Source organism: Streptomyces sp. NPDC001514 (assembly GCF_053597075.1).
Genome location: NZ_JBSFHO010000016.1, coordinates 1 through 56,416 on the forward strand (window position 1 = coordinate 1; position 56,416 = coordinate 56,416).

Consider the following 56,416-nt stretch of genomic DNA (forward strand, 5'->3'; position numbering starts at 1 on the left):
ATTTCCGAGGAGGCGAGCCCGGAGGGGCCCCGCACCACCACCCACCCACAGCAGCCGCACCAAGCCCGTCCGGCGCTTGAGGACGGACACACCGGGTGCCGACCCGGTACCGCGCACACCAGACGCGCGCCCGGCACCGCCCACACCGGACGCGCGCCCGGCACCGCCCACACCGGACGCGCGCCCGGTACCGCGCACACCGGACGCCCCACCGGTACCACGCGCAGCGTCAGACGCACGTCGCCCCCGGCGCGCAAGGCAGGGCCGCGCGTCGGGGGCGACGGGGGTCAACGGGGGCAACGCCCCCGTTACGGAAGCGCCAGCATGCGCTCGAGGGCCAGCTTCGCGAAGCTCTCCGTCTCGCGGTCGACCTGGATCTGGTTCACCAGGTTCCCCTCCGCCAGAGACTCCAGCGCCCACACCAGATGCGGCAGGTCGATCCGGTTCATCGTGGAGCAGAAGCAGACCGTCTTGTCGAGGAAGGCGATCTCCTTGCCCTCGTCCGCGAAACGATTCGCCAGCCGTCGCACCAGGTTGAGCTCGGTACCGATCGCCCACTTGGACCCGGCCGGCGCCGCCTCGAGCGCCTTGATGATGTACTCCGTCGAGCCGACGTAGTCCGCCGCGGCGACGACCTCGTGCTTGCACTCGGGGTGGACGAGCACGTTCACGCCCGGGATGCGCTCGCGCACGTCGTTCACGGAGTCCAGCGAGAAGCGGCCGTGCACCGAGCAGTGGCCCCGCCACAGGATCATCTTCGCGCCGCGCAGCTCATCGGCGGTGAGCCCGCCGTTCGGCTTGTGCGGGTTGTAGACGACGCAGTCGTCCAGGGACATCCCCATGTCGCGGACCGCGGTGTTCCGGCCGAGGTGCTGGTCCGGCAGGAAAAGGACCTTCTCGCCCTGCTCGAAGGCCCAGTCCAGCGCGCGCTTCGCGTTCGAGGACGTACAGATCGTGCCGCCGTGCTTGCCGGTGAAGGCCTTGATGTCGGCGGAGGAGTTCATGTACGAGACCGGGACCGTCACATCGGCGATCCCGGCTTCGGTGAGCACGTCCCAGCACTCGGCGACCTGCTCCGCCGTCGCCATGTCGGCCATCGAGCAGCCGGCGGCGAGGTCGGGGAGGACGACCTTCTGGGCGTCGGTGGTCAGGATGTCCGCCGACTCGGCCATGAAGTGCACGCCGCAGAAGACGATGTACTCGGCCTCCGGCCGGGCCGCCGCGTCCTTGGCGAGCTTGAAGGAGTCGCCGGTGACGTCCGCGAACTGGATGACCTCGTCGCGCTGGTAGTGGTGACCGAGCACGAAGACCTTGTTCCCGAGCTTCTCCTTGGCCGCGCGGGCGCGCTCCACCAGGTCCGGGTCGGACGGGGAGGGGAGATCACCGGGGCACTCGACGCCGCGCTCGCTCTTGGGGTCGGCCTCGCGGCCGAGCAGCAGCAGGGCGAGGGGCGTCGGCTGGACATCCAGGGGTTGGGCGGTGGTCACGTCACGCACCCTTTCTCTTCTCTGACCATGAGCGCGGCGTCAGCCGCTCCAGTGGAGCCGGTGCTTGCACCGGAGGCTTTTCGTCTATTTGACGCTATCTATCATAACTGCTTCACGTCACTTTGACGATGTCCATAGCGTCGATGTGACGCAATTCCCGGGCGCCGTCATGTACACCTGCTGTCCACAGGTCGATGCCCTGACGGGAGCGCGTGTGCGAGCATGAAGGGGAAAGACTAGGGCTCGCCCGGAATGAATCCGGGACCCGGCCGGTTGCAACCGTCGGCAAGCAGTCTCCGTACAACCCGGGAGAGAAGCAGATGTCCGTATCGGACGAGACCACCACCGTGAGCGACGGCATCCTCCTGTCCGACGCCGCCGCCGCCAAGGTCAAGGCCCTGCTGGAGCAGGAAGGCCGGGACGACCTGGCGCTGCGCGTCGCGGTTCAGCCCGGCGGCTGCTCCGGCCTGCGGTACCAGCTGTTCTTCGACGAGCGCTCGCTCGACGGCGACGTCGTCAAGGACTTCGGTGGCGTGAAGGTCGTCACGGACCGCATGAGCGCTCCGTACCTGGGCGGCGCATCGATCGACTTCGTGGACACGATCGAGAAGCAGGGCTTCACGATCGACAACCCGAACGCGACGGGTTCCTGCGCCTGCGGCGACTCCTTCAGCTAAGTCGCTTCCACGCCGAGGGCGGCGGCCCCGACATGGTCGGGGCCGCCGCCCTCGGCGTATGCGTGACCGCTCACGTACGGGGCACACGGTCCCCGCTCTGCGCGTCGACGACCGGGCGGCCACCGAGCGGCGTGTCCAGCGTCACTTTCTCCGTGAGTTCCTTGGCGATCATGATGCAGACCCTCCCCGGATCGGGCCGCGACTCGATGATCCGCACCTTCACCTGGCCGGTGCTCTCCTCCGCCTCGGCCGAGTAGTCGCTGCACACCCCGCCCCAGAAGTGCAGGGCCAGCGTCCGCCCGCCGTTCTCGACGGTGTAGGACTCGACACTCCGTACGGACGTCTCCGGCAGCCGGGTCGGGTCCGGCGACGGCAGCCGCTTCGTCGGCGGCACCGAAGGCGCCGGCTTCAGATGCTCGGGAGCCACCGCGGGGTGGGTGATGGTGAACGGCAGGGCGTCGCCCTCCGGGTCCACCTGGAACAGCCAGGACGGTACGAGCGCGGGCCGGCCGTCCACGGAGTGCACCGCGAGCCCGAAGACCGCCTTGCTGATCGCCACCGGCTTCGGGGCGCCGGACTGCGGCGTGCCGGGCCCCGGCTCGCACGGCGCGGCCGGCTTGTCCGCCGGCTTGTCCGCCGGTACGGGAGTCGCGCAGCCGCCGATGCCGATCGGACCGCTGTCCCGGGCCTCGTTCAGCTGCTTCAGCGCCTCGTCCGCGCCGATCACCGGATACTCCGCGCCCTTCACCGGCTTCGCCAGCTGCCCGCTGCCGCCGACCACCTGGCCGTCGCTGCCGACCTGGATCCCGGTCGACCAGCCGAACGTCGGCAGTCCGCCGACCATCGGATCGGCGTTCACCACCCGGACCGCCCCCATCGTCTGGGCGGCGTCCAGCCGGGCGTCGCTCTGGCCCACCGCCGCCAGCACAGGAGCGGCCGCCTTCTTCGCGGCCTCCTCGCTCACCGCCGGGAAGGCCGAGTCGCCGCTCGTGCCGGGGTCCGGGACGCCCCCGCCCGGACAGGGCTTGACCTTGGTGCAGTCGTCGCCCTTGGGCGAGGGGCCGAACCTGGCGAACGACCAGGTGCCCGGAGCCTGCCGGTTCACCTGGAGCATCGGCCCGCCGGAGTCCTTCTCCGCGCCGATCTTCCATACGTCGCCGACCGCGCGCGGGCTGCCCGCCACCCCGAGGGCCGCGGCCAGCCGGGTGACCTCGGCCGCGCCGACCGTCCCGCTCGCGCGGTACACCGGGGCGGAGTCGGGGCCGTCCGGGAGCTTGCCGTCGAACCGGTACTCCGGCCCGTTCGGGTCGGGCTCGCCAGGGGCGATCCCGGGGGGCGGGCCGGTCTCCGAGTGGCCGTCCAGGGCGAGCGGCGGAGGCGGCGGGGTTCGGCCCGCACCCGGCGACGCGGCGCCGCCGTCGGACGCTGTGGTGGCCCAGTACGCACCGCCACCCCCGGCGAGCAGAACCGCCGTGGCCACCGAGGCGATGGTCAGCGGGTAACGCCGCCGGCGCGGGCCGTCGGCGGTCTTGAGGGGCCGCTCCGTGCTGTTCACCGCATCGCTCCTTCGGACCCGTAACGGGGGACACCCCTGTGACGGGTCGGAGGAGCGTGCGGTTCCCGCCTACGCCGTCAGTCGCCGTACAGGGACATGGCACCGACCAGCCGGGCGGATGCGGGGGGCACGACCACGCCATGGATCAGCGACGGTGGCACGGGCGCGGCCGCCGCGACCGGCGGGACCGCCCAGTGCGGGGCCATCCGTGCGCTGTCGCCCCGCAGGTCGGCGAGGCTGATCTCGGTGTCCCGCAGGTCACGCGGGGCGATGTGCTTGGGCATACGGGCACCGTACGCAGGGTTGAGCGGCCGAAAAAGACCTACTATCGGGTAGTTTCCGCACTTCAGCGGAGCTCGTGGAAACCGGTAGCGTTAACTGTCCATCTCGCCTCCCCTCCAGGAGCACCTCGCCGTGCGAATCGCAGTCACCGGCTCCATCGCAACCGACCACCTCATGACCTTCCCCGGCCGCTTCGCCGACCAGCTGGTCGCGGACCAGCTGCACACGGTCTCCCTCTCCTTCCTGGTCGACAACCTCGATGTGCGCAGGGGAGGGGTCGGCGCCAACATCTGCTTCGGCATGGGCCAGCTCGGCACCCGCCCGATCCTGGTGGGAGCGGCCGGCGCGGACTTCGACGAGTACCGCGCGTGGCTTGACCGGCACGGCGTCGACACGTCGTCCGTACGGATCTCCGAGGTACTGCACACCGCGCGCTTCGTCTGCACGACGGACGCGGACCACAACCAGATCGGCTCCTTCTACACCGGAGCGATGAGCGAGGCCCGGCAGATCGAGCTGAAGTCGGTCGCGGACCGGGTCGGCGGTCTCGACCTGGTGCTGATCGGCGCCGACGATCCGGAGGCGATGCTGCGGCACACCGAGGAGTGCCGCTCGCGGGGGATCCCGTTCGCGGCGGACTTCTCGCAGCAGATCGCGCGGATGAACGGTGACGAGATCCGGATACTGCTGGACGGGGCGACGTACCTCTTCTCCAACGAGTACGAGAAGGGCCTCATCGAGTCCAAGACGGGCTGGACGGACGAGGAGATCCTGGCCCGCGTCGGCCACCGGGTCACCACGCTCGGCTCGCGCGGTGTGCGCATCGAGCGGGCGGGCGAGGAGAGCATCGAGGTCGGCTGCCCGGAGGAGGACTCCAAGGTCGACCCGACGGGTGTCGGCGACGCCTTCCGCGCGGGCTTCCTCTCGGGCCTGTCGTGGGGCGTGAGCCTCGAGCGCGCCGCGCAGGTCGGCTGCATGCTCGCGACCCTGGTCATCGAGACCCTGGGCACCCAGGAGTACACGCTCCGCCGCGCCCACTTCATGGACCGCTTCACCAAGGCCTACGGCCACGACGCCGCCGCCGAGGTCCAGGAGCACCTGTCGTAACACCGGGCGCCTTGAGCCCGTCCGGCGTTCGAGGACGGACGCGCGGGCCGGGCTGGAGGGGCACCGGCCACTTCCAGCCCGTCCGGCGTTTGAGGTTCCGGGTGGGGGTGCCGCTGCGCGGGCTTTCCCCACCCCGCCCCTTCCCGTAACCGGGGGCTTCGCCCCCGGACCCCCGGGCGGTCTGCCCGGCATGGTCCGGGGGGCGGAGTGTCCGTCCTCAAACCCGACCGGCCGGAAATGGCGGGCGGCATCCCGATCAGGCCCGGCGGCGCACCACGTACGCCGTGCCCCGCTCCGCCGGGTGCTCGCCCTCGTACTCCTGGCCGCGCATCTCGCACCACGCCGGGATGTCGAGCCGCGCCGCTTCGTCGTCGGACAGGACGGTGACCGTACCGCCCACCGGCACGTCCCCGATGACCTTCGCGAGCTCGATGACGGGGATCGGGCAGCGCTTTCCCAGCGCGTCCACCACCAGCGAGGGCTCCCCGGCGGTCGGCGCGGGGGACACGGGGGCGCCGAGCCGCTGCCGCACGTCCGCGACGACCTCCGGCAGGACCTCCAGGAAGCGGTCCACTTCCCCCTCCGCCGTGCCCACCGGCAGGGACACCCGCACATTGCCCTCGGTCAGGACCCCCATCGCGCGCAGGACATGGCTCGGAATCAGCGTCGAGCTCGTGCACGACGAACCCGACGAAACGGAGAACCCGGCCCGGTCCAGCTCGTGCAGCACGGTCTCTCCGTCGACATAGAGACAGGAGAAGGTGACGAGATGCGGCAGCCGCCGCACCGGATCGCCCACCACCTCGACGTCCGGGACGAGCTCCGGGACCCGCGCGCGGATCCGGTCGACCAGGGACCGGAGCCGCGCCGACTCGGTCGCCGCCTCCTCCCGTACCGCCCGGAGGGACGCCGCGGCCGCCACGATCGCGGGGATGTTCTCGAAACCGGGCGCACGCCCCGACTCCCGTTCGTCCGCGGGGTCTTGGGAGGCGAACCGGACGCCCTTGCGCACCGCGAGGAGCCCGACTCCCGCCGGGCCGCCCCACTTGTGTGCGCTCGCGGTCAGCAGCGACCAGTCCCCGGCGACCGGCCCCCAGGCCAGCGACTGCGCCGCGTCGACGAGCAGCGGCACCCCGGCGGCCCGGCACACCGAGGCCACGTCGGCGACGGGCTGCTCCGTACCCACCTCGTGGTTCGCGGACTGGAGGCAGGCCAGCGCCGTGTCCTCCCGGAGCGAGGCGGCGTACGCGTCCGGCGTCACCGCGCCCGTGCGCTCCACCGGCACCTCGGTGACCTCGTAGCCCTCCGCCGCATGCAGTACCGCCGAGTGCTCCACCGCCGACACCACGACATGCCTCCCGACACGCCGGCGCCCCGCCATCGCCCCCGCCATCCCCGAATGAATGGCCCGGGTACCCGAAGAGGTGAAAACCAGCTCGTCCGGGCGGCACCCCACGGCCTCCGCCGCGGCCTCGCGTGCCGCGTCCAGGAGCAGCCGCGCCCGCCGCCCCTCGCGGTAGAGCCGGGCAGGATCCGCCCACCCTTCGTCGAGGGCGGCCTGCAGGGCCTGCCGGGCGACGGGGTGCAGCGGAGCGGACGAAGCGACGTCGAAATAGGGCACACAGCCACGCTAACGCGCACAGCCGAAGAGGGCGTCAGAAGGCTGCCGAAGGCCCGCAATCGGGGCCCCTCACCAGGCCCCGGAACCGGACAGTCCACCCCTTCGGGTCGTCGGACGGCGCGTTGGGCACCCTCCCCGCGCGACCCCAAATAGCGTCCAGTAGGGTTTGGTCCGCATAAACATCCAAACCCCTGCCCGCGTCAGGGCCGGCGACCGACCAGCGAGACGGCCGCAGCCGGCCGCGCGGGCGAGACTCTCGGGAAGGCGCTACGTGAGTCCCAACGGCTCCGACCGCTCGTCGCGGCGCCCGATGCGGCGGAAGCTGCCGCAGGTGCTGACTGCGGGCTTGATCGTGGCAACCGCCACTGCTTGCTCCCCCACTTGGGAGGACTTCCCCCGCCTCGGAATGCCCACCCCGGTCACGGAGGAGGCTCCGCGGATCCTCTCCCTCTGGCAGGGATCCTGGGCGGCCGCCCTCGCCGTGGGCGTACTGGTATGGGGTCTGATCCTGTGGAGCGTGATCTTCCACCGGCGCAGCCGCACCAAGGTCGAGGTTCCCCCGCAGACCCGGTACAACATGCCGATCGAGGCGCTGTACACCGTGGTCCCGCTCATCATCGTTTCGGTGCTCTTCTACTTCACGGCCCGCGACGAATCGAAGCTCCTCGCCCTCTCCAAGCCGGTCCACACCGTCAACGTGGTCGGCTACCAGTGGAGCTGGGGCTTCAACTACATCGAGGACGTGGACGGCAATGCCGGCACGGGCGATGCCAAGGCCGACAAGAACCTGAAGGCCGTTCCGAACCTTTACGCGAAGGACTTCCGCGCCGGTGCCGAGGGCGTCTACGACTACGGCATCCCCGGGACCCGGAACCCGCAGACCGGCAACCCCGGTCCGACCCTGTGGCTGCCGGAGGGCGAGAAGGTCCGCTTCATCCTGACCTCCCGCGACGTCATCCACTCCTTCTGGGTCGTCCCCTTCCTGTTCAAGCAGGACGTCATCCCCGGTCATACCAACGTCTTCGAGGTGACGCCGAACAAGCAGGGCACCTTCATGGGCAAGTGTGCCGAGCTCTGCGGTGTCGACCACTCCCGGATGCTCTTCAACGTCAAGGTCGTCTCCCCGGAGCGCTACCAGCAGCATCTGAAGGAGCTGGCCGAGAAGGGGCAGACCGGCTTCATCCCGTCTGGCATTGAGCAGTCGGACCCGGCCCGGAATGCGGAGAAGAACCAACTGTGAGCATCCTCAACGAATCCCAGGGTGCCGCCGCGGCTGACGACTCGTACGAGAACGAGGTCCCGGTCCGGCGCAGGCAGCCCGGCAGCGTGGTGGTGAAGTGGATGACCACCACCGACCACAAGACCATCGGTACGCTCTACCTGGTCACGTCGTTCGTCTTCTTCTGCATCGGCGGTGTCCTGGCGCTCTTCATGCGCGCCGAGCTGGCCCGCCCGGGTACGCAGCTCATGTCGAACGAGCAGTTCAACCAGGCGTTCACGATGCACGGCACGATCATGCTGCTGATGTTCGCGACGCCGCTGTTCGCCGGATTCGCGAACTGGATCATGCCGCTGCAGATCGGCGCGCCCGACGTGGCGTTCCCGCGGCTGAACATGTTCGCGTACTGGCTGTACCTCTTCGGCTCGATCATCGCGGTGGCCGGCTTCCTCACCCCGCAGGGTGCGGCCGACTTCGGCTGGTTCGCCTACTCCCCGCTGTCGGACGCGGTCCGCTCGCCGGGTGTCGGCGCCGACATGTGGATCATGGGTCTGGCCTTCTCCGGCTTCGGCACGATCCTCGGTTCGGTCAACTTCATCACCACGATCATCTGCATGCGCGCCCCGGGCATGACGATGTTCCGTATGCCGATCTTCACCTGGAACGTGCTGCTGACCGGTGTGCTGGTCCTGCTCGCCTTCCCGGTGCTGGCCGCGGCCCTGTTCGCCCTGGAGGCGGACCGTAAGTTCGGCGCCCACGTCTTCGACTCCGCCAACGGCGGAGCGCTGCTGTGGCAACACCTCTTCTGGTTCTTCGGGCACCCAGAGGTGTACATCATCGCCCTACCGTTCTTCGGAATCGTCTCGGAGATCATTCCGGTCTTCAGCCGCAAGCCGATGTTCGGTTACATCGGTCTGGTGGCCGCGACCATCGCGATCGCCGGTCTGTCCGTGACCGTGTGGGCCCACCACATGTACGTCACCGGCGGAGTGTTGCTGCCGTTCTTCTCCTTCATGACCTTCCTCATCGCGGTACCGACCGGTGTGAAGTTCTTCAACTGGATCGGCACCATGTGGAAGGGCTCACTGTCCTTCGAGACTCCGATGCTCTGGACGATCGGCTTCCTGATCACCTTCACCTTCGGTGGTCTGACCGGTGTCATCCTGGCCTCGCCCCCGATGGACTTCCACGTCTCCGACTCGTACTTCGTCGTCGCGCACTTCCACTACGTCGTCTTCGGCACCGTGGTCTTCGCGATGTTCGCCGGATTCCACTTCTGGTGGCCGAAGATGACGGGCAAGATGCTGGACGAGCGGCTCGGCAAGATGACCTTCTGGACGCTGTTCATCGGCTTCCACGGCACGTTCCTCGTCCAGCACTGGCTGGGTGCCGAGGGCATGCCGCGCCGCTACGCGGACTACCTCGCCGCGGACGGCTTCACCACGCTGAACACCATCTCCACGATCAGCTCCTTCCTGCTGGGCCTGTCGATCCTGCCGTTCCTCTACAACGTCTGGAAGACCGCCAGGTACGGCAAGAAGGTCGAGGTCGACGACCCGTGGGGCTACGGCCGTTCGCTCGAATGGGCGACGTCCTGCCCGCCGCCGCGGCACAACTTCCTCACCCTGCCGCGGATCCGCTCCGAATCCCCGGCGTTCGACCTGCACCACCCGGAGATCGCTGCCCTCGAGCTCGAGCACGCCGGTCACGGCACCAGCGCCATCGCCGCTGACAAGGAGGCCGGCAAGTGAAGATCCAAGGCAGGTTGTTCCTCTGGCTGAGCGTCTTCGTCCTGGCCATTGCCATCCTCTATGGCGTGTGGTCGAAGGAGCCGGCCGGTACGACGGCACTGTTCCTGACGTTCGGTCTCTGCATCATGGTCGGCTACTACCTGGCCTTCACGGCCAGGCGCGTCGACGCCATGGCCCAGGACAACAAGGAGGCCGATGTCGCGGACGAGGCCGGTGAGGTCGGCTTCTTCTCGCCGCACAGCTGGCAGCCGCTGTCGCTGGCCATCGGCGGTGCCCTCGCCTTCCTCTCGGTCGCGATCGGCTGGTGGCTGCTCTACTTCTCGGCTCCGCTGGTCCTGATCGGCGTCTGGGGCTGGGTCTTCGAGTACTACCGCGGAGAGAACCAGAACCAGTAGCGAGCAAGCTGCTCCGCACTGCGCAGGGGCCCGGACACTCACCCGTTGGGGTGGTGTCCGGGCCCCTCGTTTGCAGTCCTCCCGCGCGCCGCTGCCGGCTGTTCTTCATAGCGTGTGCTCATGAACGACATACCGCGCAAGCGCGCCATAGCCAGCTGCACCGTGCTGGTCATGTCTCTCGCGACGGCAGCCGCGTGCGGCGGCCCGGAGCGCAACCCGCTGTCGGCGAGGCCGTACGACGCCGCCAAGCAGGTCGCCCTCAACGCCCCCACCGGAAACACCAAAGCCGACCCCGAGAAGGTTCTGGAGGTCAGGGCGAAGGGGAAGGACGGCCGAATAACGGACGTCACGGCTGTCGACGCCGCCGGCCGGTATCTCGCGGGCGAACTCACCGCCGACGGCAGCAGATGGCGCTCCACGGGCCCCCTCGTCGCCGGTACGCGCTACACGGTCAAGGTCGCCACGGAGGACAAGGTCGGCGCTCCCGGCGCCCGTGTCCAGACCTTCGAGACGGCTCCCGCCAAGCACACGATGAAGATAGAGCTGGGGCCGAAGGCGGGCACGTACGGTGTCGGTCAGCCCATCACCGCCGAGTTCAGCGAGCCGGTGAGGACCAAGGAGGCCAGGGCCGCCGTCGAGCGCGCGCTGACCGTCCGCTCCACCCCCGCGGTGTCCGGGGCCTGGCACTGGGTCGACGACAAGAAGGCGCACTACCGCCCCAAGGAGTACTGGCCCGCGGACGCCACCGTCCAGGTGCACAGCAGGCTCGAGGGCGTCAAGGTCGGCCCCAAGCTCTACGGCGGTGCCGTCAAACCCCTCAAGCTGTCCATAGGCGACCGCATAGAGGCGATAACGGACGCCGGCGCGCACCGGATGACGGTCCTGCGCAACGGGGAAGTGATCAACACCATTCCGGTGACCACCGGCAAGCCGGGCTTCTCCACCCGTAACGGCGTCAAGGTCGTGCTCGGCAAGGAGTACTTCGTCCGTATGCGCGGCACCACTGTCGGCATAGCCGAGGGCAGTTCGGAGTCCTACGATCTGCCCGTCTACTACGCGACCCGGGTCACCTGGAGCGGTGAATACGTCCACGCCGCGCCCTGGTCCGTCGGCTCCCAGGGCTGGGCCAACGTCAGCCACGGCTGCACCGGGATGTCCACCGGCAACGCGGCCTGGTTCTTCAAGACCGTCCGCGAGGGCGACATCGTCAAGGTCGTCAACAGCCTCGGCAGCATGATGGATCCGTTCGGGAACGGCTTCGGCGACTGGAACCTGGACTGGGACGAGTGGCGGGACGGCAGCGCCCTGCTGGAAGGCACCATGGAGGGCAGCGGCCCCGCGGACGTGGCACGGCTGCAGCCCCAGGTCTGAGCGCGCCCGGGCCCGGAGCCGCGGGCGGTCGCGGGGGCGGGCCGCCTCAGTGGTTCGCGCCCAGCCTCGTACGCAGCAGGGCGGCCAGCGCCTCCGCGAACTCCACCGGCTCGACCGGGAGCGTCACGGCCGCGTCCGCACGGCTCCAGGTGGCCAGCCAGGCGTCCTGCGGGCGCCCCATGAGCACCAGCACAGGAGGACACTGGAAGATCTCGTCCTTGATCTGCCGGCAGACGCCCATACCGCCCGCGGGGACCGCCTCGCCGTCCAGGACACAGGCGTCGATGCCGCCCTTGTCCAGCTTCGCAAGGACCGCGGGCAGCGTGGCGCACTCGATGAACTCGACCGGGGGAACGTCGGCGGCCGGGCGGCGGCCCGTGGCGAGCCGTACCTGTTCGCGGGTGTTGGCGTTGTCGCTGTACACCAGCACCGTGGCGGTCGACTGCATTGTTCCTCCGGTTCGTCAGCAAGAACTGCGGGGTGCACCGATGCGCGGGATGCTACCCCTCTCGACGTCGTGTCAGCACCGGTTCGGCAGGGCAAAGGACAGCCTTTCGCTGGGCCGTTCGGGCTGGACACGGGGTACGGACACACCGAACGGCACCCCCCGGAGTGAGGGCTGGATAAGCGACCGACATAATGTCGGTCGTGGCGACAGCAACGACAGTAGAAACCGGGCACGCGCACCCGTCGGTCAATCGGCCGAACCTCACCAGCGTCGGAACCATCATCTGGCTGAGTTCCGAGCTGATGTTCTTCGCGGCCCTCTTCGCGATGTACTTCACCCTGCGATCGGTGATGGGTGCCGATTACTGGACGGAACAGGCCTCGTTCCTGAACTTCCCGTTCTCGGCGACCAACACCACGATCCTGGTGCTCTCCTCCCTCACCTGCCAGCTCGGCGTCTTCGCCGCCGAGCGCGGTGATGTGAAGAAGCTGCGCACCTGGTTCGTGATCACGTTCGTGATGGGTGCGATCTTCATCGGCGGCCAGGTGTTCGAGTACACCGAGCTGGTCAAGCACGAGGGCCTCTCGCTCTCGTCCGGCCCGTACGGCTCGGTCTTCTACCTGACCACCGGCTTCCACGGTCTGCACGTGACAGGCGGTCTCATCGCCTTCCTGCTGGTTCTCGGCAGGACGTACGCGGCCAAGAGGTTCACCCACGAGCAGGCAACCGCCGCCATCGTCGTGTCCTACTACTGGCACTTCGTCGATGTCGTCTGGATCGGCCTCTTCGCCACGATCTACATGATCAAGTAGCCGGGCTCGTTCCCGCACCCATTCCAGAAGCATCGACGCAGAAGATCCTGACACCGGGGTAATCCGTGAAAAAGCTCTCCGCACGACGACGCCATCCGCTGGCGGCGGTCGTCGTACTACTCCTCGCGCTGGCGGCCACTGGGGGGCTGTACGCCGCGTTCGCACCCGCGGACAAGGCGCAGGCCGATGAAACCGCCCAGTCCCTCGCCATCGAGGAGGGCAAGAAGCTCTACACCGTCGGCTGCGCCAGCTGCCACGGAACCGGCGGTCAGGGCACCTCAGACGGCCCGTCCCTGGTAGGCGTCGGTTCCGCCGCCGTGGACTTCCAGGTCGGCACCGGCCGTATGCCCGCACAGCAGCCGGGCGCCCAGGTGCCGAAGAAGAAGGTCATCTACACGCAGGCCGAGATCGACCTGCTCTCGGCGTACATCGCATCCCTCGGTGCCGGCCCGATCACGCCGACCGAGAAGCAGTACAGCCCGGAAGGGGCCAACATCGCCAACGGCGGTGACCTGTTCCGCACCAACTGCGCCCAGTGCCACAACTTCACCGGTGAGGGCGGCGCCCTGACCCACGGCAAGTACGCGCCGAACCTCGCGGGCGTGAGCCCGAAGCACATCTACGAGGCCATGCAGACCGGCCCGCAGAACATGCCCTCCTTCCCCGACACCACCATGCCGGAGCAGGAGAAGAGGGACATCATCGCGTACCTCCAGACCGTGAACAGTGGCGAGACCGAGAACCCCGGCGGTCTGAAGCTGGGTGGACTCGGCCCCGTCACCGAGGGTCTGTTCGCCTGGATCTTCGGTCTGGGCGTCTTGATCGCAGTCGCCATCTGGGTCGCGGCCCACACCGCTAAGGCCAAGAAGTCATGAGTAGCCAAGACATTCCAGAAGAGACCCTGCCCTCGGAGCAGGAGCACGCGCGCGGAGCGGTGGCCGTCAAGGAGGATCCGTTCGCGGACCCCGGCCTGCCGCCGCACAAGCCGCGCATCCAGGACATCGACGAGCGGGCCGCCAGGCGGTCCGAGCGTACGGTCGCCCTGCTGTTCACGGTGTCGATGCTCGCCACGATCGGCTTCATCGCGTCGTACGTGATCTTCCCGGTCGACAAGAGCATCTACGTCTGGCCGATCGGTCACATCAGCGCGCTGAACTTCGCGCTCGGCATGACCCTCGGCATCGCGCTGTTCTGCATCGGCGCGGGCGCGGTCCACTGGGCCCGCACCCTGATGTCCGACGTGGAGGTCGCGGACGAGCGGCACCCGATCGCCGCCGAGCCGGAGGTCCGGGCCAAGGTCCACGCCGACTTCGCGGCCGGTGCCGAGGAGTCCGGCTTCGGCCGGCGCAAGCTGATCCGCAACACGATGTTCGGTGCGCTGGCCATGGTGCCGCTCTCCGGCGTGATGCTGCTGCGCGACCTGGGTCCGCTGCCCGAGGAGAAGCTGTTCCACACGCTGTGGGCCAAGGGCAAGCAGCTCATCAACATGAACACGCACGAGCCGCTGCGCCCGGAGGACATCCCGGTCGGTTCGCTGACCTTCGCGATGCCCGAGGGCCTGAGCGAGCACGACCACAACTTCCAGACGCAGATCGCCAAGGCCGCCCTGATGATCGTCCGGATCCAGCCGGACGAGATCAAGGACAAGCGCGAGCTCGAGTGGTCGCACGACGGCATCGTGGCGTACTCGAAGATCTGCACCCACGTCGGCTGCCCGATCTCCCTGTACGAGCAGCAGACGCACCACGTGCTCTGCCCGTGCCACCAGTCCACCTTCGACCTCTCCGACGGCGCCCGCGTCATCTTCGGCCCGGCCGGTCACGCCCTCCCGCAGCTGCGGATCGGTGTGAATGACGAAGGCTTCCTCGAGGCGCTCGGCGACTTCGAAGAGCCCGTCGGTCCTGCCTTCTGGGAGCGCGGATGAGTACTACAACTGACGCAAAGCGCAAGGCACCCGCGGGTGAGCGGGTCGCCGACTGGGCCGACGGCCGCCTGGGGATCTACTCCCTGGCCAAGGCCAACATGCGCAAGATCTTCCCGGACCACTGGTCCTTCATGCTGGGTGAGGTCGCGCTCTACAGCTTCATCATCATCATCCTCACGGGTGTGTATCTGACGCTGTTCTTCCACCCGTCGATGAACGAGGTGGAGTACCACGGCTCGTACGTGCCGATGCAGGGTGTCCTGGTGTCGGAGGCGTACGCCTCGACGCTGGACATCAGCTTCGACGTGCGCGGTGGTCTGCTCATCCGGCAGATCCACCACTGGGCCGCCCTGATCTTCCTCGCGGCGATGTTCGTGCACATGATGCGCGTCTTCTTCACGGGTGCCTTCCGCAAGCCGCGTGAGATCAACTGGCTGTTCGGCTTCCTGCTGTTCGTCCTGGGCATGTTCACCGGGTTCACCGGCTACTCGCTCCCGGACGACCTGCTCTCCGGCACCGGTGTCCGCTTCACGCAGGGCGCGATCCTGTCCATGCCGGTCGTCGGCACGTACATCTCGATGTTCCTGTTCGGCGGAGAGTTCCCCGGTGGAGACTTCGTCGCCCGGTTCTACTCGATCCACATCCTGCTGCTGCCGGGCATCATGCTCGGCCTGCTGGCGGCGCACCTGATCCTGGTCTTCTACCACAAGCACACGCAGTTCGCGGGCCCGGGCCGGACCAACAAGAACGTCGTCGGCATGCCGCTGCTGCCGGTCTACATGGCCAAGGCCGGAGGCTTCTTCTTCCTGGTCTTCGGCGTGATCGCGGTCATCGCTGCGATCGCCCAGATCAACCCGATCTGGGCCATGGGCCCCTACCGTCCGGACCAGGTGTCCACCGGTGCCCAGCCCGACTGGTACATGGGCTTCGCCGAGGGTCTGATCCGCTTCTTCCCGGGCTGGGAGATCAACGTCTGGGGCCACACCTTCGTCCTGGGTGTGTTCATCCCGCTGATGCTCTTCGGAGTCGCGCTTGCGGCGATCGCGGTGTACCCGTTCATCGAGTCCTGGATCACCGGCGACAAGCGCGAGCACCACATCGCGGACCGGCCGCGCAACGCGCCGACCCGTACCGGGTTCGGCGTCGCGTGGGTCACCTTCTACATGGTCATGCTGATCGGTGGTGGGAACGACCTCTGGGCGACGCACTTCAACCTGTCGATCAACGCGATCACCTGGTTCGTCCGGATCTTCGCCATCGCCGGACCGGTCATCGCGTTCATCGTGACCAAGCGGATCTGCCTGGGTCTGCAGCGCCGCGACCACGACAAGGTGCTGCACGGACGCGAGACCGGCATCATCAAGCGGCTGCCGCACGGCGAGTTCGTCGAGATCCACGAGCCGCTCAGCCAGGGCGACCGCTACAAGCTCACGGCGCACGAGCAGTACGAGCCGGTCGAGATCGGCCCGACGGTCGACGAGAACGGCGTCGAGCGCAAGGTCAAGAGCACCGAGAAGCTCCGGGCGAAGCTCAGCAAGGGCTACTTCGGCAAGGGGAACCAGATCCCCAAGCCGACCGCCGAGGAGTACCGGGAGATCATGAGCGGCCACGGCCACCACTGATCCCCACCCGCTGATCCGAGCGATCGCCACGGCAGGAGCCCCGTCCATTCACCGGACGGGGCTCTTTGCCGTCCCCCGGGATGGATAGGGTGGTGGCATTCCTGTACGAACGGACCCAGGAGCGACCATGAGCGCTGTGACCCCCGCTGGTGGGGGTACCCCCAGCGGAGCGAGGGGGAGCATGACCGCGGCGGGCCTCTCCTGGCCCTCCGTCCTGGACTCGCTGCTGTACGGGCGCGACCAGAGCGCCGACGCCACCGCGTGGGCCATGGACCGGATCCTTCGGGGCGAGGCGACCGACGCGCAGATCGCCGGGTTCGCCGTCGCCCTGCGGGCCAAGGGCGAGACCGTCGAGGAGATCACCGGGCTCGTGCGGACGATGTACGACCACGCCCGGACGATCGAGGTCCCCGGGCCGACCGTCGACATCGTGGGCACGGGCGGCGACGGTGCCAAGACCGTCAACATCTCGACCATGTCCGCGATCGTGGTCGCCGGCACCGGCGCGAAGGTCGTCAAGCACGGCAACCGGGCCGCGTCCAGCGCGAGCGGTGCGTCGGACGTGCTGGAGAAGCTCGGCGTCAATCTGGAGCTGACGCCGGAGCGGGTCGCCCAGGTCGCGGAGGAAGCGGGCATCACCTTCTGCTTCGCCGTGAAGTTCCACCCCGCGCTGCGCCATGTGGCGGCGGCGCGCAAGGAACTCGGCATTCGTACGACGTTCAACTTCCTGGGGCCGCTGACCAACCCCGCCCGGGTGAAGGCGCAGGCCACGGGCGTCGCCGACGCACGGATGGCGCCGATCATGGCCGGGGTGCTGGCCGAGCGGGGGTCCAGCGCGCTGGTCTTCCGCGGCGACGACGGCCTGGACGAGCTCACGACGACCGCGACCTCCCGGGTGTGGGTGGTCCGGGACGGAGCGGTGCGCGAGGAGGCCTTCGACCCTCGGGACGTGGGCATCGAGCTGGTCCCGGTCGAGGCGCTGCGGGGCGCGGACGCCTCGTACAACGCGGATGTCGCGCGGCGGCTGCTGGCGGGCGAGACCGGTCCGGTGCGGGACGCGGTCCTGTTGAACTCGGCGGCAGCGCTCGCTGCCTTGGAGCCCGGCGAGGGCACTCTGGTGGAGCAGCTGCGCGCCGGGATGGCGAAGGCCGCGGAGTCCATCGACTCGGGCGAGGCGAAGCGGGCGCTGGAGCGGTGGGTGTCGGCCAGCAACCGCTGACCCCGGCCCCTCGCTGTCGGCGCCGCACCCCGCGGGATGCGGCGCAAGGCGTCGCGGGATGTGGCGCAAGGCGCAGTCCACAGTGCGGACTGCGCCTTGCGCGTTCCCCGGCGTATGGCAGGATGCTTGCCAAGGTCATGAGTGACAGCGATTACGGCCCCGGCCCGCTGTCCGGCAACCCTCCGTCCGTGGCGGGGTGCCCCGGGTGAAGACCAGGCCGTAGGCAACGAGGTCTACGGCAAGCGCGGACCCCTTGGACATCGGTGAATGTCACAGCCCTGGGGTCCTGGTCCTCAAGGGAGCAGTCTCGTGAGCAAGCGAATGCGCTAGGGCCTCTCGGCCCCTTTTTCACACCTCCGTACGAGCCGTTTCGCCGTGCGTCGAGGCAACACCCGTATGCGGAGCGGCAGTTCCGCCGCCGTACGGGTTCTTCACAGCCATTTCGCTCTTTCCTGCCGGGAGATACCGCCATGTCCGTGCGCCCCCACACCGTCGAAACCACCGTCGCCGAATCCGCTGCCGACTCCGCCGCCGACCCCTGCTGTGCCGCTCCGCTGCCGGTACTCGGCCGGGACGTCACCGTCCCGCTGGTCACCGGTGGGGAGGTCACCTATGCCGCCCTCGACTACGCGGCGAGCGCGCCCGCCCTGCAGCGGGTCTGGGACGACGTGGCCGCGTACGCCCCGTACTACGGCAGCGTGCACCGCGGCGCCGGGTACCTTTCGCAGCTGTCCACGGACCTGTTCGAGAACAGCCGGGCCACGGTCCATGAGTTCCTCGACTGCCGCGACGACGACCAGGTCGTCTTCACCCGCTCGACGACGGACTCGCTGAACCTGCTGGCCCAGGCGCTCCCCGCCGACTGCCAGGTCTTCGTCTTCGAGACCGAGCACCACGCCTCGCTGCTGCCCTGGCGCGACGCCCGCGTGACCTACCTCAACGCGCCGCGCACGCCCGGCCAGGCGGTGCGGACCCTGGAACTGGCGCTCGCCGACCGGGATCCGTACGGCCCGGCGCTGGTGTGCGTGACCGGCGCGTCGAACGTCACCGGCGAGCTCTGGCCCGTACGGGAACTCGCCGCCGCCGCGCACGCCCACGGCGCCCGTGTCGTGCTCGACGCCGCGCAGCTCGCGCCGCACCACCCCGTCTCCGTACGGGACTTGGACGTCGACTGGGTCGCCTTCTCCGGACACAAGCTGTACGCGCCCTTCGGTTCCGGTGTGCTTGCCGGGCGGGCGGACTGGCTGCAGGAGGCGGAACCGTACCTCGCGGGCGGTGGTGCCTCGCGCAAGGTCGCGCGGCGCACGGACGGCGGTGTGGACGTCGACTGGCACACCACCGCCGCCCGCCACGAGGCCGGCTCGCCGAACGTCATCGGCGTCTACGCGATCGCGTCCGCGTGCAAGGCGCTGACGGAGGCCGGGTTCGAGGCGCTGGTCGCGCGCGAGCAGCACCTCATCGCCGCCGTCCGCGCGGGCCTCGCGGAGGTGCCCGAGGTCAAGGTGCTGTCGCTGTTCGGCGACGACGCGGCGCGCGTCGGCGTCATCTCCTTCGTCGTGGAGGGCTGGAACAGCTCGCACTTCGCCGCCGCGCTCTCCGCCGAGTACGGCATCGGCGTCCGTGACGGACTCTTCTGCGCCCACCCACTGGTCCGCACCCTGCTGGGGAGCGACCCGCAGGAGGTCGGCGAGTGCGGTGCACCGGAGGCGGAGCCGGGCGAACGCTCCTTGAACGCGATCCGGGTGAGCTTCGGGGCCGGTACGCCGGACGAGCACGTCGAGCGGTTCGTCCGGGCCGTGAAGGAGCTCGTGCGCGACGGCGCCAAGTGGAACTACCGCACCGAGGACGGCAGGTGCGTGCCTGCCGTCTGAGACGCCGGGGCCGGCTGCGTCGCGCGCAGCGGGACCGGGGCGGTACCGCCGGGTGGGCCGGTGTGACCGTCCTCGAGCGCCGGACGGCCCGGACGCGTGACGCGGGCCCGCGTCACGCGTCCAGGCCGATCGCGAACGCCGCCTCCAGGTCGTGCTGCGAGTACGTACGGAACGCCACGTGCGTGTCCGTCGCCTCGACACCCGGGATCTTGCTGATGCGGCCCGGGATGATGTCCGCCAGGTCCTCGTGCCGGGTGACCCGCACCATCGCGATCAGGTCGTACGTACCGGTGACGGAGTAGACCTCGCTGACGTTCTCCACCGACTTGATCGACTCGGCGATCTCGGGGATGCGGTCCACGCTGGTCTTGATGAGCACGATCGCGGTGATCACGGCTTGCTGTCTCCCTCGGTGGCCCTGGCTTGGGCCCCAAGCCTACTGCCGGGGGTTCGGGGGTCGTCCCCCGAGCGACGCAGCGTCCCCTGCCTGAAGCGCCCCCACGCGTAGAGAAAGCCGATCCCGAAGCCCACCAGATGTGCCAGGTAGGCCACCCCCGGCCCCGAGGACGTGCGCTGCGCCTCCGCCAGCCACTGCAGGGCGAACCAGAAGATCAGCACGATCCACGCGGGGAACCGCAGAGGCAGGAAGAACAGAAAGGGGAAGAGGCTGGTCACCCGTGCCCTCGGGAAGAGGCACAGGAACGCGCCCAGCACCCCCGAGATCGCCCCCGACGCCCCTACCAGCGTCTGCGTGGACTCCGCGTTCGCCGCGGCGTACGCGAGGAGTGCCAGATACCCGCAGCCGACGTAGAAGAGCGCGAACTGGACGTGGCCCATCCGCTCCTCGGCCATGGCACCGAAGACGAACAGGAAGAGCATGTTGCCCAGCAGATGCAGCCAGCTGCCGTGCACGAACAGCGCGGTCAGCGGGGTGAGGAGGGCGCGGGGGGAGCTGCGCATCAGCTCGCTGGGGATGACGCCCCAGCGTTCGAAGTAGGACATGGTCGCGGCGAGCAGCGTGTCCCCGGTGCCGTAGGCCGGGTTGAGCCCGGAAGCCGGACCGATGAGGAACAGCAGACAGCACAGACCGATCACTCCGTACGTCACCACGGGTCCCGTCCGCCAGTCGATCATGCCCAGAGCATGGCGTACCGGGACCAACCGGGACGGACCGCCTCGCCGTGTCCCGGTATACCCAGGAGGTCGTAGGGTTACGGGCAGTAGGCACGACGAGACGAGGACGGCATGATGACGACGGTTCCCACACCGACGGACACCACCCGGTGGCGGTGCACGCTCTGTGGCAATCTCACCCGCTTCGATGTGACCCGCTCGTCGAAGGTCGTCGAGTACGTCCATCTGGACCTGGCAGGAGAACCCACGGTGGAGGAGCGCGAGGTGGTCAGTGAGACCATCGAATCGGTCCGCTGTCGCTGGTGCAACGCGGTGGATCAGATCGAACTGGTGGACAGGCCGGGTACCGGTTCCTGACGGGAGTCGTGGGGCCGGCGGAGAAGTAGGGGTGACGGATTGTGGAGCAGCCTGACAGTGGCGCAGGACCGGCCGGTGCGGCCGGTGGCGCCGCCGAGGCGCTCGACCGCCCGCTGCCCGAAGGCGTACGGCGACGGGTCGTCGCCCTGGTGTCGGAGGCCTTCGGCGGGCTGACCGTCAGCGATCTCCCCGCCCAGCTGCGTCAGTACGCCCGGTTCACCCCTTCCCGTCGCGCCAAGTTCGCGGGCAACGCCATGGCCGCCGCCCTGGAGTCCGACGCGGTGTTCCGGCAGCGCATCGGCGAGCGCCTGCGCGAGTCGCAGCCGGAGCTGGCCGGAGCGCTGGAGTCCGGGTCGCCGCCCGCGGCCGCCGACCCCCTCGATGTGGCCGCGGCCGCCTATGTGCTGCGTCCGGCCGGTTGGGTGAAGCTGGTGGCCGCGGCCGGCGAGGAGGCCCAGCGCGCGGATGCCGAACGCGTCGACGAGGAGACCCGGCGTGAGCTGGAGCGGCTCCGCGAGGAGGTCGAGCGGCTCAGGGCGCAGACCAGGTCCGAGACCGAGCGGCTGCGCGCCGAGCTGGAGGCCGCCCGCAAGGAAGCCGAATCGCTTCAGCGCAAGCTGCGCAGCGCCCAGAGCGATGTGAAGCGCGGCGAGGCGGCCCTGCGCCGCACCACGACCGAGAACGAGGCGTCCAGGGCCGAGACGCAGGCCCAGCTGTCCGCGGCCGAGAGCGAGACCCGGCGGCTGAAGGCCCGGCTGGGCGAGGCGGAGTCGGCGCTCGAGGCGAGCCGCAGGGCGGCCCGTGAAGGCCGCTCGATCGAGGGCATGCGGGTGCGCCTGCTGCTGGACACCGTCCTGGACGCGGCCCAGGGCCTGCGCCGTGAACTGGCCCTGCCGCCCGCGCTGCTGCACCCCGCCGACACCGTCGACGCGGTCGAGCCGGGCCGTATGACCCCCAAGGACATCGCGGCGCGCGCGCTCTCCGAGACCGACCCGGCGCTGCTCGACCAACTGCTCGCCCTGCCCCAGGCGCATCTTGTGGTGGACGGCTACAACGTCACCAAGACCGGCTATCCGACGATGCCGCTGGAGAAGCAGCGACTGCGGCTGCTCGGTGGTCTGGCGATGCTTGCCGCGCAGTCGGGCGCCGAGATCACGTGTGTCTTCGACGGGGCGGAGCTGGCCGCGCCCGTGCTGCTCGCGCCACCGCGTGGGGTGCGGGTGCTGTTCTCCAAGCCGGGTGTGACCGCGGACGAGCTCATCCGCCAGCTCGTACGCGCCGAGCCGCCAGGCCGGCCCGTCGTCGTGGTCTCCACCGACCGTGAAGTCGCCGACGGTGTGGCGAAGGCAGGCGCCAGGCCGGTCGCCTCCGCGATGCTACTGAAGCGGCTTTCGCGCGTTTAGTCCCCATGTGGCGTGACTGGTCCGTCTCGTAACTGCTGGGCCTAATGCCCGATTTCACGGAACGTACGGTCAAGTGGCCATTACTACCTGTGTGATGAGTGTAAAGAATGCGCTTCGTGCGACAGTTTTTTCTCATGAGGATTTGAACTGATCACAAGAAGGTCACTAGGGTCAGGCCTCGAACCTTCGCGCGGTTGATCATCCATCCGGGATGACAGCGAAGGAACCGCCGAATTCGCCCAGTTCAGCCCATTTTCGCGGGGGAGCTGAGAGGTGCGGAGCCGGGGCATCGCCCCCACTGCCCGGTAGGCGGCTCGAGGAAGAAGGAGCTCGCCTTCGTGGCGTCCCACCGTCGTCCCAAGCAGCCGAGCCGCACCCGTGTGACCGTGCTCACCGCGACCGCAGCCGCGGCCGTCGCCCTTTCCTCCCAGGCCGCCCAGGCCGCACCGGCCAAGCCCTCCGTGGACGAGGTCAAGGCGAAGGTCGACGCGCTCTACCACGAGGCGGAGAAGGCCACCGAGGAGTACAACGGGGCCAAGGAGCAGCAGGCCGAGCTGAACAAGCAGGTCGACGCGATCCAGGACAAGGTCGCCCGCGGTCAGGACGAGGTCAACGCCCTGCGCGACAGCCTGGGTTCGGTGGCGAGCGCCCAGTACCGCTCCGGCGGCATCGACCCCGCCGTCCAGCTCTTCCTCTCCTCAGACCCGGACACCTATCTCGAGAAGGCGTCCGCGATCGACCAGCTCAGCGCCAAGCAGACCGACGCCCTGCAGGACATCCAGGCGAAGCAGCGCACCCTCGCCCAGCAGCGTGCCGAGGCGGCGAAGAAGCTCGCCGACCTCGAGGACGTGCGCAAGACGCTCGGCGAGAAGAAGAAGGCCTTCCAGGGCAAGCTCGCCGAGGCGCAGAAGCTCCTCAACACCCTGACCGCCGCAGAGCGCGCGAAGATGCAGGAGGAGGAGCTCCGCGCCAGCCGTGCCGCCGGCGACCGCGTGGACCTCGGCAACGAGGTGCCGGCCTCCCAGCGCGGCGCCGCTGCCCTCAACGCCGCCGCGACGCAGATAGGCAAGCCGTACGTCTCCGGCGCCGAGGGCCCCAACTCGTACGACTGCTCCGGTCTGACGCAGTGGGCGTACCGCCAGGCGGGCGTGAGCATCTCGCGCACCACCTACACCCAGCAGAACGACGGCGTGAAGATCGGCCGCAGCCAGCTCAAGCCGGGCGACCTGGTCTTCTTCAACAGCCTGTCCCACGTGGGTCTGTACGCCGGCAACAACCAGATCCTGCACGCGCCGAAGCCGGGTGCGTCGGTCCGGTACGAGTCGATGGACTGGATGGGCACGTTCCAGTTCGGTGTCCGGATCTGACGCCCAATCGGGCGAATTACGGCACCGTCCGCTGACGGTACGCCCCGCCGGTGACCTTGAGGTCTCCGGCGGGGCGTCAGTGTTCGCGCCCCGTACGGCTTTTGGCCGCCCCGTAGTCACACGGCTACTCTCTGCCGCGCAATGGCTGACAGGCCGTTGTGTCCAGCGGAAGGGAGTACGGCTCCTGTGGCGTCCCATCGCCGATCCACCCCGTCATCCGGCTTCTCCGGCTTCTCAGGGTCCTCAGGGTCCCCCGGTTTCCACCGCGGTGCCCGGGCCGCCCTCCTGTCGGCCGCGGCGGCCACCACGGCGGCCGCGCTCGGCGCGGCACCGGCCGGAGCGGAACCGCGTGACACCCCCGACACCGCGCGGTCCAAGGTCGACCGGCTGTACGAAGAGGCCGAGAGGGCCACGGAGCAGTACAACAAGGCCGACGAGCGCGCGGACCGGCTGCGCGAGGAGGTGGCCGCGGCACGGGACAGCGCGGCTCGCGGGCAGGAGGTCATCAACCGGAAGCGGGGAACGCTCGGTTCGGTGGCAGGGGCCCAGTACCGCTCCGGCGGCATGGACCCCGCCCTGGGGCTGCTGCTCTCCGAGAACCCGGACACGTATCTCGAGAAGGCCGCGCTCCTCGACCGGCTCAGCGAGCGCCAGACGACCGACCTGCGCGAACTCCGGCGCGCCCAGCACACTCTCGTCCAGCAGCGCGCGGAAGCCACCCGCAAGCTGGCCGAGCTGGAGCGCACCCGGTCCGCCGTCGCCCGGCACAAGCGGACCGTCGAGGGGAAACTGGCCGCGGCGCAGCGCCTGCTGGACTCGCTCCCCGCGGACGAGCGCGACGCCTACGCCCGGGCATCCCGCTCCGGCCGCGGCGGCGCACTGCCGGACCTGACCGGCGGCCTCGGCCCCTCGTCGCCACGGGCCGCCGCCGCGGTCATGGCCGCGAAGAGCGTGGTCGGCAAGCCCTACATCTGGGGCGCCAACGGGCCGGGCGCCTTCGACTGCTCCGGGCTCACCCAGTGGTCGTACGCACAGGCGGGCGTCGGACTGCCGCGCACCTCCCAGGCACAGCGGTACGCCGGCCGGCAGGTGTCCCTCTCCGAGGCCAGACCGGGCGACCTCGTGACGTACCGCTCAGACGCCAGCCACGTCGGGATGTACGTCGGCAACGGGCAGGTCGTGCACGCGCCCTACCCCGGGGCCTCGGTGCGCTACGACCCCGTGGGGATGATGCCGATCGCTTCGGTGACCCGTCCCTGACGATGTGGCTGCACTGTTCGGCTCGCCTCGGGGGCGCCTTCTGCCCCTGTCGACGGTCGATCGTGCTCGGTCCCCCACGCGGCGGAGCCGCATGTCGACACAGCCTCGGGACCTCCGCCCACGCGGCGGTAGCCGCAGATCGACCACAGTCTCCCTTTCGACAGGGGCGGCGCCCCTGTCGGCTCGCATACGATCGGCAGGGTGGCTGGTCAGGGAAGAGTCCGGAAGGCGGCCTGTGGTTCGGTGGCCGCGGGACTGTTCGTGCTGTCCGGCTGCGCCGAGCAGGCGTCGCCGGACACCACGCGCCAGGAGATCCAGCGCACGCTCGACGCCAGGGCGGCGGCGGTGCTGGACCACGATGCCGCGGCGTTCGGGACGGCCGGCCGTGAGGAGTTCGCCAACCTCGCGGATGTGCCGCTGCGGTCGTGGGAGTACCGGCTCACCGATGTGCGCCGCTCCGGCGACCGGGCGACCGCCGACGCCCAGCTGAGATACCGGCTCGACGGCTTCGACGGCGTGCCCGTGACCTCCGCCCGCACCCTGGAGCTGTCCGAGCGCGACGGCCGCTGGTACGTCACCGCCGACCGCCCGGGCCAAGCCGGCCCCCAGCAGCTGTGGCAGCAGGGCGACGTCGACGTCGTACGCGGCGCACGCAGCCTGGTCCTCGGCGTCGGCCAGGACCGCGCGCGGCTGCGGCAGATCGCGGCGGACGCCGACCGTGCCGTGCCGGCGGTCTCGGCCGCCTGGCCGGGGGAGTGGGCGGGCCGGGTGGTGGTGCTCGTGCCGGACTCGCTGGCCGCCATGGGCAGGCTGCTGGGCGCGCCGGCCGCGGGGTACCGGGGGATCGCGGCGGTCACCACGGGCGAGACCGGGAGGAGCGGGGCGGTGCCGGCGGACCGGGTGATCGTGAACCCCGAGGCGTACGGAGTGCTGGGCGAGTTCGGCCGCCGGGTCGTGCTCACCCATGAGACGACCCACGTCGCGACCCGCGCGCACACCTCACGGGCGACCCCGATGTGGCTCTCCGAGGGCTTCGCCGACTGGGTCGCCTACCGCGGCACCGGCCGCACCGCCGCCCAGGCCGCCCCCGAGCTCCAACGAGCGGTCCGCGCGGGCGCCGCGCCGCGCGCGCTCCCGGCCGACGAGGACTTCCGTTTCGGCACGGGGGCGGATGCGCTAGGGCGCGCGTACGAGGGCGGCTGGCTGGCCTGCGAACTGATCGCCGACCGCTGGGGAGCCGAGGCCCTGTCCGACTTCTACCGGGCGGTGGGCGCGCAGACGCGCCGCGAGGGAGCGCTGGACCGGGCCCTGCGCGAGGTCCTGGACACGAACCCGGAGGCGTTCACGGCCGCTTGGCGGGACTACGTGCGGGTGCGGCTGGGGTGACGGGCCCCTGGGATGTGACCGGTACCGTCCGGTCGGCCCGCGTGTCCGTCCTCCAGCGCCGGACGGGCTGAAATCAGCCGCGCACGGTCACCCCTCCTCCAGCTCCGCGATCGTCTCCGCCAGCCACCGCTTCTCCTCCGTGCCCGTCGCGCGCGCGATCCGCAGCATCCCCTGCCGGAAGACGTCGCCCGCGTCCTCCGCCCGCACCGGCTCGCCGTCGCGGTAGAAGAAGCTCGCGGGGGTTTCCAGGAAGGTCTGGCGGCGGCGGAGGACCGCCGCCTGCTCGCGGCGGTCGGGGAGCCGGCCGAGGAAGGCGAGCAGGGTGAAGAAGCGCTGGCCGTCCGTGATCTCGGCCTCCTTGGGATTGCGGAGGCGTGCCAGGAGGTCCGCGCGGCCCGCGGCGGTGAGGGAGAGGATGCGGCGGGGGGCGGCGCCGGCCCCCGGCTCGGTGTGTTCCGTCAGCTTGCCCGCCTTCAGGAGACGGGTGATCGCGGGGTAGAGCGCCCCGTCGCTGACCGGGCGGACGTGGCCGCTGAGGGCCCGGATCCGCTCCTTCAACTCGTAGCCGTGCAGCGGCTGTTCGGCGAGGAATCCGAGGATCGTCAGCTCCAGCACGGTCGGCTCCCGGCGGTTGTCGAAGGCGGGCACCCATGGTACCTCTATTCGCTGTACCTCGAATCGAGGTATCCGTGTGGAGGGGGTTCGGTCATGAGGCATCGGAAGCGGATCGTCGCGCTCGCGTACCCCGTCTACTTCGAGCTGCTCGCCGGCGTCGCCGCCGGGATCATCAACATGGTCTGGGTCGCCCGCCTCGGAGGCGCGGCCGTCGCCGCCGTCGCCGTGGCGACCAACGTGGAGAACCTGCTCCTCGGCGTGATCCTCATGGCCGGCTCCGGCACCACCGTGCTCGTCGCCCGGGCCCGCGGCGCCGAGGCCCCGGGGGCCGTAAGGGCCGCCGTGCGCGGCGGGTGGGCGCTCTGCGCGCTGATCGTGCCGCCCGTCGCGATCGGCGGGTACGTCCTGCGAGAGCCCCTCGCCCGGCTGGTGCTCGGCGGCGACGGCACACCCGCCGCCCTCGCCGCCGACTACTTCGCGATCTCACTCCCCGGCATGGCCGGCTACTTCGCGGCGAACCTCCTCGACGGCATCCTCAAGGGCGCGGGCGACACCCGCACCCCCATGCGTCTGGCCTTCCTCGCCAACGGGCTGATCCTGGTCCTCGACCCGCTCCTCATCGACCGCTACGGCATCCGCGGCGCCGCCCTCGCCACCGTCGTCGGCCGCTCCGCCGCCCTCGCCGCGGGGCTCGTCGCCCTGCGCCGCAACCCGATCCTGCGCGCGGCCCGGAAAGCGCCCGCCTCCCGACCGCTGCCCGCCGCACTGCGCGACACCGCCCGCACCGGACTGCCCATGTCCGCCGACTTCGTCGTCCGCATGCTGGGTGCGCTCGCGCTCGTCGCGGTCGTCGCCCGGCTCGGAGTCACCGCCGTCGCCGCGTACGGCATCGCCACCAAGGCCATGTACGTGGCCACGATGGCCTTCTACGCCGTACGCCAGGCCGCATCCATCCACACCGCCCATCTGCTCGGCGCGGGGCGGGACGAGCGGCGGGCCGTCGGACGCCAGGCGCTCCTCGTCTCCGGGGCGGTGGGGGCCACCGCTGCCGTGCTCCTGCTCGCCGCCGCCCCCTGGATCATGCGGGCGTTCGGCGCGGGCCCCGGGGTGGCAGACGCCGGGGCGCTGTTCCTCCGCTGCCTCGGCCCGTATCTCGTCCTCCTCGCCTGCTTCATCGCGCTCGGCGGAGTCTTCGAGGGCAGCGGCGGCAGCCATCTGGCCGCACGCATCACCATCGCCGGATCCCTCGTCCAGCTCCCCCTCGCGTACGGGTTCTCCGCCTTCGGACTCGGACTGCCCGGCGTATGCCTCGCGATGGCCCTGGCGATGGCGGTGCAGTGCGCGGCGCTGGCCCTGCTGTTCCGGCGGACCGCCCCCGTCCGCCGGCGCGCTCAGGACCCGAGCAGTTCCTTGTCGTCGGCCGGCTGAGCGGACGGGGCGCGCCCTGCCCGGCGCCCGCGCCCCGGCACTGTACTCGTCCACAGGCGCCGGCAGGCCAGCAGCGTCGCCGCGACGAGCAGCCCGTTGCGCACGAGGAGCAGTGCGATGCCGAGAGGATCGCTCGCCACCACCTCCGCGAAGTGGATGGGGAATTCGAGGTACGTGACCCCGGTGGCGACCACCACAAGACACGCGGGCAGTGCCATCCGGCTCGACCGGAACGCGAGACACACGGCGGCCAGACCGACCAGCCAGATCATGTACTGGGGGCTGATCACCCGGCTCGTGGTGGTGAACAGCAGTACCGCTGTGAACGCCGCGTCCGCGGGCGTGCTCGCCGTGAAATCCCGGGCGCGGAGCCGCCACACCAGCAGCCAGCCCAGCGCGAGCACCGACAGCGCCAGCGCGATCCGGCTGACCACCGGGACGTACGGGCCGAGGAACTCGACCGAGCCGTAGTTCAGCAGCACCTGCCCGTCCCACCCGTCGTGCCGGGCCAGATGGAAGACCAGCGCCCCCAGGGACTCGATCTCCGTGCCCCGGTCCCGCTGGAAGGTGAGGAACGCCAGCGCCCCGGGCATCGCCGCGGCGAACACCACCAGCAGACCGGCCGCCGTCACCGCCGCGGCCGTCCACGACCTGCGGGTGGCGCGGCCGCGCCCCACCCCGGCCAGCAACAGCACCGGCCACACCTTCAGCATCGCCCCGAACCCCACCAGTGCGCCGGCCAGCCTCGGGCGGCGGGCGAGCGCGAGCAGGGCGGCCACCGCGACGGCCGTCACCATCAAGTCGTAGCGGGCGTACGCGGTGGGGCCGAGCAGCGGCACCCCGGCGACCCAGACCCAGGCCCCCTTCAGGGACTTGCCGGGCCGCATCCCCGCGTACAGGAGCAGCCCGAGCACCGCGGTGTCGCAGACCAGGGCGAGGACGAAGAAGGCCGTGACATAGCCGAGGAAGGGCAGCAGGGCGGGGGAGAGGATGGCGAGCGCGGCGGCGGGCGGGTACTGCCAGGTGACGTCGTTCCTCGGGTACGTGCCGGTCTTCAGCACCTCGTACCAGCCCTGGTAGATCACGCTGACATCGCTCGTCACATCGGGTCCGGCGACGTAGAGGACCTTCAGGACCCAGAGCAGCAGCACGATCCTGGTGAGAATCCACACCGTGACGGGGAGAGCGGAGCGCGCTGCGCCCTTCATGACCACCTCATGCCGATTCGTACCCTTCAGAGCTGTCATGGTGCCCAGCACGACCGCACACCGGCGAAGAGGCATGCCCGCCATTGGTACTGTCGGCGGCGATGGACAAGACCCTGATCGTGACCAACGACTTCCCGCCGCGGCCCGGCGGCATCCAGGCGTTCCTCCACAACATAGCGTTGCGCCTGGACCCCGAGCAGCTCGTGATCTACGCGTCCACGTGGAAGCACAGCCGCGAGGGCATCGAGGCGACGGCCGATTTCGACGCCGAGCAGCCCTTCACGGTCGTCAGGGACCGTACGACCATGCTGCTGCCGACACCGCGCGTCACCCGGCGCGCGGTGGGCCTGCTGCGGGAGCACGGCTGTACGTCGGTGTGGTTCGGCGCCGCCGCGCCGCTCGGGCTGATGGCGCCGGCGCTGCGCAGGGCGGGGGCGCGGCGGCTCGTCGCCACCACGCACGGGCACGAGGCGGGGTGGGCGCAGCTGCCCGTGTCCCGGCAACTGCTGCGCCGGATCGGCGAGGGCACGGACACGATCACGTATCTCGGTGAGTACACGCGCTCGCGGATCGCCGCGGCGCTCACGCCCGAGGCGGCGGAGCGGATGGTGCAGCTGCCGCCCGGCGTCGACGAGAAGACCTTCCACCCGGGCTCCGGCGGCGACGCCGTGCGCGAGCGGCTCGGGCTCGCCGACCGCCCGGTGGTCGTCTGCGTCTCCCGGCTCGTGCCGCGCAAGGGCCAGGACACGCTGATCCGCGCCATGCCCGCGATCCTGGCGAAGGTCCCGGACGCGGTGCTGCTGATCGTCGGCGGCGGCCCGTACGAGAGCGAGCTGCGGGGGCTCGCGCACGCGACCGGCGTCGCCTCGTCCGTGCGCTTCACGGGCGCCGTCCCCTGGGAGGAACTGCCCGCGCACTACGGGGCCGGTGACGTCTTCGCCATGCCGTGCCGTACGCGGCGGGGCGGCCTCGACGTCGAAGGGCTCGGCATCGTCTACCTGGAGGCCTCGGCCACCGGCCTTCCCGTCGTCGCGGGCGACTCGGGCGGAGCGCCGGACGCCGTCCTCGACGGCGAGACGGGCTGGGTGGTCCGCGGCGGCGTCCCCGAGGAGTCCGCGGACCGCATCGTGACCCTGCTCCAGGACCCCGAACTGCGCCGTCGCATGGGCGAGCGCGGCCGTGAGTGGGTCGAGGACAGGTGGCGCTGGGACCTCCTGGCGGACAAGCTCAAGACCCTGCTCTAGCCCGCAAGTTCTGCCCGTCCGGCGTTCGAGGACGGACGCGCGGGCCGCCGCCTGGACGGTACCGCCCACCCCGGCAGGCCTGCCCCCGCGCCTGGCGGAAACGGCACTCTTGCGCGCCGCCCGAAAAAGCCCTGCGCAGCACATAGGCGGAACCCAAAAATCCGCCCATGCTGCGCACATGACACGAAAACTGACGCGCCGTCACCTCCTGGGTCTCGGCGCCCTCCAGACCGCCGCCGCCCTCGGCCTCACCCGCATCGGCCCGGCACACGCGGCCGCCCCGGCCCGGCCGGCCGGCACCGAGGCCACCGACCACACCCCCGCCCTCGTCATCGGCTCCGGCTACGGCGCCGCCGTCGCCGCCCTCCGCCTCGGCGAGGCCGGCATCCGCACCCTCGTCCTCGAGATGGGCCGCCTCTGGGGCACCGACACCCCCGGCCCCGACGGCAAGGTCTTCTGTGCCACCGGCGCCCCCGACCAGCGCTCCATGTGGTTCCGCACCCGCACCGAGGCCCCGCTCGCCCAGTTCCTGTGGCTCGACGTCGTCAACAAGGACATCAGCCGGTACCCCGGAGTCCTCGACCGCGTCCGTTTCGCCGACATGTCCGTGTACGTGGGCCGCGGCGTCGGCGGCGGATCCCTGGTCAACGGCGGCATGGCGGTGACCCCGCAGCCCGCGTACTTCTCCGAGATGCTGCCGTCCGTCGACGCCACCGCCATGTACGGCACGTACTTCCCGCGCGCCCGCGGGATGCTGGGCGTCAACACCGTCAACCCGGCCTGGTTCGAGTCGACCGAGTGGTACCGCTTCACCCGGATCTCCCGTAAGCACGCGGCCAACACGGGCCTGAAGACCACCTTCGTGCCCAACGTGTACGACTTCGGGTACATGGAGCGCGAAGCCGCCGGACAGGCGGTCAGGTCCGCCCTCGCCGGGGAGGTCATCTACGGCAACAACCACGGCAAACGCAGCCTCGACAAGACCTATCTCGCCGCCGCACTCGGCACCGGGAACGTCACCATCGAGACACTGCACCGGGCCCGCGCCGTCCGCAGACAGCCCGACGGGACGTACGTCGTCACCGCCGACCGGATCGACCTGTCGGGCAACGTCGTCGCCACCCGCGAGCTCGGCTGCGACCGGCTCTTCCTCGGCGCGGGCAGTCTCGGCACCACCGAACTGCTGCTGCGCGCCCGGGAGACGGGGGCGCTGCCCGACCTCAGTGACCGCGTCGGCACCGGCTGGGGCACCAACGGCAACGTCATGACGGCCCGCGCCAACCACATGTGGGACACCGTCGGAGCCAACCAGTCGACCATGCCCGTCATGGGCATCGACGACTGGTCCAACACCGCCAACCCGGTCTTCGCGGAGATCGCCCCGCTGCCGATGGGCTTCGAGCACTGGATCAGCCTCTACCTGGCGATCACGAGAAACCCCGAGCGCGGCACCTTCTCGTACGACACCGCCACCGACTCGGCAAGGCTCAACTGGACGCGGGCACAGAGCCAGGTCTCGGTCGACGCGGCGAAGAAGCTCTTCGACCGCATCAACCTGAAGAACGCCACGATCTACCGGTACGACCTCTTCGGCGGCAACAAGACCTTCGCCGACGACTTCACGTACCACCCGCTCGGCGGCTGCGTCCTGGGCCGGGCCACCGACGACTACGGCCGCGTCAGAGGCGCCCCGGGGGTGTACGTCACCGATGGAGCCCTCATACCGGGCTCCATCGGCGTCAATCCGTTCGTCACTATCACCGCGCTCGCCGAGCGCAACATCGAGCGAGTCCTGACCGAGGACTACGCCCGGTAGGTGAACTACGCCCGGTAGATCGCTTCGATCTCGTCGGCGAAGTCCTTCGCCACCACATTCCGCTTCAGCTTCAGCGACGGCGTGATGTGGCCGGCCTCCTCCGTGAACTGGGAGGTGAGGATGCGGAATTTCCGCACCGATTCCGCCTTGGAAACCGCGGCATTGCCGTTGTCCACCGCCCGCTGGATCTCCGCCAGCAGATCCGGGTCCTCGCACAGCGTTGCCGCCGTGGAGCCGGCCGGCTTGCCGTGGTCGGCGGCCCAGCGGGCCAGGAACTCCTCGTCGATCGTGACCAGCGCGCCCACGAACGGCCGCCCGTCACCCACGACCATGCACTCGGCGACCAGCGCATGCGCCCGGATCCGGTCCTCGATGACCGCGGGGGCGACGTTCTTGCCGCCCGCCGTCACCAGGATCTCCTTCTTCCGGCCCGTGATCGCGAGGTAGCCGTCCTCGTCGAGCGTGCCGATGTCACCGGTGTGGAACCAGCCGTCGGCCAGCGCCTCGGCCGTCGCCGCCTCGTTGTTCCAGTAGCCCGTGAAGACGTGCTCGCCGTGGACCAGCACCTCGCCGTCGTCGGCGATCCGCAGCACCGAGCCCGGCAGCGGCTGCCCGACCGTACCGATCTTCTGCCGGTCCCACGGGTTGAAGGCCGTGGCCGCACACGTCTCCGTCAGGCCGTACCCCTCGAGCACGGTGAAGCCGATGCCGCGGTAGAAGTGGCCGAGCCGTTCGCCCAGCGGGGCACCGCCGGAGATGGCGGCCTCACCGCGGCCGCCCAGCACCGCCCGGAGCTTGGTGTAGACGAGCTTGTCGAAGACCTTGTGCTTGAGCCTCAGTCCCAGCGACGGGCCCTGCGGGGTGTCGAGCGAGCGGCTGTACGCGATCGCCGTGTTCGCCGCCTTGTCGAAGATCTTGCCCTTGCCGTCCGCCTGGGCCTTGGCCCGGGCGGAGTTGTAGACCTTCTCGAAGACGCGCGGCACACCGAGGATCAACGTCGGCCGGAAGGAGGCGAGTTCATCGGTGAGGTTCTTGATGTCGGGCGCGCAGCCGAGCTTGATCGGCGCCATCGCCGGCGCGAGCGCGACCATGCGGCCGAAGACATGCGCGGCGGGGAGGAAGAGGAGGACGGAGCTCTCGCCCGTGCGGAACAGCGGCTTGAGGCGCTCGACCAGGTTGCCGCACTCCGCGAAGAAGGCGCGGTGGGTGAGCACACAGCCCTTGGGGCGGCCGGTCGTGCCCGACGTGTAGACGATCGTCGCCGGGTCGTCGGCCTTGGCCACCGCGCTGCGCTCGTCGACCGTCTCGTCGGCGATCTCGGCACCGGCGGTGGTCAGCTCCTCGACCGCGGCGCGCTCGATCTGCCACACCTGCCTCAGGGCCGGCAGCGACTCCCGTACCGACTCGACGGCGGCGGCGTGCGCATCGGACTCCACGATCACCGCGACCGCGCCGGAGTCACCGAGGATCCACTGCACCTGCTCGGGCGAGCTGGTCTCGTAGACCGGCACGGTCACGCCGCCGGCGCTCCAGATCGCGAAATCCAGCTGAATCCACTCGTAGCGGGTGCGCGACATCAGGGCGACCCGGTCGCCGGGCTGCACACCGGCCGCGATCAGACCCTTGGCGGCGGCCCGCACCTCGGCCAGGAACTGGGTGGCGGTCACGTCCGTCCAGACGCCCGCGACCTTTCTGCCCATGACGGCGACGTCCGGATGCTGGGTGGCATTGCGGCGGATGAGATCCGTCAGATTGCCGTCCGTGGGGACCTCGTACAGGGCCGGAAGGCTGAACTCGCGCAAGACTGCTGCTCCTCATCGGGCGCCGGCGCCACGGCTCTGTGTGAACGCACCGGGGACTGCCCGGACGTTACCCATCAGTACATGGTTCCGGATAGGGGGTCCCGGCCAGATGTTCTCTGCGTCACACCTGTGTGGCGCTGCATCGCGCACCCTATTCCACCGGCCGGACGACGCGGAAGTAACCGCAGGTCCGGACCCCTCTACCCACTGCCCGCCGACGACCCTAGGGTGATCGACATGCGAGTTCATGTGGTCAGCGACGTACACGGGAACACGAGGGATCTGGCCAGGGCGGGCGACGGCGCCGACGCCCTGATCTGCCTCGGTGACCTGGTGCTCTTCCTCGACTACGCCGACCACTCGCGAGGGATCTTCCCCGACCTCTTCGGCGTCGAGAACGCAGACCGGATCGTGGAGCTGCGCACCGCGCGCCGCTACGACGAGGCCCGCGCCCTCGGACAGCGGCTGTGGGCGGGGCTGGACCGGGATGCAGCGATCCTCGCCGCCGTGCGCAAGCAGTACGCCGAGATGTTCGCCGCGTTCCCGACGCCGACGTACGCCACCTACGGCAATGTCGACATTCCGACGCTCTGGCCGGAGTACGCGCGCCCCGGCACCACCGTCCTCGACGGCGAGCGCGTCGAGCTCGACGGACGCGTCTTCGGCTTCGTCGGCGGCGGACTGCGCAGCCCGATGCGCACGCCGTACGAGATCTCCGACGAGGAGTACGCCGCCAAGGTGGAGGCGGTCGGCGAGGTCGACGTGCTGTGCTCGCACATCCCGCCCGACGTACCGGAACTGACGTACGACACCGTCCCCCGCCGCTTCGAGCGCGGTAGCCGGGCCCTGCTCGACGCCATCCGGCGGACCCGGCCGCGGTACGCCCTCTTCGGGCATGTCCACCAGCCCCTGGCCCGGCGGATGCGCATCGGCTCGACCGAGTGCGTGAACGTCGGGCACTTCGCGGCGACGGGCAGGCCATGGGCCCTGGAATGGTGACCGGTCCGGTCGCGATAGATTGCACACCGCAAGCCTCCGGAGCGCAGAAGAGGAGCCACGGCGATGGCGGAACACACCAGCTCGAGCATCACCATCGACGCGGCGCCCGCCGACGTGATGGGGGTGATCTCCGACTTCGCGCGCTACCCGGAGTGGACCGGCGAGGTGCAGGAGACCGAGGTCCTGGAGAAGGACGACCAGGGGCGTGCGGTGCAGGTCCGGCTGGTGCTCGACGCCGGAGCGATCAAGGACGACCACACGCTCGCGTACACCTGGACCGGTGAGAACCAGGTCTCCTGGACGCTGGTGAAGTCGCAGATGCTGCGCGCCCTGGACGGCTCCTACACGCTGGCGCCGGTCGGCGGCGGAGAGCGTACGGAGGTCACGTACCAGCTGACCGTCGACGTCAAGATCCCCATGCTCGGGATGATCAAGCGCAAGGCGGAGAAGGTCATCATCGACCGCGCCCTCGCGGGTCTGAAGAAGCGCGTCGAGTCCGGCGCGGGACCGAAGGCCTGATCTCCTCCTTGAACCACACCGGCGCCGTCCGCGCCCTTCCCCTGCGCACGATCCTCGTCACCGGGCCCGGCGGCTCGGGCCGTACGACGGTCGCCGCGGCGACCGCGCTCGCCTCGGCCCGGCGAGGAAAGCGGACCCTGCTGCTCTCGGGCGAGGCCGACGGCGTGCTGGGCGTCACGGCAGGCACCGAGCCCAGCGAGGTCACCGACGGCCTGTGGGTCGTGCGGATCGACTCCGGTGCGCACTTCCGCGGCGAAATCCTCGCCTTCCAGGAACGCAGCACCGCCGCCCTCGACCTGCTCGGCGCACACCGGCTGGAGGACGAGGAGCTGACCGAGCTCCCCGGGAGCGAGCAGTTCGCGCTGCTGCGGGCGCTGCGCGACGCCGCGGCCGGTGACTGGGACGTGCTCGTCGTCGACATGCCCCCGGTCCTCGGCACCCTCGCCCTCATCGCCCTCCCGGAACAGCTCCGGCGCTATCTGCGCCGCCTCCTCCCGCCCGAGCGGCAGGCCGCCCGTGCCCTGCGACCCATGCTGGCCCAGCTCGCGGGCGTGCCGATGCCCGCGCAGTGGCTGTACGAGCTGGCCGCGCGCTGGGAGCGGGAGCTCTCCGCCGTGCAGGAGCTGATCGAGGACCGGAACACGACGGTCCGGCTCGTCGCCGAGCCGGGGCCCGCCGGCGAGGAGGCGCTGCACACCGCCCGGCTCGGCCTCGCGCTGTACGGGGCGGTCGTCGACGCGGTCGTACCGAACCGGGTCCTCCCGACGGCATCGCCCGACCCCTGGCTCGCGGGTCTCCAGGCCCAGCAGGACAAGGTGCTGCGGCGGTGGCACGAGGAGTGGGACCCGGTGTGCCCGGTCCGCGAGGTGACGCACCTGGGCAGGGACCCGCGGGGGCGCGACGATCTGGCCGAGCTGGGCGTGCCTTTCGAGCTCCTGGAGCCTTCGGAGCCCGGGGAGCCTTCGGAGCCCGGGCCGTGGCAGGCGTGGGGCACCATCGAGGGCCCGACGGGCGACGACGGCATCCTCGTCTGGCGGCTGCCGCTGCCCGGGGCCGTCAAGGAAGAGCTGAGTCTGGTCCGCCGAGGGGACGAACTCCTCCTCACCGTGGGCCCGTTCCGGCGCATCGTTCCGCTCCCCTCCGTCCTGCGCCGCTGCACCGTCTCCGGTGCGGGACTCGACAACGGGGTGCTGGGGATCCGGTTCACACCGGACCCCGCCCTCTGGCCGCGGAGACGCTGAACGGGCACGCCCCGTTCGGGTACCGTCGACAGTACGAAGTCACGTTCTCCAGGAGTACGTCATGAGCGATGCCACCGAGCGCCCCGCCGTCGATGCCGACGCCTGGGCCGAAGCGTGTGCCGAGGACCTGGAGGCCGAGCGGGCCCGCCGCCGGGAGCGGCACGGGCCGCAGCCCGGTTCCGCGGCCGAGGAGCTGCGCAAGCTCATGGACGCGGTCGCCGACAAGTTGTCCTCGATGCAGAACCCCCTGTTCGGCATGGCCGCACAGGGCACCGTGCAGCAGCTGATCAGCCAGGCCAAGGCGGCCGTCGAGCCCGTCGTCGAGCGCAACCCGCAGGTCTTCGACCACCTCGCGGCCGCGGGCAACGAGCTGCTGGCCGCGTACCGCTCGGCCGTCGAGGGCCAGGAGCGGCGCTGGACCCGAGGCGAGCCGACGACCCATGAGGGGCAGGACGGCCGCGAGGGCCGCGACGGACGCGACGACGGCCCGAGCGAGAAGATCGACCTGGACTGACGCAGGGACTCCCTCGGGTACGGTTGGCCTTAGCGGGGCTCGACCGAAAACTGAGGGACACATGGGACTCACCATCGGCGTCGACATCGGCGGCACCAAGATCGCGGCAGGCGTGGTCGACGACGCGGGCACCATTCTCGATACGCACACGGTGCCCACTCCGCCGACCGCCGAGGCCATCGTGGATGCGATCTCCTCGGCCGTCACCGCAGCCGGTAAGGGGCACAACATCGAAGCAGTCGGCATCGGCGCCGCCGGCTACGTCGACGAGAAGCGTGCCACCGTCCTCTTCGCGCCGAACATCGACTGGCGGCACGAGCCGCTGAAGGACAAGGTCGAACAGCGCGTCGGCCTCCCGGTCGTCGTGGAGAACGACGCCAACGCGGCGGCGTGGGGGGAGTACCGCTACGGAGCGGGCCAGGGCCACGAGGACGTCATCTGCATCACGCTCGGCACCGGCCTGGGCGGCGGCATCATCATCGGCAACAAGCTGCGCCGCGGACGCTTCGGCGTGGCCGCGGAGTTCGGGCACATCCGGGTCGTCCCCGACGGTCTGCTGTGCGGCTGCGGCAGCCAGGGCTGCTGGGAGCAGTACGCGTCCGGCCGCGCGCTCGTGCGGTACGCCCGCCAGCGCGCGATGGCGACCCCCGAGAACGCGGAGATCCTCCTCGGGCTCGGCGACGGCACCCCTGAGGGCATCGAGGGCAAGCACGTCAGCGCCGCGGCCCGGCAGGGCGACAAGGTCGCCGTCGACTCCTTCCGCGAGCTGGCCCGCTGGGCGGGCGCGGGCCTGGCCGACCTGGCGTCGCTCTTCGACCCGTCCGCGTTCATCGTCGGCGGCGGCGTGTCGGACGAGGGCGAGCTCGTCCTCGACCCCATCCGCAAGTCCTTCCGCCGCTGGCTGATCGGTGCCCAGTGGCGCCCCCACGCCCAGGTCCTGGCCGCCAAGCTCGGCAACAAGGCGGGCCTCGTCGGCGCGGCGGACCTGGCCAGGCAGGGCTGACGCCCTACCGCACCCCCATGCTGCCCGCGGCGGCCCGGGCGGCACCGTCCGGGCGGCCCGGGTGTCCGTCCTCGAACGCCGGACAGGCTTGATATGCGTGGCCGGTACCGTCCCGGCGACCCGCTTATCCGTCCTTGAAGCCGGACGGGCCGGAAGTGGGCCGGTACCGGTGGGTGCGCCCCGCGATCGAGGCGCGGAGGCCCGCTGCAGGCGCCGCCGACGCGCCCGGGCGGCGCGCGGGGCAACGGCCCGCGGCCCGTTATCTTGTGCCGCATGGCGACGCCCGCGACGCACCCACTGCCCAACTCCCGCACCGAACCCGACGGTTCAGCCGTCGTCCGCGTGCTCAGCTACAACATCCGCTCGATGCGCGACGACGAGGACGCACTCGCCCGCGTCATCCGCGCCTGCAAACCGGACCTCGTCTTCGTCCAGGAAGCCCCCCGCTTCTTCCGGTGGCGCAAGCACGCCGCCCGCCTCGCCGCCAAGAGCGAGCTGGTCATGCTCAGCGGGGGCGCGACCGCCGCAGGGCCGCTGCTGCTGTGCTCGCTGCGGGCGACCGTGGAGCGCACCGAGGACGTGCTGCTGCCGCTCACCCCTGGCCTGCACCGCCGTGGCTTCGCGACCGCCGTCGTACGGATCGGGGGGGCCAGGCTCGGGCTGCTCAGCTGTCATCTGAGCCTGCAGAGCGACGAGCGCTACGTCCAGGCCGGGATGCTGCTCGACCGCATCGCGGCGATGGGCGTGCCGCACGCGATCGCCGCGGGCGACATCAACGACCGGCCGGCCGGCCGCAGCTTCCGGCGGCTCGCGGCCGAGCTGCAGGACTGCTGGGCGGTGAGCCCCTGGGGCGGTGAGTACACCTCGACGCCCACCGACCCGCACCAGCGCATCGACGCGATCTTCGCGACCGAGGGTGTCGAGGTCCTCGGCTGCGGTGTGCCGCTGGGCCTGCCGGGTCTGCAGGACGCGGACCTGAAGGCGGCCACGGACCACCTTCCGGTTCTTGCCGCGCTCAGGATCCCCGCGGCCGGCGCGGTGAGCTAGGTCCTGTCCGGCCGATCTTGCCGGGCTCGCGTGCCCTGGCACCGCACCTCGCTGCGTTGTCGTCGGTCACCGACTCCCCCGTAGCCCTTCGGGCACGGGAGGTGCCCCCACCGCGTCGATTTCTCCCCCTGCCTTCGGCGGGGGGACCCCCACCTCCGCCTTGCGATGTACGGCACCAGACCCCGCTCACTGATCCGGCCTGATCGACCGGACAGGACCTAGGCCTGGACACCCCCTAGACCACCGCGCCGCGGCCCGGATCGTCGTCCTCGTCGTCGCCGTGCGCCATGCGGGCCACCAGCGTGGCGAAGCCGCCGAGGAAGCCGCCGACTCCGAGCGTGGTGAGCCACCACGTCATGTCCCACTGCAGGATCACGGCGAGCAGCAGAAGCACCGGCCCGCCGATCACCGCGAGCCAGGCGAACTTCGCGGTCGTGTCGGCCTCCGGCAGCGGCGGCGGCTCCGGCGGTACGAAGTGGCCCTCGTCGCTCTCGTCGAGGTCGTCGTCGCTCGCCTCGGCGACCTCGTAGTCACGCGGACCGCCTCCGCCCGCACCCGCGCCGGGGCCGACCCCGACGCCGGGGGCGAAGACGATCGAGCCGCCGAGCGGTCGCTGCGGCCCGGAGCCGTCGGACCGGTCCTCGCCCAGGGCGCCGCCGTCGACGTCGTCCTGATCGTCCTCATCGTCGCCGTCGGCCTTCGCGGCCCCCGACGCGTCGCCCTTCAGCGGCTTGTCCAGGCCCGCCAGGTCCTCGACGGACTTGAACGGCCTGGCCCCTGGAGGGTCGGCCGGCTCCTCGCCGTACCCCGCGACGATCGCGGCCCAGGCGGCCTGCTCGTCGATGGGCTGCGGGTCCCGGTCTCTGTCGTCCCGGTCCGCGTCGTGCTGCTCAGCCACCGGTGGTGCTCCCCTTCTTCCCGACGCTCGGAGCGAGGCGGCCGATGAACGCGTAACTCTCCTCGAAAATCCGCTCCGCGTCGTGGTCCAACGTCGCCACGTGGTAACTCTGTTCCAACAGGATCTCCTGGACGTCCGTCGAGGAGACACGGCCGAGGATCCGGGCCGAGTCGGCGGGCGGGACCACATGGTCCTGCGGGCTGTGCAGCAGCAGGAGCGGCTGGGTGACCTGCGGCAGCTCGCCGTCGACGAGCCGGAAGAAGTTCCGCAGGGAGTGCGCGGCGTGCAGCGGCACCCGGTCGTAGCCGAGCTCCTCGGCACCTTCCTTGGCGATGTCGTCGGTGACCCCCTTCGTCGTAGGGACGAAGTGACGGGCCACCGGAAGGGCGTACGCCATGAGACCGTGCACCTTGTTCCCCGGGTTGACGAGCACGATGCCCTGCACTGCGTCGCCGTGCTTGGCGGCGAGCCGAAGCGTCAGCGCGCCGCCCATGGAGAGCCCGAAGACGAACACCTGGCTGCACCGCTCCCTGAGCGTCCGCAGCTCCCTGTCCACCTCCGCGTACCAGTCCTGCCAGCCGGTCAGCTGCATGTCCTGCCAGCGGGTGCCATGGCCGGGCAGCAGCGGCAGCGACACGGTCAGGCCGCGCTCCGCCAGATATTCCGCCCAGGGGCGCAGCGACTGTGGGGAACCGGTGAATCCGTGACAGAGGAGGACGCCGACCTCACCGCCCTCGTGGCGGTACGGCTCGGCTCCAGGAAGGACCGGCACCGGGGTCTCCTGTTCGTGAGGATCGGACGCACGGAAAGTGGAGTGCTCGGAAGGTGCCTTCACCGTACGCGACCGGACTGACACCGACCAGGGCCGACGGTGCACCGGCACGGTGCCGAGGTGCACCGGCACGGCCCCTGGGGCGCCACCGGCACGGACCCTGGGTGCCTCCGGTACGGCACCGGGGGAGAGAGCGCAGGCCCCGCACGGGTTAAGGTCTTTCCGACGGACACAGGGAAGGCACTCGAGTTGATCTACGGCGCTATGAAGTTCTCCATCGGAGGGTCACTGAAGCTCGCCTTCAGGCCCTGGGTGGAGGGCCTCGAGAACATTCCCGCCGAGGGGCCCGCGATCCTCGCGAGCAACCACCTGTCGTTCTCGGATTCCTTCTTCCTGCCCGCGGTCCTGGACCGCAAGGTCACCTTCATCGCCAAGGCCGAGTACTTCACCTCGCCCGGAGTGAAGGGCAAGCTCACGGCGGCGTTCTTCAAGGGTGTGGGGCAGCTTCCGGTGGACCGGTCGGGCGCCCGCGGCGCGGGCGAGGCGGCCATCAAGAGCGGCATCGAGGTCATCGAGCGCGGTGAGCTGTTCGGTATCTACCCGGAGGGCACGCGGTCGCCCGACGGCCGGCTCTATCGCGGCAAGCCCGGCGGCCTCGCGCGCGTGGCGCTCGCGACGGGCGCGCCCGTGATCCCGGTGGCGATGATCGACACCGAGAAGATCCAGCCGCCCGGCAAGGTCATCCCCAAGCTGATGCGCCCGGGGATCCGGATCGGCAAGCCGCTCGACTTCAGCCGCTACCACGGCATGGAGCACGATCGCTTCATCCTGCGCTCGGTGACCGACGAGGTCATGTACGAGATCATGAAGCTCTCCGGTCAGGAGTACGTGGACGTCTACGCGACGGCGGCCAAGCGCCAGATCGCCGATGCGGAGAAGGCGGCCAAGGAGGTCGCCAAGGAGGCCGCCAAGGAAGCGGAGCGGAACGGCGCCCAGTAGCGGCGCTGTCCGTCCGGGGCGGGACGGGTTGGGGGGAACATGGCCAAGCGCGAGCGTGTCGTACGCATGTCGGTCGAGCTGCCGCTGTGGCGTGCGCTGACCGCCTACCGCGTGCTGACGATGGGATACGCGGTCCTGCTCTTCGTCTTCGGGCGGGACAGGTTCGAGCGCCCCTGGGTGGCCGTCGGCTTCCTCGCCTTCCTGGCCGTCTGGACCCTGGCCACCCTCCCGAAGGTGGCGAACGCGGCCAGTTGCACCAAGCGCTTCCTGGTCGCCGATCTCACCGTCGCGCTCGTCGGCATTCTCCTCACGCCCGTCGCCGACGCCCACGCCCAGCAGTTCGACGGCACGACCCTTCCGTCGATATGGACCGCGGGCGCGGTCCTCGCGTACGCGATCAAGGGCGGCTGGCGCTGGGCGGGCTTCGCGTCGTCCCTGGTCGCCGTCGCCAACATCATCGAGCGCGGCGAGCCCAGCCGGGACACATTCCACAACGTCCTGCTGGTCTGGGTCGCCTCCATCGCCATCGGTTACGTCGTCGAGGTCGCCCGCGCCTCCGAGCGCACCCTGGCCCGCGCCCTGGAGATCGAGGCGGCCACCCGGGAGCGGGAGCGGCTGGCCCGCGACATCCACGACGGCGTGCTGCAGGTGCTGGCGATGGTGCAGCGCCGCGGCACCGCGCTCGGCGGCGAGGCCGCTGAGCTGGGCCGGATGGCGGGCGAACAGGAGGTCGCCCTGCGCACCCTGGTCGCCGGGGGACTGGTGCCCGCCTCGCGCGTTTCGGAGGACGAGACACAGGGCGCGGTCGTACGGATCGTGGACGAGCCCGACGAACCGGACGACGCCGGCCCGTGCGATCTGCGCACGCTCCTCGCGCCGTACGCCGGATCGAGGGTCACCCTGTCCGAGCCGGGTGCCCCGGTGCCGCTGCCTCGGCCCGCGGCGAGGGAGCTCGCGGCCGCTGTCGGCGCCGCCCTGGACAATGTCCGCAGACATGCCGGTGACCAGGCGCAGGCGTGGATCCTGGTCGAGGACTGGCCGGGCGAGGTGATCGTGACGGTGCGGGACGACGGGCCCGGCATCCCTGAGGGGCGGCTCGCCCAGGCCGAGGGGGAGGGGCGGCTCGGTGTCGCGCTCTCGATCCGCGGCCGGCTGCGGGACATCGGGGGTACGGCCGAGCTGATCTCGGTCCCCGGCCAGGGCACGGAAGTCGAGTTGAAGGTTCCACGGGGGAAGGCGGTCAAGTAGATGAGCGAGCAGCCGATCAAGGTGATGGTGGTCGACGACCACCCGATGTGGCGGGACGCCGTCGCGCGCGATCTGGCCGAGTCCGGTTTCGACGTGGTCGCCACGGCGGGCGACGGCGAGCAGGCGGTGCGCCGCGCCCGGGCCGCCGCCCCGGACGTGCTCGTCCTCGACCTCAACCTGCCCGCCAAGCCCGGCGTTCAGGTGTGCAAGGAGCTCGTCGGATCGGACCCGGCCCTGCGGGTCCTGGTGCTCTCGGCGAGCGGTGAGCACGCCGACGTACTGGAGGCGGTGAAGTCGGGTGCGACCGGCTATCTGCTGAAGTCGGCCAGCACGGCGGAGCTCATCGACGCCGTGCGGCGGACCGCTGTCGGCGACCCGGTGTTCACCCCGGGCCTGGCCGGGCTGGTCCTCGGTGAGTACCGGCGGCTGGCCACCGACCCCGCCCCGTCCGCCGGACCCGACGAGCCGAAGGCGCCGCAGCTCACCGAGCGGGAGACGGAGGTGCTGCGGCTCGTCGCCAAGGGGCTCTCGTACAAGCAGATCGCCGAGCGCCTCGTCATCTCGCACCGCACCGTGCAGAACCACGTGCAGAACACGCTGGGCAAGCTCCAGCTGCACAACCGCGTGGAGCTCGTGCGGTACGCGATAGAGCGTGGCCTCGACGACGCCTGACCACTCGTTGGAGTGAATCGCCGGGCGTCAACAGACAGTCGCCGTACCGGAATTCACCTTTCGTACCGCCCCGGAGTGACCTGGGTCACTACTAGCGTGGCTCCCATATGTCACCACCGACGGCGAAGGGAACTTCCATGCGAGTCGGAGTACTGACCGGGGGCGGCGACTGCCCCGGCCTCAATGCGGTCATCCGCGGCATCGTCCGCAAGGGTGTCCAGGAGTACGGATACGAGTTCACCGGCTACCGGGACGGCTGGCGCGGCCCGCTCGAGGGCGACACCGTGCGGCTGGACATCCCCGCCGTGCGCGGCATCCTGCCGCGCGGCGGCACCATCCTCGGCTCCTCGCGCACCAACCCCCTCAAGCAGGAGGACGGTATCCGCCGCATCAAGGAGAACCTCGCCAAGCACGACGTCGAGGCGCTCATCGCGATCGGCGGCGAGGACACCCTCGGCGTCGCGGCCCGCCTCTCCGACGAATACGGCGTCAACTGCGTGGGCGTGCCGAAGACCATCGACAACGATCTGTCGGCCACGGACTACACCTTCGGCTTCGACACCGCCGTCGGCATCGCGACCGAGGCCATCGACCGGCTGCACACCACCGCCGAGTCGCACATGCGTGTCCTCGTCGTCGAGGTGATGGGCCGTCACGCCGGCTGGATCGCCCTGCACTCGGGACTGGCCGGCGGGGCGAACGTCATCCTGATCCCGGAGCAGCGCTTCGACGTCGACCAGGTGTGCGCGTGGGTCACCTCGCGCTTCCGTGCCTCGTACGCGCCGATCGTCGTCGTCGCGGAGGGTGCGATGCCCAAGGACGGCGACATGGTGCTGAAGGACGGGACGCTCGACTCCTTCGGGCATGTGCGGCTGTCGGGCGTCGGCGAGTGGCTGGCCAAGGAGATCGAGAAGCGCACGGGCAAGGAGGCCAGGACGACGGTCCTGGGCCACGTCCAGCGCGGGGGCACCCCGAGCGCCTTCGACCGCTGGCTGGCCACGCGCTTCGGGCTCCACGCGATCGACGCGGTGCGGGACGGCGACTACGGGAAGATGGTGGCGCTGCGGGGCACGGACATCGTCCGTGTCCAGATCGCCGAGGCAACGGCGAAGCTGAAGACGGTCGACCCGTCGCTGTACGAGGAGGTCGGCGTCTTCTTCGGCTGACCGGACGGGGGCGCCTTGCGCCTCAATCGCCTGACGGGCTCGTGGTGAGCCCGTCCGGCGACCGAGGACGGACACGCGGGCCCACCCTGCGGTACCGGGCAAGCCTCCCACCGCTACGCCGATGGCTGCCGCACCACCCCCGTGAGCAGCGATCGCACGATCTCCGGGCCGCGCAGCGTGAGTACGGACTCGGGGTGGAACTGGACGCCCGCGAAGCCCGGGCCCCGCAGGGCGTGGACCTCGTCCGTCGCCGGGTCGCGGGCGACCTCGACCCCACGCGCGGACAGTCCGGCCACGGCCTTCTCGCCGCACACCGCCGTGAAGCTGTTGTAGAAGCCGACCGTCTCCTCGCTGCCGAAGAGGTCGATCGTCACCTGGGCCCCCTGGAAGGGGGCTTCCTTGCGGGCGAGCTCCAGGCCCAGCTCCGCCGCGATCAGCTCATGGCCGAGGCAGACCCCGAGCAGACCGCCCCGGTGCCCGCGCACCAGCTCCGCCGCCAGCGACCGCAGGAAGCGCATCTTCGGGTCGGCGGCGTCGGCGGGATCACCCGGCCCCGGCCCCAGGACCACCGGCCCCTCGTGGGCGAGTGCCGCCTCCCGGACGCCCGGCTCGTCGTAGCGGCGTACGGTCACGTCGAGCCCGGCCCCGCGCAGCAGATGGGCGAGCATCGCCGTGAAGGTGTCCTCGGCGTCCACCACCAGGGCGTGGCCCGCCACCTCCTCGGGCCGGGACTGCATCTTCAGCCAGAACGGCGCCAGATCGGCCCGCCGGGCGTCGAGGGCCACCCGCACCCGGGGGTCGTCGGCCAGCCGGGGCGGCCGTACGGATTCGTCGCGCGGCCGTCCCGCCCGGACCCCCAGCGCGGCCAGCACCCCCGCCGCCTTGGCGTGCGTCTCGGCGACCTCGGACAGCGGCTCCGAATGGCGGACGAGCGTGGCGCCCACCGGGACGCGCACCTCGCCGCTCGCCGAGACGTCGGCCGTACGGATCAGAATGGGCGAATCCAGCGTCTGCGCCCCGCCCGCATCCCGCCCGAGCAGCGCCAGCGCGCCCGCGTAGTAGCCGCGCCCGCCGGTCTCGTGCCGCTCGATCACCCGGCAGGCGTTCTGCACCGGCGAGCCGGTGACGGTCGCCGCGAACATCGTCTCGCGCAGCACGTCCCGGACATCGAGCGAGGACCGGCCGCGCAGCTCGTACTCGGTGTGGGCGAGATGGGCCATCTCCTTCAGCCGGGGCCCGATCACCACCCCGCCCATGTCGCCCACCGTGCACATCATCTTCAGCTCCTCGTCGACGACCATGGAGAGCTCGTCGGTCTCCTTCCGGTCGGCGAGGAAGTCGAGCAGATGTTCCGCAGACGGCCCGGCGGCCGGATAGCGGTACGTGCCGCTGATCGGGTTCATCACGACGGTGCCTCCCGACATGCGGACATGCACCTCAGGGCTGGCCCCGACCAGTGTGCGCTCCCCGGTGTGCACGACGAACGTCCAGTACGCGCCGCGCTCGCCCGCGAGCAGCCGACGGAAGAGGGCGAGGGCGTCGGCCCGCCCGAAGCCGGGGATCTCGCCGTTCCAGGTCCGCCTGATGACGAAGTTCGCGCCCTCGCCACGGCCGATCTCGTCCTCGACGACCCGGCGGACGGTCTCGGCGTACTCCTCGTCACCGATGTCGAAGCCACCCCGCTCGACCCGCACGTCATGAGCGGGCAGCCGCTCGAGCACCTCGGACAGCGGCAGCTCGTGCGCCTCGTCGGCGACCAGCACCGCGAGCGGCGTCCCGTCGTCCCGTACGTCGAAGCCGCGCTCCCTGATCTGACGGAAGGGCACGAGCGCGAGCGAGGGCAGATCGCCGACCGGGATGTCGGCGAGCCGCTCCGCTTCGCGGACGCGGCCGATCAGCACCTCGACGGTGTCCTGGTCGCGGCCCGGGGTGCGGCGGCGCAGCAGGGCGAAGGCAGGACAGCCGGCATCGGCATCGGTATCGGCGTCCAGCAGTCTGCTGATGATGTGCATCCGGTGCATGGGTTCGGGTTCCTTCCGTGGCGGAGGGAACGACCCGTACGAACGAGAAAGGCCGCCCCTCGGGCGGCCTTCGCGAACTTCCGTGTACGCGCAGTCAGTGGGCCGCCGGTTGAGCGGTCCACCACCAGTTCTGGGTCGCGTGCACGAACATGGCGCCGACCCTAACCCATCCGCCCGCGTCACCGCAGCGCGTTCCACGAGGGCGCGGCCACGGCCGGCCTTCAGACGTGCCGGGACATTCCGGGCGCTGTCTCAGTCATTGGGCACCGGCAGGGAGCGCTCGGCCGACCCCGTAATGTGGTGTTCGTGACCGTGAACGCTAAGACCACCGCAAGCGGTGGCAACACCTGGCGAAACCTGCCCGCGGCGCAGCAGCCCGAGTACCCCGATGCCGAGGCTCTGCGCGATGTGATCGCGGACCTCGAGTCGTATCCGCCGCTCGTCTTCGCGGGCGAGTGCGACCAGCTGCGCGCCCGGATGGGAGCCGTCGCCAAGGGCGAGGCGTTCCTGCTCCAGGGCGGCGACTGCGCCGAGGCCTTCGACGCCGTGTCCGCCGACCACATCCGTAACAAGCTCAAGACCCTGCTCCAGATGGGTGCGGTGCTCACGTACGCCGCGTCCGTGCCGGTCGTGAAGGTCGGCCGGATCGCCGGCCAGTACTCGAAGCCGCGCTCCAAGCCGACCGAGACCCGCGACGGCGTGACGCTCCCGACCTACCGGGGCGACTCCGTCAACGGCTTCGACTTCACCGAGAAGGCCCGCGTCCCGGACCCCGAGCGGCTGAAGCGGATGTACAACGCGTCCGCCTCGACGCTCAACCTGGTGCGCGCCTTCACCACCGGTGGCTACGCCGACCTGCGCCAGGTGCACGCCTGGAACCAGGACTTCGTGAAGTCGTCCCCGTCCGGGCAGCGCTACGAGCAGCTCGCGCGCGAGATCGACAACGCGCTGAACTTCATGAAGGCCTGTGGCACCGACCCGGCCGAGTTCCGCACGGTCGAGTTCTACGCATCGCACGAGGCCCTGCTGCTCGACTACGAGTCGGCGCTGACCCGTGTGGACTCGCGTTCCGGACAGCTGTACGACACGTCGGGCCACATGGTCTGGATCGGTGAGCGCACCCGCCAGCTGGACGGGGCGCACATCGAGTTCGCGTCGAAGATCCGTAACCCGATCGGTGTGAAGCTCGGCCCGACGACCACGGTCGACGAGGCGCTGCAGTACATCGACAAGCTGGACCCGGAGCGCGAGCCCGGCCGGCTGACCTTCATCGTCCGCATGGGCGCCGACAAGGTCCGGGACAAGCTCCCGGAGCTGGTCGAGAAGGTCACGGCGTCCGGCGCGACGGTGGCCTGGGTGACCGACCCGATGCACGGCAACACCTTCGAGGCCGCCTCCGGCCACAAGACGCGTCGCTTCGACGACGTGCTCGACGAGGTCAAGGGCTTCTTCGAGGTCCACAAGGCCCTGGGCACCCACCCGGGCGGTATCCATGTGGAGCTGACCGGCGACGATGTCACCGAGTGCGTGGGCGGCGGCGACGAGATCTTCGTCGACGATCTTCACCAGCGCTACGAGACGGCCTGCGACCCCCGGCTGAACCGCAGCCAGTCGCTGGACCTTGCGTTCCTGGTGGCGGAGATGTACCGCGACCAGTGAGCCACTGACGTACGGCGTGGGGCGCGGATCCATGTGATCCGCGCCCCACAGTCGTACGGGGGGCTTTTACGACCGGAGGGCGGCGGGTAAGGTTAGGTTAGCCTCACCGATCAATCGGGACGGCACCACTTATCGATCCCGCCGGGAGGTGAACCGCGTGTACGTCTGCTCGTGCTTCGGCATCACGGAGAAGCAGGTCAAGGAGCACGCGGAGGCCGGCGCTTGCACCCCCCGCCAGATCGCCTCGGTCTCCAAGGCCGGCACGGACTGCGGATCGTGTGTGCGCCGCATCCAGGGGATCCTCGGCCGCGGCACCTGCCCCCGCCGCGAGCTGCTCGAGCAGGGCATGCCCGCCCTCACGGCCGACGCCGAGCAGGACCCCGCACTCAGCGAAGCCGCCTAGGGGGGTGTCCGGCCCCGCTCGGCGGGGCCGCCCGGCACGCTCGGCGAAAGCCGCCGGCCTTCTAGCTCTCCGGCTGTTCGATGATCTGCGCGATGTAGAGCGGCTCACCGAGCTTCTCGACCAGCTCCAGCTGGGTGTCGAGATAGTCGATGTGGTGCTCCTCGTCCGCAAGGATCATCTCGAAGATGTTCGCGGACGTGATGTCGCCCTTGTTCCGCATGACCTCGATCCCGCGCCTCAGCCGGTCGATCGCCTCGACCTCGATCTGCCGGTCGGCCTGGAACATCTCCGTGACCGTCTGCCCGATCCGGACGTGGAAGAGCCGCTGGTAGTTCGGCAGGCCATCGAGGAAGAGGATCCGGTCGGTCAGGACCTCCGCGTGCTTCATCTCGTCGAACGACTCGGCCCGGGTGTACTTGGCGAGCTTCGTCCAGCCGAGGTTCTCCTGCATCTTCGCGTGCAGGAAGTACTGGTTGATCGCGGTCAATTCGGCAGTCAGCTGCTCATTGAGGAACTCGATGACCTCGGGGTCGCCCTGCATCGCAGAGGCTCCTTCCGCGCGTGTGACTGGGGCAGGATGCGCGCATCCTCGCATCGTGATCGAGGGGCGTCCAGTAAGTACATGCTTAGTAGGAGTTGCCCGAATCGGCCCAGACCTGGTCATGACCACCCCTCGCGGTCTGTCACCATTGAAGGCATGGGTCAGCCGGAGAGCCGGGAATTTCGCGAGTCAGAGCAGTCCGCGCTCCCTCCGGGGCAGCGACTGCAGCGTGGCTGGCCCGTCACCCACTACGGGCCCGTACCCAAGTTCAAGCCGGACCGCTGGGAGTTCCGCGTCTTCGGGGCGACGGCCGACGGCGACAAGCACTGCTGGAACCACGAGGAGTTCTCGGCCCTGCCGTTCGCCACGGTCGTGGCCGATCTGCACTGCGTGACGAAATTCAGCATGCTGGGGGCCGAATGGGGAGGGGTCCCCGCCCGTACGATCGTCGAGCTCGCCCCGCCGGCGCCGTCGGTCACCCATGTCATGGTGTGGGCCGAGTACGGCTTCAGCGCCAATATGCGGCTCTCCGACTTCCTCTCCGAGCGCACGATTTTCGCCACCCACAAGGACGGCGAACTCCTCACCGCCGAGCACGGTTTCCCGCTGCGGCTGGTCGTACCGCATCTGTACGCCTGGAAGGGCCCGAAATGGGTGCGGGGCGTGGAGTACATGACCGCCGACCGCCGCGGCTTCTGGGAGGAGCGGGGGTACCACAACCTCGGCGATCCCTGGCGGGAGCAGCGCTACTCCTACCAGGAAGAGCCGGGGGACGGTCCCGAGTTCTAGGCTTTCAGTCGCTCATGTGGTGGTACTGGTGGACCACCGCGTGGCCCTTGCCGCGGCCGATCATCCACTTGTTGACCGGAGTGGTGACCAGGAAGGCGACGAGGAGGGCGAAGGCCAGGGCGCCCCAGAAGAGGGCGTCGGTGACGTGGGCGTTCATCGCGCCCGGCACGACCAGCAGGACGCCGTTGTCGACGATCTCCATCACCAGGATGGAGACGGTGTCCGCGGCGAGGGCGACGCCGATGGCGGCCTTCAGCGGGAGCCCCGCGCGCAGGACCGGCGAGATGGTCAGCGAGTAGCCGAAGACGAACGCCAGGACGATCGCGAGGGCCATCGTCGGGGTGTTGCCCCAGCCGAGGGCCGTGCCGATGATCATGCCGAGGACCTCGCCGATGGCGCAGCCGGTGAGGCAGTGGAGGGTGGCCCTGGCGGCCATGGACCAGCCGGCTCCGCCGCCGTGCCCGTTGAGGCCGGGGCCGCCGTGACCGTCGTGGCCGCCGTGACCGTGGTGCGCGCCGTGCTCATGGCCGGCGTGAGTGTCCTGTGCGGTGTGACCGTGGTGCGTGTGTGCCTCGTACGTCATGAGAGAACTCCCGTAGCAAGGTAACCGTTCCTGCCCACATAAGAACGGTATACCCCCCAGGGGTATTCCTCAAGGGTGATCCGGTGAGCGGAGCCCCTTCAGTCGCGCCACATCCGCCGCGTACGCCTCCTTGGGCCCGGGCGTCTCGATGATCAGCGGTACGCCCTCGGTCGCCGGATGCGTCATCAGTGCCCGGAACGGCTCCTCACCTATCCGACCTGCGCCGATGTTCGCGTGACGGTCCTTGCGGGCCCCCACCGCGTCCTTGGAGTCGTTCGCGTGGATCAGCTTCAGCCGTCCCTCGCCGACGGTCTCCACCAGCAGATCCAGGGTCTCCTTCACCCCGCCCGGCGCCGCCAGATCGTGCCCGGCCGCGAAGATGTGGCAGGTGTCCAGGCAGATGCCCAGCTTGGGGTGGGCATCCAGGGCCTCGAAGTACGGACCGAAGTCCCAGGTCCTGGAGCAGAGCGAGAATCCCTGCCCGGCCGTCGATTCCAGCAGCAGGAAGGGGTCGTCGTCGTGGGTCAGCTCGTCGAGCAGCGGCAGCACCAGCTCCCGTGCCTGTGCGAGGGCCACCTCGCGCGAGCGGCCGCCGGTCGCCGAGCCGGTGTGCACCACCACACCCAGCGCGCCGATCTCGCGGCCCCGGCGCAGGGAGTGCCTCAGCGACTCCACGGACCTCTCGGCGGTCGCCTCGGTGTGCGAGCCGAAGTTGATCAGATACGGGGCGTGGACGTACGCCGGTATCCCCTCGGCCGCACACTCCGCCCGGAACTGTTCGTCCTGCGCCGGGTTCCCGGCGGGCGTCGCCCAGCCGCGCGGATTGGCGACGAAGACCTGGACGGTCTCCGCGCCGATCTCCCGTGCATACGTCAGACCGGTCCTGGCGAGTCCGCCTGCCACCGGAACATGGGCGCCGACAGGGTTGCGCATCGGCTCTAGAGTCCCTTGGTCTTGATGGTGATCGTGCTGCCCTCGGGGGCCTGCCCGCCGCCCGCGACCGACTGACTCTCGATCTTGTTGCCGAGGAAGGGGAAGTTGCGTTCGACCTTGACCTCGAAGCCCGCCTTCTCCAGCTCGTGGCGCGCGGAGGCGATCGTCTCGCCCGTGACGTCCGGGACGTCGATCATGCGCGGGCCCTTGGAGACGGTGAGGGTGACCGTGTCGCCCTTCGCGGCCTGCCCGCCCTCGGCCGGGGACTGCGCGGCGACGGTGCCGGCCTCCTCGGGCGAGTTGACGCGCCCGGCGGCGACCTCGACCTTCAGCCCGGCTTCCTGCAGAGTGCTCGTCGCGTGCTCGACGGACTCGCCGGTCACGTCCGGTACGTCGATGGGGGCGCCCTTGCTGACGACGAGCGCGACCGCGGAGTCGGCGCGGCGGTCGGTTCCGGCTGCCGGGTCCGAGCCGATCACGGTTCCCTGCGCGGCGTTCTGGCTGAAGTCCTTGGTGATCACGCCCGGGGCCAGCCCCACCTTGCGCAGGGCGTTCTTCGCCTCGGCAAGGGTCATCCCTTCGACCTCCGGGACCTTGACGATCTCGGGGCCCCGGGAGACGACGAGCGTGACCGAGCCGTTGTCGCGGATGCGCTGACCGGGATCGGGGTCGATGTCCATGACGGTGCCACGCCGGTAGACATCGCTGAAGCCCTGCTCGGTCCGCTCGACCTCGAGTCCGGTGTCGGCGAGGCGCTTCTTGGCGGCGGCCTCGGTCTGGCCGAGGACAGGGGGGACGCGGGTGAACTGTCCGGAGTTGATGTACCAGACGCCGCCCGCGCCGAGGAGCAGCAGGGCGGCGACGACGGCGGCGATGACGCCGCGCCGGGGCGCCCGGGCGGGGCGCACCGAGGTCTGCGGGGGCGGCGGAGGCGGCATCTCCAGCCGGCTGGTCTGCTGGACCTGCTGGACCGCGGCCCGGGGGAGCACGCTCGTACGGTCCTCGGCGCCCGCGGCTCCCCCGGCGCCGTCGGGGTCCGCGGTCCGCGCCTGCGGCGGCAGGGCGTCGAGCTGGTCGTCCCCGAGGGCGGCGCGCGCCTCGCGGGTCCGCGCGAGCAGCGCGACGGCGTCGTACGGCCGGACGTCAGGGTTACGGGCGGTCGCGCCCGCGACCAGTTGGTCCAGCTCCGGCGCGAGCCCGGGTACGGCGGCGGACGGGGCCGGCACGTCCTCGTTGAGGTGCTGGTAGAGAACCTGGGCGGGCGTGTCGCCCCCGTACGGCTTGGCGCCGGTGAGCATCTCGTACAGGACGACACCGCAGGCGTAGACGTCGGCGCGCGTGTCGGCGGTGCCGGACTCGATCTGCTCGGGCGCGAGGTACGACACGGTCCCGAGGACCGAGCCCGTGGTGTTCGTCACGGCGCCCACCGCCCGGACCAACCCGAAATCGGCGACCTTGACCCGGCCGTCGTCGCCGATCAGGACGTTCTCCGGCTTCATGTCCCGGTGCACGAACCCGGCGCGGTGCGCCGCCCCGAGCGCGGCCAGCACCGGCTCCAGAATGTCGAGCGCGGCCCGCGGCTGGAGCGCGCCGCGTTCGCGCAGCACGTCACGGAGAGTGCATCCGGCGACGTACTCCATCGCGAGATAGACGTACGCACCCTGCGCGCCCTGGTCGTACACCCCCACCACATTGGGGTGCGACAGCCGCGCCACGGACTTCGCCTCGCGGATGAACCGCTCCACGAAGGACACGTCCGACGCGAGCGCCGGATGCATCACCTTGAGAGCGAGTACCCGGTCGAGACGGGTGTCCACGGCCCGGTAGACCGTGGCCATCCCACCGACGGCGATGCGCGCGTCGACGCGGTAGCGGCCGTCGAGCAGCTGCCCGACGAGGGGGTCCTGAAGCGTCGTATCCACGCAGCGAGTCTACGAGCCGCGCCACGCAACCCGGCCACCTCGGGCCCGGCCCGGGCCCGGACTGCAGCGCACCTGTGACCCGCGGGTTGCCGTTGCGGGGCGCCTGCGGCGGGCTCACCCGGCGGTGCCGGGGCACCCGCCGGCCCGTCCGGCGTGTGAGGACGGACACGCGGGCCCGCCCGGTGGTGCCGGGGACCCCGGGGCAGCCCGGGCTGCGGGCTCAGAACGCCGGGCGCTCCGGGTCCAGGGCCGCCCGGCCCTCCACCGGCGACGACGCCTCCGCGAAGTGGCGCCGCGGGATACGACCCGCCCGATGGGCCAGCCGGCCCGCCTCGACGGCGTGGCGCATCGCCTCGGCCATGAGGGCGGGCTCCTGGGCCCGCGTGACCGCGGAAGCGAGCATCACCGCCGCACACCCCAGCTCCATCGCCAGCGCCGCGTCCGACGCCGTGCCCGCCCCCGCGTCCAGGATCACCGGGACGCTCGCCTGATCGGCGATGAGCTGGAAGTTGTGCGGGTTGCGGATCCCGAGCCCGGACCCGATGGGCGAGCCCAGCGGCATGATCGCCGCGCAGCCCACCTCTTCCAGCTTCCGCGCCAGTACCGGGTCGTCGTTCGTGTACGGCAGCACGGTGAAGCCGTCGTCGACCAGCACCTCCGCCGCGTCCAGCAGCTCGATCGGGTCGGGCAGGAGCGTGCGCTCGTCCGCGACGACCTCCAGCTTGATCCAGTGCGTGCCGAGGGCCTCGCGCGCGAGCCGCGCGGTCAGCACGGCCTCGCCCGCCGTGAAGCAGCCCGCCGTGTTCGGCAGGACCTGGATGCCCAGCCGGTTGAGCACGGACAGGACGGACCCCTGCACGGTCGGGTCGAGGCGGCGCATCGCCACCGTCGTGAGCTCCGTACCGCTCGCGATCAGCGAGCGCTCCAGTACGTCGAGGCTCGGCGCCCCGCCCGTACCCATGATCAGACGGGACGAGAACTCCACCCCGCCCAGCACAAAACGGTCATCCGCCATGGTCTCGGTCACCCTCCCTGCACCGCGGTGAGGACCTCGACCCGGTCGCCCTCGCCGAGCAGCGTCCCGGACCACTCGCCCCGCGGGACGACGGTCTCGTTCACGGCCGCCGCGATCCCGGACGGCGCCGCCGTCAGCGTCGCGACCAGCGCATCCAGCGTGGTGCCTGCCGCGATGTCCCGCGGCTCTCCGTTCACGGAGACGGTCGTGGACCCGGTCATGCGGACAACTCCTGACGTACGGGAGAGAAGCGGCGAGGGGTGAAGAGGTGTGCCTCTTCCGGCAGTTCCCCGGTGACCAGCGCATGTGCCATCACATCGCCCGTCACCGGCGTGAGCAGCACGCCGTTGCGGTAGTGCCCGGTCGCCAGCAGCAGCCCGGGCAGCTCCGTCGGCCCGAGCAGCGGCGCGTTGTCCGGCGACCCCGGCCGCAGGCCCGCGCGCGTCTCGGTCAGCGGCAGCTCGGTGATGCCAGGGACCAGCTCGTGCGCGTCGCGCAGCAGCTCGTACACCCCGCCCGCCGTGACCGTCGTGTCCCAGCCGAGCTCCTCGCTCGTCGCGCCCACCACCAGCTCGCCGTTCTCGCGCGGCACGAGATACACGTGACTGCCGCGCACCACGGCCCGTACCGTCCGTGACAGGAACGGCGCGTACGGACGCGGCACGGTCAGCCGCAGCACCTGCCCCTTCACCGGCCGGACCGGCGGCAGCACCTCCTCCGGTACGCCGCCCAGCCGGCCGCTCAGACTGCCCCCGGCCAGCACCACCTGCTCCGCCGCCACCTCGCGGCCCCCGTCGAGTACGGCTCCGGCCGCCCGGCCCCGTACCACCGACAGCCGCTCGACCCGGTCGCGGTGAAACGCCACCCCCGCCCGCTCGCACGCCACGACCAGGGCCTTGGCCAGCCGCCGCGGATCGATCTGGTGGTCGCCGTCCACCCGCAGCCCGCCGCGCACGCCGGGCGCAAGCATCGGCTCGAGGCGTCGGCACTCCCGGCCGGTGAGCCACTCCGACTCCAGCCCGGAGCGGCGCTGCAACGCGTGCAGTTCGCGCAGATGCGCCCGGTCGTCCGCGTCGAGCGCGACGGCGAGC

At 70.6% G+C, this 56,416-nt stretch carries 54 protein-coding genes and 1 riboswitch (1 of these 55 cut by a window edge); of the genes, 33 read left to right on the top strand and 21 right to left on the bottom strand.

Translation table 11 applies throughout. The annotated features are described in order from the left end of the window. Nucleotides 1-308 precede the first annotated feature (308 nt). Nucleotides 309-1,487: a quinolinate synthase NadA gene (gene nadA, locus ACWCXB_RS18410; RefSeq protein ID WP_450724024.1), complete on the bottom strand. Its 1,179-nt coding sequence runs from the start codon at nt 1,485-1,487 to the stop codon at nt 309-311. Between the two features lie 320 nt (nt 1,488-1,807). Between nadA and ACWCXB_RS18415 the strand changes: the two genes are divergently transcribed. Continuing rightward, the gene (locus tag ACWCXB_RS18415; RefSeq protein ID WP_450724026.1) at nt 1,808-2,164 is read left to right on the top strand and encodes an iron-sulfur cluster assembly accessory protein; all 357 of its coding nucleotides are present in this window, start codon (nt 1,808-1,810) and stop codon (nt 2,162-2,164) included. A gap of 70 nt (nt 2,165-2,234) precedes the next feature. Here the strand turns inward: ACWCXB_RS18415 and ACWCXB_RS18420 are convergent, their stop codons facing one another. Further along, a complete protein-coding gene (locus tag ACWCXB_RS18420) occupies nt 2,235-3,719 on the bottom strand; it encodes a hypothetical protein (RefSeq protein ID WP_450724028.1) in 1,485 nt (494 codons plus the stop codon). Nucleotides 3,720-3,796: 77 nt separating this feature from the next. Then, nucleotides 3,797-4,003: a hypothetical protein gene (locus tag ACWCXB_RS18425; RefSeq protein WP_450724029.1), complete on the bottom strand. Its 207-nt coding sequence runs from the start codon at nt 4,001-4,003 to the stop codon at nt 3,797-3,799. 130 nt (nt 4,004-4,133) lie between these two features. On the opposite strand from ACWCXB_RS18425, the gene ACWCXB_RS18430 reads away from it, so the two are divergent. Then, nucleotides 4,134-5,108 (top strand): carbohydrate kinase family protein, encoded by a 975-nt coding sequence (locus ACWCXB_RS18430; RefSeq protein WP_450724031.1) that lies wholly within the window; start codon nt 4,134-4,136, stop codon nt 5,106-5,108. Between the two features lie 256 nt (nt 5,109-5,364). Here ACWCXB_RS18430 and ACWCXB_RS18435 read toward each other — a convergent pair whose 3' ends face one another. After that, on the bottom strand, nt 5,365-6,729 hold the full coding sequence (locus tag ACWCXB_RS18435) for an aminotransferase class V-fold PLP-dependent enzyme (RefSeq protein WP_450724033.1): 1,365 nt from the start codon (nt 6,727-6,729) through the stop codon (nt 5,365-5,367). A 271-nt stretch (nt 6,730-7,000) separates the two neighbouring features. On the opposite strand from ACWCXB_RS18435, the gene ctaC reads away from it, so the two are divergent. The 4 genes from ctaC (at nt 7,001) to ACWCXB_RS18455 (ending at nt 11,465) form a co-directional block, all read left to right on the top strand. After that, nucleotides 7,001-7,969, top strand: a complete 969-nt coding sequence (ctaC, locus tag ACWCXB_RS18440) for an aa3-type cytochrome oxidase subunit II (protein WP_450724035.1) — start codon at nt 7,001-7,003, stop codon at nt 7,967-7,969. Beyond that, complete coding sequence (gene ctaD, locus ACWCXB_RS18445) at nt 7,966-9,699, top strand: aa3-type cytochrome oxidase subunit I (RefSeq protein WP_450724037.1); 1,734 nt, start codon at nt 7,966-7,968, stop codon at nt 9,697-9,699. Before ctaC ends, ctaD begins: the two co-directional genes overlap by 4 nt. Continuing rightward, complete coding sequence (locus ACWCXB_RS18450; RefSeq protein ID WP_450724039.1) at nt 9,696-10,094, top strand: cytochrome c oxidase subunit 4; 399 nt, start codon at nt 9,696-9,698, stop codon at nt 10,092-10,094. The genes ctaD and ACWCXB_RS18450 overlap by 4 nt, the downstream gene beginning before the upstream one ends. Nucleotides 10,095-10,214: 120 nt before the next feature. Next, nucleotides 10,215-11,465 (top strand): Ig-like domain-containing protein, encoded by a 1,251-nt coding sequence (locus ACWCXB_RS18455; RefSeq protein WP_450724041.1) that lies wholly within the window; start codon nt 10,215-10,217, stop codon nt 11,463-11,465. 46 nt (nt 11,466-11,511) lie between these two features. On the opposite strand, the gene ACWCXB_RS18460 is transcribed toward ACWCXB_RS18455, so the two are convergent. Next, the gene (locus ACWCXB_RS18460) at nt 11,512-11,913 is read right to left on the bottom strand and encodes a hypothetical protein (RefSeq protein WP_450724043.1); all 402 of its coding nucleotides are present in this window, start codon (nt 11,911-11,913) and stop codon (nt 11,512-11,514) included. Nucleotides 11,914-12,104: 191 nt separating this feature from the next. Here ACWCXB_RS18460 and ctaE point away from each other — a divergent pair, with 191 nt between their 5' ends. The 6 genes from ctaE (at nt 12,105) to ACWCXB_RS18490 (ending at nt 19,361) form a co-directional block, all read left to right on the top strand. Next, nucleotides 12,105-12,725 carry an aa3-type cytochrome oxidase subunit III gene (ctaE, locus tag ACWCXB_RS18465; RefSeq protein WP_450724045.1) on the top strand — a complete coding sequence of 207 codons (621 nt, stop codon included), beginning with the start codon at nt 12,105-12,107 and terminating at the stop codon, nt 12,723-12,725. A 65-nt stretch (nt 12,726-12,790) separates the two neighbouring features. Then, a complete protein-coding gene (qcrC, locus tag ACWCXB_RS18470; protein WP_450724047.1) occupies nt 12,791-13,600 on the top strand; it encodes a cytochrome bc1 complex diheme cytochrome c subunit in 810 nt (269 codons plus the stop codon). Continuing rightward, on the top strand, nt 13,597-14,649 hold the full coding sequence (qcrA, locus tag ACWCXB_RS18475) for a cytochrome bc1 complex Rieske iron-sulfur subunit (protein WP_450724049.1): 1,053 nt from the start codon (nt 13,597-13,599) through the stop codon (nt 14,647-14,649). The genes qcrC and qcrA overlap by 4 nt, the downstream gene beginning before the upstream one ends. After that, nucleotides 14,646-16,271, top strand: a complete 1,626-nt coding sequence (gene qcrB, locus ACWCXB_RS18480; RefSeq protein ID WP_450724051.1) for a cytochrome bc1 complex cytochrome b subunit — start codon at nt 14,646-14,648, stop codon at nt 16,269-16,271. The genes qcrA and qcrB overlap by 4 nt, the downstream gene beginning before the upstream one ends. 127 nt (nt 16,272-16,398) lie before the next feature. Further along, a complete protein-coding gene (trpD, locus tag ACWCXB_RS18485; protein WP_450724053.1) occupies nt 16,399-17,490 on the top strand; it encodes an anthranilate phosphoribosyltransferase in 1,092 nt (363 codons plus the stop codon). Between the two features lie 133 nt (nt 17,491-17,623). Then, nucleotides 17,624-17,741: riboswitch (SAM riboswitch) on the top strand. A 219-nt stretch (nt 17,742-17,960) separates the two neighbouring features. Next, on the top strand, nt 17,961-19,361 hold the full coding sequence (locus tag ACWCXB_RS18490) for an aminotransferase class V-fold PLP-dependent enzyme (RefSeq protein WP_450724055.1): 1,401 nt from the start codon (nt 17,961-17,963) through the stop codon (nt 19,359-19,361). A 112-nt stretch (nt 19,362-19,473) separates the two neighbouring features. Here the strand turns inward: ACWCXB_RS18490 and ACWCXB_RS18495 are convergent, their stop codons facing one another. Both ACWCXB_RS18495 and ACWCXB_RS18500 read right to left on the bottom strand, forming a co-directional pair. Next, the gene (locus ACWCXB_RS18495) at nt 19,474-19,755 is read right to left on the bottom strand and encodes an Lrp/AsnC family transcriptional regulator (RefSeq protein ID WP_351228275.1); all 282 of its coding nucleotides are present in this window, start codon (nt 19,753-19,755) and stop codon (nt 19,474-19,476) included. After that, nucleotides 19,752-20,495: a rhomboid family intramembrane serine protease gene (locus tag ACWCXB_RS18500; protein ID WP_450724057.1), complete on the bottom strand. Its 744-nt coding sequence runs from the start codon at nt 20,493-20,495 to the stop codon at nt 19,752-19,754. Before ACWCXB_RS18500 ends, ACWCXB_RS18495 begins: the two co-directional genes overlap by 4 nt. Before the next feature lie 114 nt (nt 20,496-20,609). Between ACWCXB_RS18500 and ACWCXB_RS18505 the strand changes: the two genes are divergently transcribed. The 5 genes from ACWCXB_RS18505 to ACWCXB_RS18525 all read left to right on the top strand — a co-directional run bounded on the left by ACWCXB_RS18505 (nt 20,610) and on the right by ACWCXB_RS18525 (nt 26,268). Next, entirely contained in the window at nt 20,610-20,852 is a 243-nt protein-coding gene (locus tag ACWCXB_RS18505) for a hypothetical protein (protein WP_450724059.1), read from the top strand. Nucleotides 20,853-20,893: 41 nt separating this feature from the next. Continuing rightward, entirely contained in the window at nt 20,894-22,255 is a 1,362-nt protein-coding gene (locus tag ACWCXB_RS18510; protein WP_450724061.1) for an NYN domain-containing protein, read from the top strand. A gap of 338 nt (nt 22,256-22,593) precedes the next feature. Beyond that, the gene (locus ACWCXB_RS18515; protein WP_450724063.1) at nt 22,594-23,622 is read left to right on the top strand and encodes an NlpC/P60 family protein; all 1,029 of its coding nucleotides are present in this window, start codon (nt 22,594-22,596) and stop codon (nt 23,620-23,622) included. 186 nt (nt 23,623-23,808) lie between these two features. Beyond that, complete coding sequence (locus ACWCXB_RS18520) at nt 23,809-24,882, top strand: NlpC/P60 family protein (protein WP_450724065.1); 1,074 nt, start codon at nt 23,809-23,811, stop codon at nt 24,880-24,882. Nucleotides 24,883-25,125: 243 nt separating this feature from the next. Then, nucleotides 25,126-26,268, top strand: coding sequence for a hypothetical protein (locus ACWCXB_RS18525; protein WP_450724067.1), 1,143 nt, complete (start codon nt 25,126-25,128; stop codon nt 26,266-26,268). Between the two features lie 87 nt (nt 26,269-26,355). On the opposite strand, the gene ACWCXB_RS18530 is transcribed toward ACWCXB_RS18525, so the two are convergent. Beyond that, on the bottom strand, nt 26,356-26,883 hold the full coding sequence (locus ACWCXB_RS18530; protein ID WP_450724317.1) for a PadR family transcriptional regulator: 528 nt from the start codon (nt 26,881-26,883) through the stop codon (nt 26,356-26,358). A gap of 93 nt (nt 26,884-26,976) precedes the next feature. On the opposite strand from ACWCXB_RS18530, the gene ACWCXB_RS18535 reads away from it, so the two are divergent. After that, on the top strand, nt 26,977-28,311 hold the full coding sequence (locus ACWCXB_RS18535) for an MATE family efflux transporter (protein WP_450724069.1): 1,335 nt from the start codon (nt 26,977-26,979) through the stop codon (nt 28,309-28,311). Here ACWCXB_RS18535 and ACWCXB_RS18540 read toward each other — a convergent pair. Then, complete coding sequence (locus tag ACWCXB_RS18540) at nt 28,275-29,519, bottom strand: glycosyltransferase 87 family protein (RefSeq protein WP_450724319.1); 1,245 nt, start codon at nt 29,517-29,519, stop codon at nt 28,275-28,277. The two genes, ACWCXB_RS18535 and ACWCXB_RS18540, sit on opposite strands and share 37 nt — an antisense overlap. A 101-nt stretch (nt 29,520-29,620) precedes the next feature. Between ACWCXB_RS18540 and ACWCXB_RS18545 the strand changes: the two genes are divergently transcribed. Together ACWCXB_RS18545 and ACWCXB_RS18550 are read left to right on the top strand one after the other, a co-directional pair. Next, nucleotides 29,621-30,763 carry a glycosyltransferase family 4 protein gene (locus tag ACWCXB_RS18545; protein WP_450724071.1) on the top strand — a complete coding sequence of 381 codons (1,143 nt, stop codon included), beginning with the start codon at nt 29,621-29,623 and terminating at the stop codon, nt 30,761-30,763. Between the two features lie 178 nt (nt 30,764-30,941). Continuing rightward, complete coding sequence (locus ACWCXB_RS18550) at nt 30,942-32,579, top strand: GMC oxidoreductase (protein ID WP_450724073.1); 1,638 nt, start codon at nt 30,942-30,944, stop codon at nt 32,577-32,579. 5 nt (nt 32,580-32,584) lie between these two features. On the opposite strand, the gene ACWCXB_RS18555 is transcribed toward ACWCXB_RS18550, so the two are convergent. Next, nucleotides 32,585-34,381 carry an AMP-dependent synthetase/ligase gene (locus ACWCXB_RS18555; RefSeq protein WP_450724075.1) on the bottom strand — a complete coding sequence of 599 codons (1,797 nt, stop codon included), beginning with the start codon at nt 34,379-34,381 and terminating at the stop codon, nt 32,585-32,587. Between the two features lie 237 nt (nt 34,382-34,618). On the opposite strand from ACWCXB_RS18555, the gene ACWCXB_RS18560 reads away from it, so the two are divergent. The 6 genes from ACWCXB_RS18560 to ACWCXB_RS18585 all read left to right on the top strand — a co-directional run bounded on the left by ACWCXB_RS18560 (nt 34,619) and on the right by ACWCXB_RS18585 (nt 39,704). Continuing rightward, complete coding sequence (locus ACWCXB_RS18560) at nt 34,619-35,380, top strand: metallophosphoesterase family protein (RefSeq protein WP_450724077.1); 762 nt, start codon at nt 34,619-34,621, stop codon at nt 35,378-35,380. Nucleotides 35,381-35,443: 63 nt separating this feature from the next. Then, on the top strand, nt 35,444-35,899 hold the full coding sequence (locus ACWCXB_RS18565) for an SRPBCC family protein (protein WP_450724079.1): 456 nt from the start codon (nt 35,444-35,446) through the stop codon (nt 35,897-35,899). Nucleotides 35,900-35,940: 41 nt separating this feature from the next. Beyond that, a complete protein-coding gene (locus ACWCXB_RS18570; RefSeq protein WP_450724321.1) occupies nt 35,941-37,140 on the top strand; it encodes an ArsA family ATPase in 1,200 nt (399 codons plus the stop codon). 61 nt (nt 37,141-37,201) lie between these two features. Then, the gene (locus ACWCXB_RS18575) at nt 37,202-37,654 is read left to right on the top strand and encodes a DUF5304 domain-containing protein (protein ID WP_450724081.1); all 453 of its coding nucleotides are present in this window, start codon (nt 37,202-37,204) and stop codon (nt 37,652-37,654) included. A 61-nt stretch (nt 37,655-37,715) separates the two neighbouring features. Next, on the top strand, nt 37,716-38,657 hold the full coding sequence (locus ACWCXB_RS18580) for an ROK family glucokinase (protein ID WP_450724082.1): 942 nt from the start codon (nt 37,716-37,718) through the stop codon (nt 38,655-38,657). 273 nt (nt 38,658-38,930) lie between these two features. Next, nucleotides 38,931-39,704, top strand: a complete 774-nt coding sequence (locus tag ACWCXB_RS18585; protein ID WP_450724084.1) for an endonuclease/exonuclease/phosphatase family protein — start codon at nt 38,931-38,933, stop codon at nt 39,702-39,704. Between the two features lie 235 nt (nt 39,705-39,939). Here ACWCXB_RS18585 and ACWCXB_RS18590 read toward each other — a convergent pair whose 3' ends face one another. Further along, the gene (locus tag ACWCXB_RS18590; RefSeq protein WP_450724086.1) at nt 39,940-40,602 is read right to left on the bottom strand and encodes a hypothetical protein; all 663 of its coding nucleotides are present in this window, start codon (nt 40,600-40,602) and stop codon (nt 39,940-39,942) included. Then, on the bottom strand, nt 40,595-41,374 hold the full coding sequence (locus tag ACWCXB_RS18595; RefSeq protein ID WP_450724088.1) for an alpha/beta hydrolase: 780 nt from the start codon (nt 41,372-41,374) through the stop codon (nt 40,595-40,597). The genes ACWCXB_RS18590 and ACWCXB_RS18595 overlap by 8 nt, the downstream gene beginning before the upstream one ends. 264 nt (nt 41,375-41,638) lie before the next feature. On the opposite strand from ACWCXB_RS18595, the gene ACWCXB_RS18600 reads away from it, so the two are divergent. From ACWCXB_RS18600 to ACWCXB_RS18615, 4 genes are all read left to right on the top strand, one after another. Beyond that, the gene (locus ACWCXB_RS18600) at nt 41,639-42,373 is read left to right on the top strand and encodes a lysophospholipid acyltransferase family protein (protein ID WP_450724090.1); all 735 of its coding nucleotides are present in this window, start codon (nt 41,639-41,641) and stop codon (nt 42,371-42,373) included. Nucleotides 42,374-42,412: 39 nt separating this feature from the next. Further along, nucleotides 42,413-43,621 (top strand): MacS family sensor histidine kinase, encoded by a 1,209-nt coding sequence (macS, locus tag ACWCXB_RS18605; RefSeq protein ID WP_450724092.1) that lies wholly within the window; start codon nt 42,413-42,415, stop codon nt 43,619-43,621. Next, on the top strand, nt 43,622-44,293 hold the full coding sequence (locus ACWCXB_RS18610; RefSeq protein ID WP_450724094.1) for a response regulator: 672 nt from the start codon (nt 43,622-43,624) through the stop codon (nt 44,291-44,293). A 137-nt stretch (nt 44,294-44,430) separates the two neighbouring features. Then, nucleotides 44,431-45,459, top strand: a complete 1,029-nt coding sequence (locus tag ACWCXB_RS18615) for a 6-phosphofructokinase (protein ID WP_450724096.1) — start codon at nt 44,431-44,433, stop codon at nt 45,457-45,459. A gap of 113 nt (nt 45,460-45,572) precedes the next feature. Here ACWCXB_RS18615 and ACWCXB_RS18620 read toward each other — a convergent pair whose 3' ends face one another. Continuing rightward, nucleotides 45,573-47,471 carry an anthranilate synthase family protein gene (locus ACWCXB_RS18620; RefSeq protein WP_450724323.1) on the bottom strand — a complete coding sequence of 633 codons (1,899 nt, stop codon included), beginning with the start codon at nt 47,469-47,471 and terminating at the stop codon, nt 45,573-45,575. A 103-nt stretch (nt 47,472-47,574) separates the two neighbouring features. Next, nucleotides 47,575-47,631, bottom strand: coding sequence for a trp operon leader peptide (locus ACWCXB_RS18625; RefSeq protein WP_450724325.1), 57 nt, complete (start codon nt 47,629-47,631; stop codon nt 47,575-47,577). A 155-nt stretch (nt 47,632-47,786) separates the two neighbouring features. Between ACWCXB_RS18625 and ACWCXB_RS18630 the strand changes: the two genes are divergently transcribed. Together ACWCXB_RS18630 and ACWCXB_RS18635 are read left to right on the top strand one after the other, a co-directional pair. Beyond that, nucleotides 47,787-49,139 (top strand): class II 3-deoxy-7-phosphoheptulonate synthase, encoded by a 1,353-nt coding sequence (locus ACWCXB_RS18630; RefSeq protein ID WP_450724098.1) that lies wholly within the window; start codon nt 47,787-47,789, stop codon nt 49,137-49,139. Between the two features lie 148 nt (nt 49,140-49,287). Continuing rightward, nucleotides 49,288-49,542: a (2Fe-2S)-binding protein gene (locus ACWCXB_RS18635; protein WP_450724100.1), complete on the top strand. Its 255-nt coding sequence runs from the start codon at nt 49,288-49,290 to the stop codon at nt 49,540-49,542. A 61-nt stretch (nt 49,543-49,603) separates the two neighbouring features. Here ACWCXB_RS18635 and bfr read toward each other — a convergent pair whose 3' ends face one another. Then, nucleotides 49,604-50,083, bottom strand: coding sequence for a bacterioferritin (gene bfr, locus ACWCXB_RS18640; protein WP_450724102.1), 480 nt, complete (start codon nt 50,081-50,083; stop codon nt 49,604-49,606). A 156-nt stretch (nt 50,084-50,239) separates the two neighbouring features. Here bfr and ACWCXB_RS18645 point away from each other — a divergent pair, with 156 nt between their 5' ends. Continuing rightward, nucleotides 50,240-50,872, top strand: a complete 633-nt coding sequence (locus ACWCXB_RS18645) for a sulfite oxidase-like oxidoreductase (RefSeq protein ID WP_450724104.1) — start codon at nt 50,240-50,242, stop codon at nt 50,870-50,872. Between the two features lie 4 nt (nt 50,873-50,876). On the opposite strand, the gene ACWCXB_RS18650 is transcribed toward ACWCXB_RS18645, so the two are convergent. The 6 genes from ACWCXB_RS18650 to thiO form a co-directional block, all read right to left on the bottom strand. Then, a complete protein-coding gene (locus ACWCXB_RS18650; RefSeq protein ID WP_450724106.1) occupies nt 50,877-51,455 on the bottom strand; it encodes a DUF4396 domain-containing protein in 579 nt (192 codons plus the stop codon). A 69-nt stretch (nt 51,456-51,524) separates the two neighbouring features. After that, complete coding sequence (locus ACWCXB_RS18655; RefSeq protein WP_450724108.1) at nt 51,525-52,388, bottom strand: deoxyribonuclease IV; 864 nt, start codon at nt 52,386-52,388, stop codon at nt 51,525-51,527. A 5-nt stretch (nt 52,389-52,393) separates the two neighbouring features. Further along, entirely contained in the window at nt 52,394-54,310 is a 1,917-nt protein-coding gene (gene pknB, locus ACWCXB_RS18660; RefSeq protein ID WP_450724110.1) for a Stk1 family PASTA domain-containing Ser/Thr kinase, read from the bottom strand. A 220-nt stretch (nt 54,311-54,530) separates the two neighbouring features. Then, nucleotides 54,531-55,325, bottom strand: a complete 795-nt coding sequence (locus ACWCXB_RS18665; RefSeq protein WP_450724112.1) for a thiazole synthase — start codon at nt 55,323-55,325, stop codon at nt 54,531-54,533. A gap of 8 nt (nt 55,326-55,333) precedes the next feature. Next, nucleotides 55,334-55,546 carry a sulfur carrier protein ThiS gene (gene thiS, locus ACWCXB_RS18670; protein WP_450724114.1) on the bottom strand — a complete coding sequence of 71 codons (213 nt, stop codon included), beginning with the start codon at nt 55,544-55,546 and terminating at the stop codon, nt 55,334-55,336. Next, nucleotides 55,543-56,416: the 3' portion of a glycine oxidase ThiO gene (thiO, locus tag ACWCXB_RS18675; protein ID WP_450724116.1), read on the bottom strand. Its footprint extends 380 nt past the window's final position; the window shows 874 of its 1,254 coding nt (coding positions 381-1,254); its start codon lies off the right edge, out of view; it ends in the stop codon at nt 55,543-55,545. The genes thiS and thiO overlap by 4 nt, the downstream gene beginning before the upstream one ends.

Bases quoted from the DNA above. Each gene is read 5' to 3' on its own strand.
- ACWCXB_RS18665 (WP_450724112.1), bottom strand. From the start codon at position 55,325: ATGGCGGATGACCGTTTTGTGCTGGGCGGGGTGGAGTTCTCGTCCCGT.
- ACWCXB_RS18615 (WP_450724096.1), top strand. From the start codon at position 44,431: ATGCGAGTCGGAGTACTGACCGGGGGCGGCGACTGCCCCGGCCTCAAT.
- ACWCXB_RS18610 (WP_450724094.1), top strand. From the start codon at position 43,622: ATGAGCGAGCAGCCGATCAAGGTGATGGTGGTCGACGACCACCCGATG.
- ACWCXB_RS18505 (WP_450724059.1), top strand. From the start codon at position 20,610: ATGACGACGGTTCCCACACCGACGGACACCACCCGGTGGCGGTGCACG.
- macS (WP_450724092.1), top strand. From the start codon at position 42,413: ATGGCCAAGCGCGAGCGTGTCGTACGCATGTCGGTCGAGCTGCCGCTG.
- ACWCXB_RS18535 (WP_450724069.1), top strand. From the start codon at position 26,977: ATGAGGCATCGGAAGCGGATCGTCGCGCTCGCGTACCCCGTCTACTTC.
- ACWCXB_RS18620 (WP_450724323.1), bottom strand. From the start codon at position 47,471: ATGCACATCATCAGCAGACTGCTGGACGCCGATACCGATGCCGATGCC.
- trpD (WP_450724053.1), top strand. From the start codon at position 16,399: ATGAGCGCTGTGACCCCCGCTGGTGGGGGTACCCCCAGCGGAGCGAGG.
- ACWCXB_RS18545 (WP_450724071.1), top strand. From the start codon at position 29,621: ATGGACAAGACCCTGATCGTGACCAACGACTTCCCGCCGCGGCCCGGC.
- ACWCXB_RS18580 (WP_450724082.1), top strand. From the start codon at position 37,716: ATGGGACTCACCATCGGCGTCGACATCGGCGGCACCAAGATCGCGGCA.
- bfr (WP_450724102.1), bottom strand. From the start codon at position 50,083: ATGCAGGGCGACCCCGAGGTCATCGAGTTCCTCAATGAGCAGCTGACT.
- qcrA (WP_450724049.1), top strand. From the start codon at position 13,597: ATGAGTAGCCAAGACATTCCAGAAGAGACCCTGCCCTCGGAGCAGGAG.
- ACWCXB_RS18645 (WP_450724104.1), top strand. From the start codon at position 50,240: ATGGGTCAGCCGGAGAGCCGGGAATTTCGCGAGTCAGAGCAGTCCGCG.
- ctaE (WP_450724045.1), top strand. From the start codon at position 12,105: ATGTCGGTCGTGGCGACAGCAACGACAGTAGAAACCGGGCACGCGCAC.
- ACWCXB_RS18655 (WP_450724108.1), bottom strand. From the start codon at position 52,388: ATGCGCAACCCTGTCGGCGCCCATGTTCCGGTGGCAGGCGGACTCGCC.
- ACWCXB_RS18460 (WP_450724043.1), bottom strand. From the start codon at position 11,913: ATGCAGTCGACCGCCACGGTGCTGGTGTACAGCGACAACGCCAACACC.
- ACWCXB_RS18575 (WP_450724081.1), top strand. From the start codon at position 37,202: ATGAGCGATGCCACCGAGCGCCCCGCCGTCGATGCCGACGCCTGGGCC.
- ACWCXB_RS18550 (WP_450724073.1), top strand. From the start codon at position 30,942: ATGACACGAAAACTGACGCGCCGTCACCTCCTGGGTCTCGGCGCCCTC.
- ACWCXB_RS18455 (WP_450724041.1), top strand. From the start codon at position 10,215: ATGAACGACATACCGCGCAAGCGCGCCATAGCCAGCTGCACCGTGCTG.
- ACWCXB_RS18415 (WP_450724026.1), top strand. From the start codon at position 1,808: ATGTCCGTATCGGACGAGACCACCACCGTGAGCGACGGCATCCTCCTG.
- ACWCXB_RS18490 (WP_450724055.1), top strand. From the start codon at position 17,961: ATGTCCGTGCGCCCCCACACCGTCGAAACCACCGTCGCCGAATCCGCT.
- ACWCXB_RS18585 (WP_450724084.1), top strand. From the start codon at position 38,931: ATGGCGACGCCCGCGACGCACCCACTGCCCAACTCCCGCACCGAACCC.
- ACWCXB_RS18650 (WP_450724106.1), bottom strand. From the start codon at position 51,455: ATGACGTACGAGGCACACACGCACCACGGTCACACCGCACAGGACACT.
- ACWCXB_RS18540 (WP_450724319.1), bottom strand. From the start codon at position 29,519: ATGAAGGGCGCAGCGCGCTCCGCTCTCCCCGTCACGGTGTGGATTCTC.
- ACWCXB_RS18600 (WP_450724090.1), top strand. From the start codon at position 41,639: ATGAAGTTCTCCATCGGAGGGTCACTGAAGCTCGCCTTCAGGCCCTGG.
- ACWCXB_RS18500 (WP_450724057.1), bottom strand. From the start codon at position 20,495: ATGATCGACTGGCGGACGGGACCCGTGGTGACGTACGGAGTGATCGGT.
- thiS (WP_450724114.1), bottom strand. From the start codon at position 55,546: ATGACCGGGTCCACGACCGTCTCCGTGAACGGAGAGCCGCGGGACATC.
- ACWCXB_RS18560 (WP_450724077.1), top strand. From the start codon at position 34,619: ATGCGAGTTCATGTGGTCAGCGACGTACACGGGAACACGAGGGATCTG.
- qcrB (WP_450724051.1), top strand. From the start codon at position 14,646: ATGAGTACTACAACTGACGCAAAGCGCAAGGCACCCGCGGGTGAGCGG.
- ACWCXB_RS18565 (WP_450724079.1), top strand. From the start codon at position 35,444: ATGGCGGAACACACCAGCTCGAGCATCACCATCGACGCGGCGCCCGCC.
- ACWCXB_RS18425 (WP_450724029.1), bottom strand. From the start codon at position 4,003: ATGCCCAAGCACATCGCCCCGCGTGACCTGCGGGACACCGAGATCAGC.